Annotated in this window: 53 protein-coding genes (2 of these 53 running past the window's edge); 25 read left to right on the forward strand and 28 right to left on the reverse strand. The window is 69.4% G+C overall.

What is annotated here, in order from left to right:
• A protein-coding gene (locus AC07OY_RS18980) for an NAD(P)/FAD-dependent oxidoreductase (protein WP_495044177.1) crosses the window boundary here: on the reverse strand, positions 1-581 show its 5' end (the start). It extends 583 nt beyond the left edge of the window; the window shows 581 of its 1,164 coding nt (coding positions 1-581); the start codon lies at positions 579-581; its stop codon lies off the left edge, out of view.
• Between the two features lie 105 nt (positions 582-686).
• Here AC07OY_RS18980 and AC07OY_RS18985 point away from each other — a divergent pair, with 105 nt between their 5' ends.
• Positions 687-1,979 carry a peptide MFS transporter gene (locus AC07OY_RS18985; RefSeq protein WP_495044178.1) on the forward strand — a complete coding sequence of 431 codons (1,293 nt, stop codon included), beginning with the start codon at positions 687-689 and terminating at the stop codon, positions 1,977-1,979.
• Here the strand turns inward: AC07OY_RS18985 and AC07OY_RS18990 are convergent.
• Positions 1,969-2,703 (reverse strand): helix-turn-helix domain-containing protein, encoded by a 735-nt coding sequence (locus tag AC07OY_RS18990; RefSeq protein ID WP_495044179.1) that lies wholly within the window; start codon positions 2,701-2,703, stop codon positions 1,969-1,971. The genes AC07OY_RS18985 and AC07OY_RS18990 overlap by 11 nt on opposite strands.
• 183 nt (positions 2,704-2,886) lie before the next feature.
• On the opposite strand from AC07OY_RS18990, the gene AC07OY_RS18995 reads away from it, so the two are divergent.
• The 3 genes from AC07OY_RS18995 to AC07OY_RS19005 are packed head-to-tail and all read left to right on the forward strand — an operon-like array spanning position 2,887 to position 8,567.
• Positions 2,887-5,100, forward strand: a complete 2,214-nt coding sequence (locus AC07OY_RS18995; protein WP_495044180.1) for a TonB-dependent receptor — start codon at positions 2,887-2,889, stop codon at positions 5,098-5,100.
• Between the two features lie 13 nt (positions 5,101-5,113).
• Positions 5,114-7,081, forward strand: coding sequence for a serine hydrolase domain-containing protein (locus AC07OY_RS19000; RefSeq protein ID WP_495044181.1), 1,968 nt, complete (start codon positions 5,114-5,116; stop codon positions 7,079-7,081).
• A 1-nt stretch (position 7,082) separates the two neighbouring features.
• A complete protein-coding gene (locus AC07OY_RS19005) occupies positions 7,083-8,567 on the forward strand; it encodes a M81 family metallopeptidase (RefSeq protein WP_495044182.1) in 1,485 nt (494 codons plus the stop codon).
• A 9-nt stretch (positions 8,568-8,576) separates the two neighbouring features.
• On the opposite strand, the gene AC07OY_RS19010 is transcribed toward AC07OY_RS19005, so the two are convergent.
• A complete protein-coding gene (locus tag AC07OY_RS19010; protein WP_495044183.1) occupies positions 8,577-9,185 on the reverse strand; it encodes a GNAT family N-acetyltransferase in 609 nt (202 codons plus the stop codon).
• A gap of 111 nt (positions 9,186-9,296) precedes the next feature.
• Positions 9,297-10,193: an AraC family transcriptional regulator gene (locus AC07OY_RS19015; RefSeq protein WP_495044184.1), complete on the reverse strand. Its 897-nt coding sequence runs from the start codon at positions 10,191-10,193 to the stop codon at positions 9,297-9,299.
• Between the two features lie 117 nt (positions 10,194-10,310).
• On the opposite strand from AC07OY_RS19015, the gene AC07OY_RS19020 reads away from it, so the two are divergent.
• Positions 10,311-11,054 carry an SDR family oxidoreductase gene (locus AC07OY_RS19020; protein WP_495044185.1) on the forward strand — a complete coding sequence of 248 codons (744 nt, stop codon included), beginning with the start codon at positions 10,311-10,313 and terminating at the stop codon, positions 11,052-11,054.
• A 27-nt stretch (positions 11,055-11,081) separates the two neighbouring features.
• Positions 11,082-12,002 (forward strand): patatin-like phospholipase family protein, encoded by a 921-nt coding sequence (locus tag AC07OY_RS19025; RefSeq protein ID WP_495044186.1) that lies wholly within the window; start codon positions 11,082-11,084, stop codon positions 12,000-12,002.
• A gap of 5 nt (positions 12,003-12,007) precedes the next feature.
• On the opposite strand, the gene htpG is transcribed toward AC07OY_RS19025, so the two are convergent.
• The 4 genes from htpG to tldD form a co-directional block, all read right to left on the reverse strand.
• Complete coding sequence (htpG, locus tag AC07OY_RS19030) at positions 12,008-13,888, reverse strand: molecular chaperone HtpG (RefSeq protein WP_495044187.1); 1,881 nt, start codon at positions 13,886-13,888, stop codon at positions 12,008-12,010.
• Between the two features lie 65 nt (positions 13,889-13,953).
• Positions 13,954-14,265 carry a hypothetical protein gene (locus AC07OY_RS19035; RefSeq protein ID WP_495044188.1) on the reverse strand — a complete coding sequence of 104 codons (312 nt, stop codon included), beginning with the start codon at positions 14,263-14,265 and terminating at the stop codon, positions 13,954-13,956.
• A 13-nt stretch (positions 14,266-14,278) separates the two neighbouring features.
• Positions 14,279-15,403: a 3-deoxy-7-phosphoheptulonate synthase gene (locus AC07OY_RS19040; RefSeq protein WP_495044189.1), complete on the reverse strand. Its 1,125-nt coding sequence runs from the start codon at positions 15,401-15,403 to the stop codon at positions 14,279-14,281.
• Between the two features lie 204 nt (positions 15,404-15,607).
• A complete protein-coding gene (gene tldD / locus AC07OY_RS19045; RefSeq protein WP_495044190.1) occupies positions 15,608-17,071 on the reverse strand; it encodes a metalloprotease TldD in 1,464 nt (487 codons plus the stop codon).
• A gap of 188 nt (positions 17,072-17,259) precedes the next feature.
• On the opposite strand from tldD, the gene AC07OY_RS19050 reads away from it, so the two are divergent.
• A complete protein-coding gene (locus AC07OY_RS19050; RefSeq protein ID WP_495044191.1) occupies positions 17,260-18,453 on the forward strand; it encodes a PQQ-dependent sugar dehydrogenase in 1,194 nt (397 codons plus the stop codon).
• On the opposite strand, the gene rsmI is transcribed toward AC07OY_RS19050, so the two are convergent.
• Positions 18,431-19,351 (reverse strand): 16S rRNA (cytidine(1402)-2'-O)-methyltransferase, encoded by a 921-nt coding sequence (rsmI, locus tag AC07OY_RS19055; RefSeq protein WP_495044192.1) that lies wholly within the window; start codon positions 19,349-19,351, stop codon positions 18,431-18,433. The genes AC07OY_RS19050 and rsmI overlap by 23 nt on opposite strands.
• Between rsmI and AC07OY_RS19060 the strand changes: the two genes are divergently transcribed.
• The 3 genes from AC07OY_RS19060 (at position 19,344) to AC07OY_RS19070 (ending at position 21,070) form a co-directional block, all read left to right on the forward strand.
• On the forward strand, positions 19,344-19,736 hold the full coding sequence (locus tag AC07OY_RS19060) for a YraN family protein (protein ID WP_495044193.1): 393 nt from the start codon (positions 19,344-19,346) through the stop codon (positions 19,734-19,736). The two genes, rsmI and AC07OY_RS19060, sit on opposite strands and share 8 nt — an antisense overlap.
• Before the next feature lie 124 nt (positions 19,737-19,860).
• A complete protein-coding gene (locus tag AC07OY_RS19065) occupies positions 19,861-20,439 on the forward strand; it encodes an SIS domain-containing protein (RefSeq protein ID WP_495044194.1) in 579 nt (192 codons plus the stop codon).
• Positions 20,440-20,458: 19 nt separating this feature from the next.
• A complete protein-coding gene (locus tag AC07OY_RS19070; RefSeq protein WP_495044195.1) occupies positions 20,459-21,070 on the forward strand; it encodes a BON domain-containing protein in 612 nt (203 codons plus the stop codon).
• Positions 21,071-21,098: 28 nt separating this feature from the next.
• Here the strand turns inward: AC07OY_RS19070 and AC07OY_RS19075 are convergent, their stop codons facing one another.
• The 3 genes from AC07OY_RS19075 to AC07OY_RS19085 are packed head-to-tail and all read right to left on the reverse strand — an operon-like array spanning position 21,099 to position 24,194.
• Positions 21,099-21,989, reverse strand: a complete 891-nt coding sequence (locus AC07OY_RS19075) for an NAD(P)-dependent oxidoreductase (protein ID WP_495044196.1) — start codon at positions 21,987-21,989, stop codon at positions 21,099-21,101.
• 3 nt (positions 21,990-21,992) lie between these two features.
• Positions 21,993-23,129, reverse strand: coding sequence for a PilT/PilU family type 4a pilus ATPase (locus AC07OY_RS19080; protein WP_495044197.1), 1,137 nt, complete (start codon positions 23,127-23,129; stop codon positions 21,993-21,995).
• 21 nt (positions 23,130-23,150) lie between these two features.
• On the reverse strand, positions 23,151-24,194 hold the full coding sequence (locus tag AC07OY_RS19085; protein WP_492690490.1) for a type IV pilus twitching motility protein PilT: 1,044 nt from the start codon (positions 24,192-24,194) through the stop codon (positions 23,151-23,153).
• Between the two features lie 27 nt (positions 24,195-24,221).
• Here AC07OY_RS19085 and AC07OY_RS19090 point away from each other — a divergent pair, with 27 nt between their 5' ends.
• From AC07OY_RS19090 to AC07OY_RS19110, 5 genes are all read left to right on the forward strand, one after another.
• Positions 24,222-24,896 (forward strand): YggS family pyridoxal phosphate-dependent enzyme, encoded by a 675-nt coding sequence (locus AC07OY_RS19090; RefSeq protein ID WP_495044198.1) that lies wholly within the window; start codon positions 24,222-24,224, stop codon positions 24,894-24,896.
• Positions 24,896-25,570 (forward strand): c-type cytochrome, encoded by a 675-nt coding sequence (locus AC07OY_RS19095; RefSeq protein WP_495044199.1) that lies wholly within the window; start codon positions 24,896-24,898, stop codon positions 25,568-25,570. The genes AC07OY_RS19090 and AC07OY_RS19095 overlap by 1 nt, the downstream gene beginning before the upstream one ends.
• A complete protein-coding gene (locus tag AC07OY_RS19100; protein WP_495044200.1) occupies positions 25,567-26,847 on the forward strand; it encodes a c-type cytochrome in 1,281 nt (426 codons plus the stop codon). The genes AC07OY_RS19095 and AC07OY_RS19100 overlap by 4 nt, the downstream gene beginning before the upstream one ends.
• Positions 26,848-27,065: 218 nt before the next feature.
• Positions 27,066-28,613 carry a methyl-accepting chemotaxis protein gene (locus AC07OY_RS19105; RefSeq protein ID WP_495044201.1) on the forward strand — a complete coding sequence of 516 codons (1,548 nt, stop codon included), beginning with the start codon at positions 27,066-27,068 and terminating at the stop codon, positions 28,611-28,613.
• A gap of 29 nt (positions 28,614-28,642) precedes the next feature.
• Positions 28,643-28,960, forward strand: a complete 318-nt coding sequence (locus AC07OY_RS19110) for an energy transducer TonB (RefSeq protein ID WP_495044202.1) — start codon at positions 28,643-28,645, stop codon at positions 28,958-28,960.
• A 91-nt stretch (positions 28,961-29,051) separates the two neighbouring features.
• Here AC07OY_RS19110 and AC07OY_RS19115 read toward each other — a convergent pair whose 3' ends face one another.
• Entirely contained in the window at positions 29,052-29,447 is a 396-nt protein-coding gene (locus AC07OY_RS19115; protein WP_495044203.1) for a cold-shock protein, read from the reverse strand.
• Positions 29,448-29,556: 109 nt separating this feature from the next.
• Here AC07OY_RS19115 and ylqF point away from each other — a divergent pair, with 109 nt between their 5' ends.
• Positions 29,557-30,510: a ribosome biogenesis GTPase YlqF gene (ylqF, locus tag AC07OY_RS19120; protein ID WP_495044204.1), complete on the forward strand. Its 954-nt coding sequence runs from the start codon at positions 29,557-29,559 to the stop codon at positions 30,508-30,510.
• Positions 30,511-30,576: 66 nt separating this feature from the next.
• A complete protein-coding gene (locus AC07OY_RS19125) occupies positions 30,577-31,977 on the forward strand; it encodes a wax ester/triacylglycerol synthase domain-containing protein (RefSeq protein WP_495044205.1) in 1,401 nt (466 codons plus the stop codon).
• Positions 31,978-31,983: 6 nt separating this feature from the next.
• Here the strand turns inward: AC07OY_RS19125 and AC07OY_RS19130 are convergent, their stop codons facing one another.
• Positions 31,984-32,262 (reverse strand): hypothetical protein, encoded by a 279-nt coding sequence (locus AC07OY_RS19130; protein ID WP_495044206.1) that lies wholly within the window; start codon positions 32,260-32,262, stop codon positions 31,984-31,986.
• A gap of 83 nt (positions 32,263-32,345) precedes the next feature.
• Between AC07OY_RS19130 and AC07OY_RS19135 the strand changes: the two genes are divergently transcribed.
• From AC07OY_RS19135 to AC07OY_RS19150, 4 genes are all read left to right on the forward strand, one after another.
• Positions 32,346-33,500: an acyl-CoA dehydrogenase family protein gene (locus tag AC07OY_RS19135; RefSeq protein WP_495044207.1), complete on the forward strand. Its 1,155-nt coding sequence runs from the start codon at positions 32,346-32,348 to the stop codon at positions 33,498-33,500.
• Positions 33,501-33,609: 109 nt separating this feature from the next.
• Positions 33,610-33,957, forward strand: a complete 348-nt coding sequence (locus tag AC07OY_RS19140; RefSeq protein ID WP_495044208.1) for a YciI family protein — start codon at positions 33,610-33,612, stop codon at positions 33,955-33,957.
• The gene (locus tag AC07OY_RS19145) at positions 33,954-35,177 is read left to right on the forward strand and encodes an RNA polymerase sigma factor (RefSeq protein ID WP_495044209.1); all 1,224 of its coding nucleotides are present in this window, start codon (positions 33,954-33,956) and stop codon (positions 35,175-35,177) included. Before AC07OY_RS19140 ends, AC07OY_RS19145 begins: the two co-directional genes overlap by 4 nt.
• Before the next feature lie 29 nt (positions 35,178-35,206).
• Positions 35,207-36,409, forward strand: coding sequence for an acetyl-CoA C-acetyltransferase (locus AC07OY_RS19150; RefSeq protein WP_495044210.1), 1,203 nt, complete (start codon positions 35,207-35,209; stop codon positions 36,407-36,409).
• Between the two features lie 138 nt (positions 36,410-36,547).
• Here the strand turns inward: AC07OY_RS19150 and AC07OY_RS19155 are convergent, their stop codons facing one another.
• The 3 genes from AC07OY_RS19155 to AC07OY_RS19165 form a co-directional block, all read right to left on the reverse strand.
• Positions 36,548-36,880, reverse strand: a complete 333-nt coding sequence (locus AC07OY_RS19155; RefSeq protein WP_495044211.1) for a hypothetical protein — start codon at positions 36,878-36,880, stop codon at positions 36,548-36,550.
• Positions 36,877-37,044: a hypothetical protein gene (locus AC07OY_RS19160; RefSeq protein WP_199702481.1), complete on the reverse strand. Its 168-nt coding sequence runs from the start codon at positions 37,042-37,044 to the stop codon at positions 36,877-36,879. The genes AC07OY_RS19155 and AC07OY_RS19160 overlap by 4 nt, the downstream gene beginning before the upstream one ends.
• 83 nt (positions 37,045-37,127) lie before the next feature.
• Entirely contained in the window at positions 37,128-39,155 is a 2,028-nt protein-coding gene (locus AC07OY_RS19165; RefSeq protein WP_495044212.1) for a S9 family peptidase, read from the reverse strand.
• Between the two features lie 109 nt (positions 39,156-39,264).
• Between AC07OY_RS19165 and AC07OY_RS19170 the strand changes: the two genes are divergently transcribed.
• Positions 39,265-39,513 carry a hypothetical protein gene (locus AC07OY_RS19170; RefSeq protein WP_495044213.1) on the forward strand — a complete coding sequence of 83 codons (249 nt, stop codon included), beginning with the start codon at positions 39,265-39,267 and terminating at the stop codon, positions 39,511-39,513.
• Between the two features lie 6 nt (positions 39,514-39,519).
• Here AC07OY_RS19170 and AC07OY_RS19175 read toward each other — a convergent pair whose 3' ends face one another.
• Positions 39,520-40,677, reverse strand: coding sequence for a YbfB/YjiJ family MFS transporter (locus tag AC07OY_RS19175; RefSeq protein WP_495044214.1), 1,158 nt, complete (start codon positions 40,675-40,677; stop codon positions 39,520-39,522).
• Positions 40,674-41,090, reverse strand: a complete 417-nt coding sequence (locus tag AC07OY_RS19180; protein ID WP_495044215.1) for a YciI family protein — start codon at positions 41,088-41,090, stop codon at positions 40,674-40,676. Before AC07OY_RS19180 ends, AC07OY_RS19175 begins: the two co-directional genes overlap by 4 nt.
• Before the next feature lie 113 nt (positions 41,091-41,203).
• Here AC07OY_RS19180 and AC07OY_RS19185 point away from each other — a divergent pair, with 113 nt between their 5' ends.
• Positions 41,204-42,025, forward strand: a complete 822-nt coding sequence (locus AC07OY_RS19185) for a M90 family metallopeptidase (RefSeq protein ID WP_495044216.1) — start codon at positions 41,204-41,206, stop codon at positions 42,023-42,025.
• On the opposite strand, the gene AC07OY_RS19190 is transcribed toward AC07OY_RS19185, so the two are convergent.
• The 9 genes from AC07OY_RS19190 to AC07OY_RS19230 all read right to left on the reverse strand — a co-directional run bounded on the left by AC07OY_RS19190 (position 42,022) and on the right by AC07OY_RS19230 (position 50,511).
• On the reverse strand, positions 42,022-42,576 hold the full coding sequence (locus AC07OY_RS19190; protein WP_495044217.1) for a protein phosphatase CheZ: 555 nt from the start codon (positions 42,574-42,576) through the stop codon (positions 42,022-42,024). The genes AC07OY_RS19185 and AC07OY_RS19190 overlap by 4 nt on opposite strands.
• 129 nt (positions 42,577-42,705) lie before the next feature.
• Positions 42,706-43,509 carry a DUF2520 domain-containing protein gene (locus AC07OY_RS19195; RefSeq protein ID WP_495044218.1) on the reverse strand — a complete coding sequence of 268 codons (804 nt, stop codon included), beginning with the start codon at positions 43,507-43,509 and terminating at the stop codon, positions 42,706-42,708.
• Positions 43,506-44,270 (reverse strand): class I SAM-dependent methyltransferase, encoded by a 765-nt coding sequence (locus tag AC07OY_RS19200; RefSeq protein WP_495044219.1) that lies wholly within the window; start codon positions 44,268-44,270, stop codon positions 43,506-43,508. The genes AC07OY_RS19195 and AC07OY_RS19200 overlap by 4 nt, the downstream gene beginning before the upstream one ends.
• A 119-nt stretch (positions 44,271-44,389) precedes the next feature.
• On the reverse strand, positions 44,390-44,989 hold the full coding sequence (locus AC07OY_RS19205) for a TVP38/TMEM64 family protein (protein WP_495044220.1): 600 nt from the start codon (positions 44,987-44,989) through the stop codon (positions 44,390-44,392).
• Positions 44,986-47,007: an alkaline phosphatase gene (locus AC07OY_RS19210; RefSeq protein ID WP_495044221.1), complete on the reverse strand. Its 2,022-nt coding sequence runs from the start codon at positions 47,005-47,007 to the stop codon at positions 44,986-44,988. Before AC07OY_RS19210 ends, AC07OY_RS19205 begins: the two co-directional genes overlap by 4 nt.
• 9 nt (positions 47,008-47,016) lie before the next feature.
• Positions 47,017-47,499, reverse strand: coding sequence for a hypothetical protein (locus AC07OY_RS19215; protein WP_495044222.1), 483 nt, complete (start codon positions 47,497-47,499; stop codon positions 47,017-47,019).
• Between the two features lie 60 nt (positions 47,500-47,559).
• Complete coding sequence (ggt, locus tag AC07OY_RS19220; protein WP_495044223.1) at positions 47,560-49,281, reverse strand: gamma-glutamyltransferase; 1,722 nt, start codon at positions 49,279-49,281, stop codon at positions 47,560-47,562.
• Between the two features lie 71 nt (positions 49,282-49,352).
• Positions 49,353-50,036: a cytochrome b/b6 domain-containing protein gene (locus tag AC07OY_RS19225; RefSeq protein ID WP_495044224.1), complete on the reverse strand. Its 684-nt coding sequence runs from the start codon at positions 50,034-50,036 to the stop codon at positions 49,353-49,355.
• Positions 50,011-50,511 carry a rhodanese-like domain-containing protein gene (locus AC07OY_RS19230; protein ID WP_495044225.1) on the reverse strand — a complete coding sequence of 167 codons (501 nt, stop codon included), beginning with the start codon at positions 50,509-50,511 and terminating at the stop codon, positions 50,011-50,013. Before AC07OY_RS19230 ends, AC07OY_RS19225 begins: the two co-directional genes overlap by 26 nt.
• 299 nt (positions 50,512-50,810) lie before the next feature.
• Here AC07OY_RS19230 and AC07OY_RS19235 point away from each other — a divergent pair, with 299 nt between their 5' ends.
• Together AC07OY_RS19235 and AC07OY_RS19240 are read left to right on the forward strand one after the other, a co-directional pair.
• Complete coding sequence (locus tag AC07OY_RS19235; RefSeq protein WP_495044226.1) at positions 50,811-53,510, forward strand: TonB-dependent receptor; 2,700 nt, start codon at positions 50,811-50,813, stop codon at positions 53,508-53,510.
• A gap of 141 nt (positions 53,511-53,651) precedes the next feature.
• A protein-coding gene (locus AC07OY_RS19240; RefSeq protein WP_495044227.1) for a DUF1549 and DUF1553 domain-containing protein crosses the window boundary here: on the forward strand, positions 53,652-55,565 show its 5' portion. 558 nt of this gene lie beyond the right edge of the window; only the first 1,914 of its 2,472 coding nucleotides appear in the window; the start codon lies at positions 53,652-53,654; its stop codon lies off the right edge, out of view.

Consider the following 55,565-nt stretch of genomic DNA (forward strand, 5'->3'; position numbering starts at 1 on the left):
CCCGTCGCCGTGTGGGCCAGCCAGCTCGAACCCTCACGCTCCAGCGCCTGCAGGCCGCTGCCGAGATGCAGTTCGGCGCCGGCGGCACGCGCATTGCGCAGAAAGCCCTGGTGCAGCAGGTCGACGTCGATGTCGGCCGAGCTCGTGTCCAGCAGCGCGCCCGCCACCTGCTCGCGTTGCAGCACCGGCACGCGGGCCAGCACCTCGTCCACGCTCAGCGTCGTCGTGCGCTCGCGCACGTCCGCGTCGGCCGTGAAGCTGGCCACCAGATCGAGCTGACCGGCGCCGACCAGGAAGAGGGTGTGCCGCTCGCGCAGCAACGCCTCCTTGACCATGCCCTGCGAAGGCGTCAGGAAGTAGGGAAGGCTGGCCCGCGTCAGCGCCCGGATGGTGGCATTGCCATAGAGGGCCGAGTACAGCGCCGCCGAGCGGCCGGTGGAGTGATAGCCCGCATGGGGTTCGGCTTCCAGCACGGCCACACTCGCGCTGCCCGCCAGCGAGGCCGCCACCGAGGCGCCCGCGATGCCGGCACCGATGACGATGCAGTCCACGTTCTTGGTCGTCGCTGTCTGTTGGCCCATGGCTGTTTGCATGCAATTTTCCAATTTGGAAAATAACTGTACCATCACGAAAATCGTTGGGCAATGATGAAACCGGCGCTCACCGTGCCGTTTGAAGGAGATCGAGTGGACGCTTCCGTGCAAGCCCGCGCCCCCGCGCAGTGGTTCGGCCAGCCTCGCGGCCTGGTGGTGCTCTTCCTGACCGAGATGTGGGAGAAGTTCTCCTTCTACGGCATGAAGGCGCTGCTGATCTATTACATGATCCGCCACCTGCAGTTCCCGCAGGCTGATGCCTCGCTGATCTACGGCGCCTACGCGGGCGGCGTCTACCTCACGCCCATCTTCGGCGGCTACCTCGCCGATCGCTGGCTGGGCCGGCGCCGCGCCATCCTCATCGGCGGCTCACTGATGGCCCTGGGCCATTTCACGCTGGCCTTCGAATCGGCCTTCTTCGCCGCCCTGCTGCTGATCGCCCTGGGCAACGGCCTCTTCCTGCCCAACCTGCCCAGCCAGGTCGGCGACCTCTACGAAGAGAACGACCCGCGCCGCGGCGGCTCCTACAACATCTACTACGTCGGCGTGAACCTGGGCGCCCTGTTGGCGCCGCTTGTTTGCGGCACGCTGGGCGAGGTGTACGGCTGGCACTACGGCTTTGGTGCGGCGGGCATCGGCATGTGCGTGGGCCTGGCCATCTATGTGCTGGGCGCGCGCCATCTGCCGCCGGACCGGCCGCGTACCGACGAGCCTGCGGCCACTTCGTCCTCCGGCTTCTCCGCCGCCAGCGTGCTGCCACTGCTGCTCGTCGGGCTGGCGGTCATCGTCTTTCGCAGCGGCTACGAGCAGAGCGGCAACACGCTGGCGGTCTGGGCCGAGACCGGCGTCGACCGGGCGCTCGGCGGCAACACGGTGCCGGTCACCTGGATGCAGTCGCTCAACCCCTTCTTCGTCTTCCTGTTCACGCCCTTCGTCATTGCCGGCTGGCGGCGCGCGGCCGAACGTGGGCGCGAACCCTCATCGCTGGCCAAGATGTCCCTGGGCGCGGCCGGCGTGGCCCTGTCCTATCTGATGCTGGCCCTGCTCGCCTCCACGCATGGCGGCACGCCGGTCAGCATGGGCTGGGTGGTGGCCTTCTTCGTCGTCTACACGCTGGCCGAGCTCTACATCCTGCCCGTGGGCCTGGGCCTGTTCGCGCGGCTGGCGCCCCGAGGCATGGGCGGCACCTTTGTCGCGGCCTGGTTCCTGGCGTCGTTTGGCGGCAACCTGCTGTCGGGCGTGGTGGGCCGCTACCTGGAGCCCCTGGGGGCAGCCGGCTTCTTCGTCGTGCTGGGCGTGATCACGGGCGTTGCCGCGGCGGCCTTGTTCGCGCTGCGGCCGGCGCTCAAGCGGGTGGAAGACGCAAGAAAAGCGGCTAGCGCCTGAGGTTCGCCACGGCTTTCGCCTTGGGTTTGGCGGGTGCCTTGGCCACCTTGGCCGCCTTGGCCGGCGCGGCCGGCTCGGGAGCCGCGAGCCGCTGCGAGGCCTCGACGAAGTGGTGCGACATCACGTCGCCACTGCCGTTGCGCGGCGCGCAGGTCGCCACCAGACGGCAGGTACCTTCCGACGCCTTCAGATAGGCGTGGCCCATCTCGCTGTCGAAGAAGATGGAGTCGCCCGGCTTCAGGATGACGGGCGCATAGAGCTCGGAGTGGAAGGCCACCTCGCCCTCGATGACAAAGGCGAACTCCTCGCCGGGATGGCGGATGAGATCGCCGAACTCGGCCTTGAACTCCTCCAGCGTGCGCGCCCTGACCTCGGCGATCAGCGGCGTGAAGCGCTTGTTCAGCAGCTCCGACGCGAGATAGGTCTGCTTGTAGCTCTGGGTGTCGACGACCTGGCCGTCGCCCGCACGGTGCACCACGCGCCGGCCACCACCGCTGGGCGCGGGCCGCGCGCCTTGCGCGTCCTGCAGCAGTTCGGCCATGTCCACGTCGAAGCCGCGGCTGAGCAGCATCAGCTTGTCGTAGGACAGGGAGACATTGCCTTTTTCCAGTTTGGACAACGTCGACACCGCCAGGCCCGTGCGCTCGCTCACCTGGGCCAGGGTTAGGCCGAGGCGCTTGCGCACGCTGCGGATGTGGTCGCCGGGAGAGGTCGTGGAAGCCATGTCTCTGGGAGAGATCTGGGGAGAGGGAGTCGTTTCATCTTAGGCCATGGCCACCCGCGGGCCGCCTGCTCGCTTGCCCTGAGCCAGGTTCTGCGTTTCATCTAAGGTTTACACCAATGGGAAAGAATTTTCCAAATTGGAAACTTCGTAGATCAAACAACCTATCCCCATCCTGGAGCTGCCATGAGCCGGTCCTTCCCTCGCACCCACCTGAAGCCCCTCGCCGCGCTGCTGATGCCCGGCCTGGCCGCCCTGTGCGCTTCCTCGCCCGTGTGGGCGCAGGCCCAGGCGGCCACGGCTGACGGCAGCAAGGCCGAGGTCGAGAAGCTCGACGTCGTGACCGTCACGGCCACGCGCCGCCGCGAGCCGGTGCGCGACGTGCCGCTGCGCGTCGAGACCCTGGGCGCCGGGCCGATGGAGCGCGCCGGCGCCACCTCGCTGAGCGACTATGTGGGCGGCCTGCCCGGCATCGACGTGAAGACCTCGGGCGGCCCCGGCCGCAATGCCGTCACCATGCGCGGCGTCAGCGTCGGCGAGCAGCAGATCGCCACCGTCGGCATGTATGTCGACGAAGTGGCCTTCGGCTCCAGCAGCGCCTTTGTCGGCGGCGCCAACACGGCCCTGGACCTGTCGCTGCTGGACCTGAAGCACATCGAGGTGCTGCGCGGCCCCCAGGGCACGCTCTACGGCGCCGGCGCCATGGGCGGCCTGTTGAAGTACGTGACCCATGAGCCCGACAGCTCGCAGTTCTCCGGCAAGGTGGGCGTGGGCGCGCGCCAGAGCCGTGGCGGCGCCCTGGGCCATACCGAGCACGCCGTGCTCAACGTGCCGCTGAGCACGGATGTGGCGGCCCTGCGCGTGGCGGCCTTCAACGACCACGAGGGCGGCTATGTCGACGCCGTCGGCAAGGCCGCGGGCGAGCACATCAACGACGGCAACACGCGCGGCGCACGGGTGTCGCTGCTGGTCGAGCCCATGTCCAAGATGAAGCTGCGCCTGGCCCACACCCAGCAGAACATCCAGCGCAACGGCCTCAACGTCATCGAGTACGACGCCGCCAAGGGCCAGCCGATCCATGGCGACCTGACCCGCCACCTCGACACCGGCGAGGCCTACCGGCTGAAGACGCGGCTCTCGTCGGCCGATTTCGAGTACGACTTCGGCTGGGCCCGTTTCAACGCCATCGCGTCCACGCAGAGACTGGACAGCGCCACCGGCCAGGACGCCACCGCCCTGCTCGGCGGCAACCCGGCCTTCGACTTCGTCTCCCTGGACAACGCCTTCAGCCTGCGCAAGCAGACCCAGGAGCTGCGCCTGACCTCGCAGCGCGGCCCCATCGAATGGCTGCTGGGCTTCTACCGCACCAAGGAGACCGGCCACGTCGGCCAGCGCCTGTGGGCCCAGCTGGCGGGCGGCGGTGGCGACATGACGCTGACCACCACCGGCCAGCCCTCGGCGTACCGCGAGCGTGCCTTCTACGGCGACCTGACCTGGAATATCGACCCGACCTGGTCGCTGACCCTGGGCGCCCGCGTGGCCAGGAACGACCAGGTCTACACCGTCTACGTCAACGAGGCCCTGAACTCCTCGGCCCCCAGCGAAGACACGGCCAAGACCTATCTGGCCACGCTGCGCTATGCCATCGACAAGCGCAGCAACCTCTATTTCCGCGCCGCCAGCGGCTACCGCCCGGGCGGCCCCAACTCACCGGCCATCGACGCCAACGGCCAGGTCATCCCTGGCACGCCCGCCACCTTCGGCCACGACACCTTGTGGAGCTATGAGCTGGGCTACAAGGCCGACCTGCTGGACCGGCGCCTCAACCTCGAGGCCGCCGTCTTCAACATCGACTGGAAGGACCTGCAGCAGCCCAAGGCCGTCGGCGCGAGCACCATCGTCGTCAATGCCGGCAAGGCGCGCGTGCGCGGCCTGGAGCTGGCGGCGCACTACAAGGTCGATGCCCACTGGCAGCTGGACGGCAGCCTGGCGTACACCAATCCCAAGCTGACCGAAGGTTCCGAGGCCCTGGGCCCCTCGGGTTCGCGCCTGCCCAACACCGCCAAGCTGGCCTTCACGCTGGGCGCCCGCTATGCCTTCGATCTGGCCGGCAACCCGTCCTATGCCGGCTTGAACGTCCGCCGCGTCGGCCAACGCAATGCCGGCTACGACTCCGCCGGCAGCTCGGTGCCCAACTTCAGCCAGCCGGCCTACACGCTGGTGGACGCGCAATGGGGCCTGGAGATGGGCCGCTGGCAGCTCGCCACCTTCGTGCGCAACCTGACCGACAAGCGCGCCATCCTCGGCGCCGACACGGCCCTGACCGCCTTCGGCCTGCCCCTCAACGTCACGACGGTGGCGCCGCGCACGGTGGGCGCCAACCTGACCTTCAACTTCTGACCCTGGACCTCCCATGAAGCAGTTGTTCACCCGCCTGCATGCGCTGGCCCTGGCGCTGACCCTGGCGCCCTTCGCAAACGCCCAGACCGGCCCCGCACCGGCCGTGACGCCGCCCGCGGCCGTCACCGCGCCCGACACGACGACGGCCAAGCCCGCCGCGCCCAAGGCCGGCACGGCCCTGACTGCTGTCGACGTCGAAGCCTTCGTCGACGGGCTGATGCCCAGCGCTCTGCGCGCCGCGCGCGTACCGGGCGCCGTCGTCGTCGTCGTCAAGGACGGTCAGCCCCTGCTGCAGAAGGGCTATGGCCTGGCCGACTGGGACAAGCACATCCCCGTCGACCCGCACAAGACGCTGTTCCGCCCCGGCTCGGTTTCCAAGCTCTTCACGTGGACGGCCGTCATGCAGCTCGTCGAGCAGGGCAAGCTCGACCTCGACACCGACGTCAACAACTACCTGGACTTCAGCATCCCGGGCCGCAACGGCAAGACGCTGACGCTGCGCCATGTGATGACGCACACGACGGGCTTCGAGGAGACGGCCCGCGACCTGCTGACGTATGACACCGCCGGCCCCGACCTGGGCAAGGTGCTCAAGGGCTATATCCCGCCCTATGTCTACGACCCCGGCACGACGCCCGGCTACTCCAACTACGCGACGGCCCTGGCCGGCTACATCGTGCAGCGCGTCAGCGGCAAGTCCTTCGACGACTACATGGACCAGCAGGTCTTCGGCCCGCTGGGCATGAAGCAGTCGACCTTCCGCCAGCCGTTGCCGGACGCACTCAAGGGCCAGATGTCCCAGGGCTACATGACCTGGGACGACAAGCCCAAGGGCTTCGAGGTCATCAGCATGCCGCCGGCCGGCAGCATGTCGGCCCCGGGTTCCGACATGGGCCGCTTCATGCTGGCCATGCTGCAACAGGGCAAGCTGGGCGACACGCAGATCCTCAAGCCCGAGACCGTCAAGCAGATGTTCGGCCAGCTGACCCGACCCCTGCCCGGCCTGTCGGGCATCGGCCTGGGCTTCTACGAGCAGAACATCAACGGCCATCGCGTGCTGGCCCATGGCGGCGATACCGTCCTCTTCCACAGCGACCTGCTGCTCTTCGTCGACGACGGCATCGGCCTGTATGTGTCGGTCAATGCCGCCGGCCATGAGCGCCAGGGCGCCTGGCTGCGCGACAAGCTCTTCGAGTCCTTCGCCGACCGCTACCTGCCCGATCAGCGCCCGGCCACCAAGCCGGAGGTGGACGAGGCCACGGCCAAACAACACGCCCAGCAGATGGCCGGCAACTACCGCAACACCCGCCGCGAGGACTCGACCTGGCTGTCGGTGCTGCAGCTGCTGGGCCCGGTCAAGGTCCAGGCCCTGGAAGATGGGCGCCTGTCCATCGAGCTGGCCGGCTCGCGCAGCAACTACCGCGAGGTGAAGCCTTATTTCTGGGAGGAGGAGCACGGCAAGCGCCGGCTGCAGGCGGTGGTGGAGAACGGCAAGGTCAAGCACTGGGGCCTGGAGCCCTATGTCTTCGCCTTCATCTTCGAGCCCGTGCCCTTCATGGCCAGCCCGCTGGTGCTGGTGCTGATGGGCCTGGCCATCGCCACGCTGCTGTTGACGACGCTGCTGTGGCCCGTGGCCGCCGTGCTGCGCCGCCGCCACCATGTGGCCGTGCCGCCGGCCAGGCAGGTGACCTGGGTGCGCGGCGCCAGCGTGGGAGCGGTGGTGGCCCTGGGCCTGTGGGGCTGGGTCGTGGCCCTGCTGGAGAGCCTGGGCGATGCGTCCCTGCTGCTGCCGCTGGCCCAATTGACGCTGGCGGCGTCGGCCATCGGCGGCCTGGTCGTGGCTGGCCTGCATGCCCGCCAGGTGCTCAAGGTCGGCGACAAGTGGAGCAAGGCGCTGGCCGTGGTCTGGGTGCTGGCCTTTGCCATCCTGCTCATCGTCAGCCTGAGCCACCATCTGATCGGCGTCAACCAGAACTATTGATATGAGCAAGCCCATGCGGCTCTTCCTCGGCGGGCTGGTGCACGAGACCAGCAGCTTCTCGCCCCTGCCGACCAGCGTGCAGTCCTTCCGCGAAGGCGTGCTGATCCACCGCAGCGACCCGCGCGCGCTGCAGCAGGTGGCGGCCCAGCCCAATCTGATGGGCGTCATCGCCGCGGCGGCGCGCCAGGGCGACACGCTGCTGCCGGGGCTGTATGCCGAGGCCCAGCCGTCCGGGCCGCTCTCACGCGCTGACTACGAAGCGCTGCGCGACGAGTTGCTGGCGGACCTGCGCGCCTCGGCGCCGGTCGACGCCGTGCTGCTGGTGCTGCACGGCGCCATGCTGGCCGAGGGCTATCACGACTGCGAAGGCGACCTGCTGATGCGGGTGCGCGAAGCCATCGGGCCGGAGGTGCCGCTGGGCGCCCTGCTGGACCTGCACTGCAACCTCAGCCCGGCCATGCTGGAGTCGGGCGCGGCGCTGGTGGCCTGCAAGGAGTACCCGCACATCGACTATGCGGCCCGCGGCGAGGAGTTGCACGCCATGCTGGGCGCCATGGTGCGCGGCGACCTGGCGATCAAGGCCCACTGGAAGCGCGTGCCGCTGCTGGGCATCTTCGGCACCACGGTCGCGCCGATGAGCGATTTCGTCGCGCGGCTGAAGGACAGCGAAGACCGGCTGCCGGGCATCCTGTCGGTGTCGGTGCTGCACGGCTTCCCCTGGGCCGACACGCCCCACACCTGCGCGGCCGTGCTGGTGCTGGCGGAGGACTCACCGGCTGCCGCCGGCGTGGCGTCTGACCTGCTGGAGGAACTCGCCGAGGCCTTCTACGGCATGCGCGAGACGGCGGCGGCCAAGCGTCTGCCTCTGAAGGACGCGCTGGATGCCGCCGAAGCCGAGATGCGGCTGGCGCGTCCCGGTCCCGTCGTGCTGGCCGATACGGCCGACAACGCCGGCGGCGGCGCGGCGGGCGACAGCACCTTTGTGCTGCGCGAACTGCTGGACCGCGGCATCCGCGATGTGGCCCTCGGCATGATCTGGGACCCCCAGGCCGTGGCCATCGCCACGTCGGCCGGCGTCGGCGCGCGGCTGCCGCTGCGCATCGGCGGCAAGGTGGGGCCGATGTCGGGCGACCCGGTGGATCTGGAGGTGGAGGTGCTGGCCTGCCGCGAGGATGCCCGCCAGCGCAGCCTGACGCCCGGTGGCACCGATCCTCTCGGGCCTTCGGTGGCGGTGCGAGCCCAGGGCATCGACATCGTGCTGAACAGCATCCGCCAGCAGGTGTTCTCGGCCGAATGCTTCACCCAGCTGGGCATCAACCCGGCGGCCAAGCGGCTGGTGGTGGTCAAGTCGACCCAGCACTTCCGCTCGGGCTTCGACGCGATGGCCGCGGCGGTGGTCTATGCCGACTCGCCAGGCAGCCTGCAGGCCAATATCGGCAGCCTGCCCTTCAGGCATTTGCCGCGGCCGGTCTGGCCTATCGATTGATCAGGGCGGTCAGGCCGCGAAAGCGACCGCTTCGGGTTCACCGTGCGGCAGCGTGGCCCAGCGGTCGGCGCCCAGCTCGTAGAGCAGGGCCGCGGCGCTGCCGGGGCCGTCGGCCAGGGTGCCCTTGAGGCGCAGGCCCAGGCCTTCCAGCGTCTTGCGCGTGGGGGCGTTGCTGGGCAGCACGGCGGCGACGACGGCGGCTTCGTGATGCTGCTCGAAGGCCTGGGTCATCGCGTACTGGGCCATCTCGGACGCCAGGCCGCGGCCCCAGGCCTGGGGCGTGATGCGGTAGTAGAGGTAGAGGCCGGCATGGCCGGCGACGCTGCGGTGCATGAGGCCGCCGAAACCGATGAGGTTGTCGGGCTGCTCGCGCTCGGCGATGGCCCAGTGGCCGAAGCCGCGGGTCTGCCAGTGATTGATCCAGGATTGGAGCTGGGCTTCGATGGCTTCGCGGCCATGAGGCGTGGCGGCGGCACAGAAACGGTTCACCGCCGGATCGGCGTGCAGGGCCGTCAACGTGTCCAGATCGCTGTCCCTGGGCGGGCGCAGCACCAGGCGGCGGGTGACCATGGCCGCCGGCACGGCGGCGACGGGCTCGCTGAACTCAAACTGGACCATCTAGTCAGAAACTCGGTAGAAACCCGGGGAGGGTAGCGGCGAGTCGACTCGGGCGAAAGCCCGCGGCAGCGGGAGTTGTCGCAAAACCGTCACAAAACCACGTAAAGACGCTCAGCCGGCCCGGGCGTAGCGGCTGGGCGACTGCCCGACCTGCCGCGAGAAGGCGGTGCTGAAGGTGCTGGTCGACCCGTAGCCCACCCTTTCGGCCACCTCGGCCACGGCCAGGCCGTCGTGGCGCAGCAGGCCCTTGGCGATCTCCATGCGCCAGGCCAGCAGATAAGCCATGGGCGCCGCGCCCACGGTGCGGCTGAAGCGCTCGAAGAAGGCCGAGCGCGACAGCGCCGCCACGCCGGCCAGTTGCTCCACCGTCCAGGCATGGTCCACGCGGGCATGCAGTTGTTTCAGCGCGGGCGCCAGCCTCTCGTCTCCCAGGCCGCGCAGCAGGCCGGGCGGGGCGCTGCCCGCCGTCGTCCAGCGCATGGCCTCGACGAGCAGCATGCCCACCAGGCGCGACAGCATGAACTCGTTGCCGGGCTGCTGGCCCTCGTACTCCTCGCCCACCATCCGCACGAGCTGGGCCAGTCGGCTGGATCCCTGCACATGGACGATGCGCGGCAGCAGCGAGACCAGCAGCCCCGGGTCGGCGCCGTCGAACAGAAAGGCGCCACCCAGGGAGCGCATGTCGGGTTCGCCCTCCGGATCGCCATGGCGCCGTTCGCCGTCGCCACCCGGCACCCGCTTGGGGTCGATGTGCACGGCCGGCGCGGGGCCGAAGCTGGAGAGGGTGAAGGGCGGCGTGCTGGGCAGCAGCACGAAGTCGCCAGCGCTGAGCGTCACGGGGTCGCACCCGTCCACGGCCAGCAGGCAACTGCCTGCCAACATGATGCAGAAGCTGGGCTGGCCGTACTCGGCGTAGCGCACCGCCCATTCGCCCTTGCCACTGATGAGGTTGGCGAAGACGGCCCGCGGCTGCAGCAGCCTGACGACTTCGGTGACGGGGTCGCTCATGGCCCGATTCTGCGCCATCAGGACTTTGGCTAAAAACTTCAAGACGATTGCATATAGATCGTCCTGCATCCTGTCCCTATCGTGAGGTCCTCGTCACCCACTCTGCAAGGAACCCTCATGAAAACCGTCCTCATCACCGGCTGCTCCTCAGGCTATGGCCTGGAAACCGCCCGCCACTTTCTGGCCCAGGGCTGGAAGGTCATCGCCACCATGCGCCAGCCGCGCGAAGACCTCCTGCCCCGCTCCGACCGCCTGCGCGTGCTGGCCCTGGACGTGACCCGGCCCGACAGCATTGCCGCCGCCGTCTGGGCCGCCGGCCCCATCGATGTGCTCGTCAACAACGCCGGCATCGGCGCCGTCGGCGCCTTCGAGGCGACGTCCATGGAGATGGCGCGAGAGATCTTCGAGACCAACACCTTCGGCGTCATGGCCATGATGCAGGCCGTCATCCCGCAGTTCCGCGAGCGCCGCTCGGGCGTCATCGTCAACGTGACCTCCAGCGTGACGCTGGCGGCCATGCCGCTGGCCGGCGTCTACACGGCCAGCAAGACGGCCATCACCGGCCTGACCGGCTCGGTGGCGCATGAGCTCGCCGCCTTCAATGTCCGCGTCAAGCTGGTCGAGCCCGGCTATGCGCCGACCACCCGCTTCGCCGAGAACGGCGCCGCGCGCATCCAAGGGCTCATCCCCGATGCCTATAGGCCCTTTGCCCAGCCCATCTTCGCGGCCTTCGCCCAGCCCTCGGCGATCACGACCGAGCAGGACGTGGCCGAGGCGGTCTGGCAGGCCGCCCATGACCGCTCGGAGCGCCTGCACTTCGCAGCCGGAGCCGACGCCATCGCGCTGGCCAACGCCGCCTGACAACCCCTGTTCGCCCGCGGAGCCCTCATGAAGCGATCTCACGCCACCTTCTTCGGCACCCTGTCCATGGCCGCCCTGTCGGCCCTCTGGATGGCGGGCTGCGCCAGCGTGCGTGGCGCCACGCCCCCGGCACTGAGCCCGCGGCCCCTCTCCGACGTCGCCGCCAGCACCGTGGACCCACGGCGGCCCACCATCGCCCTGGCCCTGGGCGGCGGCGGCCTGCGCGGCTTTGCCCACCTGGGCGTGCTGCGCGCGCTGGAGGAGGCCGGCATCCAGCCCGACATCGTCGTCGGCACCTCGGCCGGCGCCGTGGTGGGCGCGGCCTATGCAAGCGGGCTGTCGGCGGCGCAGATCGAGGCCATCGCGGGCGGCGTCAAGCTGTCGTCGCTGATCGACCTGACGGCCAGCCGCAGCGGCCTCATGCGCGGCGACCACATCGCCCGCTGGGTCAACCAGATCACGGCCGGCGCGCCCATCGAGAACTTCCCGCGCCGCTTCGCCGCCGTCGCGACGGACCTGAAAAGCGGGGCCACCCTGCTGCTCGACCAGGGCTCACCGGGCCGCGCCGTGCAGGCCTCGGCCGCCGTGCCCGGCATCAATGTGCCGGCGGCCTATCCCGGTGGGCATCTGGTCGATGGCGGCGTCAGCAGCCTGGTGCCGGTGCGCGCGGCCCGCGCCCTGGGCGCCGACATCGTCATCGCCGTGGACATCAGCTGCCAGGGACCCGGCCATGAAGGCCTGGACGCACCGGCCATCCTGCTGCGCGTGATGCAGGCCCAGAGCTGCGCGGTGGCCAGGCCCGAGATGGCCGAGGCCGATGTGCTGATCGCACCGGCGGTGCGCGTATCCGGCCTGTCCGCCAAGGACGAGCAGCAGGCCGCCATCGCGGCGGGCTACACCGCAGCGGTGGCTGCCCTCCAGCGCGTCAGGCCCCGGATCGGGGCCTGATCAAGTCAACCCGTCAGCAGCGCATTGACACGGCGCACATAGGCGGCCGGGTCTTCCAGATGGCCGCCCTCGGCCAGCACGGCCTGGTCGAACAGCACTTGGGCCAGGTCGTCGAAGTGGTCGCTGCCGTCCAGCTTCTTGACCAGCGCATGCTCGGCGTTGATCTCCAGCGTCGGCTTGCTCTCGGGCGCGTTCTGGCCGGCCTGCTTCAGCAGGCGCGCCAGGTGCCCGCTCATGTCGCCCTCTTCCACGACGATGCAGGCGGGTGAGTCGACCAGGCGGGTCGTCACGCGCACATCCTTGGCGCGATCCTTCAGCGCCTCTTTCAGCTTGTCGATGAGCGGCTTCAGGCTCTCGGCAGTCTCTTCGGCCTTCTTCTTCTCGTCCTCGTCCTGCAGCTTGCCCAGGTCGACGGCGCCCTTGGCGACGGACTGCAGCTGCTTGCCTTCGAACTCGTAGAGGTGGCTGAGCATCCACTCGTCGACGCGGTCCACCAGCAGCAGCACCTCGATGCCCTTCTTGCGGAAGATCTCCAGCTGCGGGCTGTGCTTGGCGGCGGCCAGCGAGTCGGCGGTGATGTAGTAGATGACGTCCTGACCTTCCTTGGCACGGCCGACGTAGTCCGCCAGGCTGACGTTGGCGTCGGCATGCGTGGACGCGAAGCGGAACAGCTTGGCCAGGCGCTCCTGGTTGGCGTGGTCTTCGCCGATGCCTTCCTTCAGCACCTGGCCGAAGTCGGTCCAGAAGGCCGCGTACTTGTCCTTGTCGGCCTGGTCTTCACTGTTGGCCAGGCTTTCCAGCATGCCGAGCACGCGCTTGGTCGAGCCCTCGCGGATGGCCTTCACGTCGCGGCTTTCCTGCAGCAGCTCACGGCTGACGTTCAGCGGCAGGTCGGCCGAGTCGATGACGCCCTTGACGAAGCGCAGGTAGACCGGCATCAGGGCCTCGGCGTCGTCCATGATGAAGACGCGCTTCACGTAGAGCTTCACGCCGCCGCGCTTGTCCCGGTTCCACAGGTCGAAGGGCGCCTTGGCCGGGATGTAGAGCAGCTGGGTGTATTCGCTGCGGCCTTCCACGCGGTTGTGCGTATAGGCCAGCGGTGCCTCGCTGTCGTGGCTGATCTGCTTGTAGAACTCTTCGTACTGCTCGGGCGTGACTTCGCTCTTGCTGCGGCTCCACAGCGCCGAGGCCTTGTTGACGGGTTCCCACTCGTCCTTGATGACCTGCTTGGCGTTGTCGGCGTCCCACTCTTCCTTCTTCATCAGGATGGGCAGGGAGATGTGGTCGCTGTACTTGGCGATGGTCGACTTGACGCGCCAGGTCTTCAGGAACTCCTCCTCGCCGTCACGCAGATGCAGGATGACGTCGGTGCCGCGGCCGGGCTTGGTGATGGTCTCGAGGTCGTACTCGCCGGTGCCTTCGCTGCTCCAGCGCACGCCCTGGTCGGCGGGGAAGCCGGCGCGGCGCGTCTCGACGGTGATGCGGTCGGCGACGATGAAGCCGGAATAGAAGCCCACGCCGAACTGGCCGATCAGCTGGGCGTCCTTCTTCTGGTCGCCTTCGAGCTTGGCCATGAACTCACGGGTGCCGCTCTTGGCGATGGTGCCCAGGTGCGAGGCGGCTTCCTCGGCGCTCATGCCGATGCCGTTGTCGCTGATGGTCAGCGTCTTGGCCTCTTCGTCGAAGCTGACGCGCACTTCCAGGCTGGGCTGGTCCTCGAACAGGGCCGCGTTGTCCAGGGCCTCGAAGCGCAGCTTGTCGCAGGCGTCGCTGGCGTTCGACACCAGCTCGCGCAGGAAGATCTCCTTGTTGGAGTAAAGGCTGTGCGTGACGAGGTGCAGGATCTGCTTGACTTCGGCCTGGAAGGCGTGGGTTTGCTTGGTCATGGCGGGGGAAATCCGTGAACGAAAACGCGGCCTACATGAGGCCGCGCGGGGTTGAGTTCAAGAGGCTAGTAAGACACGGCAAGGCGGGGCACGTCGACCTTGATCAAGGCCTTGGACAGCGAACCGGCCGCCGCGCGGGCGTAGTCCAGCGCCCAGGCCTGGTCGGCAAAGGCCGCGGGGCCGGCCGCCAGCGCGATGCCGACGAGCTTGTCGGCCAGCAGCACCTTGCCCGAGCCGCGCAGGGGCTCGCACTCCAGGCGGACGAAGTTCTCGTCCAGCCAGCGGCGCGCGGCCTCGAAGCTCAAGACCTCGGTGCCGTCGAGCTGGATGTCGACCGGCGCGCCGGTGGCGAAAACAACGGTGATCCGGGCTTGCATGGCCCGGATTGTGTCAGCGCCGCGCCTTGACGGCCTGGGACAGCACGTCCAGCACGGCCAGGGAGTCGCCCCAGCCCAGGCAGGCGTCGGTGATGCTCTTGCCGTACTCCAGCGCCGAAGGGTCGTCCTTGCCCGGCGTGAACTTCTGGGCGCCGTCGTTCAGATGGCTTTCCACCATGACGCCGAAGACGGCCTTGCTGCCCTCGCGCATCTGCACAGCGATGTCGCGGGCCACGTCGAGCTGGCGCTGGTGCTGCTTGCTGGAATTGGCGTGCGAACAGTCCACCATCAGGCGCTGCGGCAACTTGGACTTTTCCAGGTCGGCGCAGGCCTCGGCGACGCTCTTGGCGTCGTAGTTGGGCGCCTTGCCGCCGCGCAGGATGACGTGACAGTCGGCATTGCCGCGCGTCTCGACGATGGCGACCTGGCCGTTCTTGTGCACCGACAGGAAGTGGTGGCCGCGGGCCGCGGCCTGGATGGCGTCGGTGGCGATCTTGATGTTGCCGTCGGTGCCGTTCTTGAAGCCGATGGGCGCCGACAGGCCCGAGGCCAGCTCGCGGTGCACCTGGCTCTCGGTGGTGCGCGCGCCGATGGCGCCCCAGGCGATCAGGTCGCCGATGTACTGCGGCGAGATGACGTCCAGGAATTCGGAGCCGGCCGGCACGCCCAGGCGGTTGATTTCCAACAGCAGCTGGCGGGCGATGCGCAGGCCCTCGTCGATGCGGTAGCTCTCGTCCAGGTAGGGGTCGTTGATCAGCCCTTTCCAACCGACCGTGGTGCGCGGCTTCTCGAAGTAGACGCGCATGACGATCTCGAGCGTGTCGGCGTACTTCTCGCGCTCGACCTTGAGGCGGCGGGCGTACTCGATGGCGGCCGTCGGGTCGTGGATGGAGCAGGGGCCGATGACGACGAGCAGGCGGTCGTCCTCGCCGCTCATGATCTTGCGGATGCGCTGGCGGGTCTGGCCGATCAGATTCTCCATCGCCGTGCCGCGGATCGGGAAGAAGCGGATCAGGTGCTCCGGCGGCGGCAGCGGCGTGACGTCGACGATGCGCTCGTCATCGGTGGCGCTGGTCTTGTCGTCCTGGGAGTACCAGCGCTGGGCTTCGGGTTCGACGGAGGAGACTTTGGCGTTCACGGCAAGGGCCTTTCAGAAACAAAAAACCGCCGGGCTTGGCGGCCTCGGCGGTTCTTGGGGAGTTCTGTGTTCAGCGCGCGCGCTCAGGACTCTCCACCGCCGGGGCGGGGAAAAAACCAAAAGCTAAAGTAAGCGGCGCGGGACATGGGGACGGAATCTAGCACGGCCGTCAGACTGCGGCTTCGCGAGACACCAAGGCTTGCTTCAAGCCGTACCACCCACCGTCAGGCCTTCGATGCGCAGCGTCGGCTGGCCCACGCCCACCGGCACGCTCTGGCCTTCCTTGCCGCAGACGCCCACGCCGGTGTCCAGGGCCATGTCGTTGCCGATCATGCTGACGCGGGTCAGCGCGTCCGGGCCGTTGCCGATGATGGTGGCGCCCTTGACGGGGTACTGGATCTTGCCGTTCTCGACCCAGTAGGCCTCGCTGGCCGAGAACACGAACTTGCCGCTGGTGATGTCGACCTGGCCGCCGCCGAAGTTGGTGGCGTACAGGCCCTTCTTGATGGAAGCGACGATCTCCTTGGGGTCGTCCTTGCCGCCCAGCATGTAGGTGTTGGTCATGCGCGGCATGGGCACATGGGCATAGCTCTCGCGGCGGCCGTTGCCGGTCGGCGCGACCTTCATCAGGCGGGCGTTCATCGCGTCCTGGATATAGCCCCTCAGGATGCCGTCCTCGATCAGCACATTGCGCTGGCTGGCACAGCCCTCGTCGTCGACGTTGAGCGAGCCGCGGCGGTCGGGGATGGTGCCGTCGTCCAGCACCGTGACGCCCTTGGACGCCACGCGCTGGCCGATGCGGCCGGCGAAGGCGCTCGAGCCCTTGCGGTTGAAGTCGCCCTCCAGGCCGTGGCCGACGGCCTCGTGCAGCAGCACGCCGGGCCAGCCCGGGCCGACGACGACGACCATCTCGCCCGCCGGGGCGGGGCGGCTTTCCAGGTTCGTCAGCGCCGCATGCACGGCCTGCTCGACATAGCTGGCGATCATCTCGTCGGTGAAATAGGCCAGGCCGAAGCGGCCGCCGCCGCCGCCCGAGCCCACCTCGCGGCGGCCGTTGCTCTCGGCAATCACGGTGATGGACAGGCGCACCAGCGGGCGCACATCGGCCGCCAGCGTGCCGTCGGCACGGGCGATCAGCACCACCTCATGCTCGGCGGCGAGGCCGGCCATGACCTGGGCCACGCGCGGATCCTTGGCGCGGGCCATCTTCTCGGCGCGCTCCAGCAGCGCCACCTTGGCCGAGCTGTCGAGGCTGGCGATGGGGTCGGCCACGCCGTACAGCTCGCGGCTGCCGGCCACGCGGCCTTGCGAAGGCACTTTCACCTTCTTGCTCTGGCCCGCGGCGGCAATGGTGCGCACCGTGCGGGCGGCGTCCAGCAGGGATTCCAGCGAGATGTCGTCGGAATAGGCAAAGGCCGTCTTCTCGCCGGCCACGGCGCGCACGCCGACGCCCTGGTCGATGCTGAATGAGCCGCTCTTGACGATGCCCTCCTCCAGGCTCCAGCCCTCGGCGCGCGTGGTCTGGAAATAGAGGTCGGCATCGTCGACGCGATGCTCGGTGATGAGGCGCAGCGCCTGCGACAGCGAGGCCTCGGTCAGGCCGAAGGGCTCCAGCAGTTGCGAGCGGGCGGTGGCCAGGCGGGCCAGGGTGGGTTCGACGGCGATCATGGCCCGATTCTAGGAAGTCGCGCGCCGGGATTCGAAAGACAGGGACAAGGGGCGCCGCCGAGCGAGATGACCCGTGCATTACGGCTGCTAACAAATCCATCCCTGGCGCAGGCCTGCTAGGGATGGCCGCTGGGGCGAGCGCCCACTGAGCATGCGGCTGTCCGTGCCACACGGAATTGGAGCGCCGCATGAAGCTTGTCCCCCTCGCCACGCTGGCCCTGGCCGCCGCTGCGGCCGCCAGCCCTGCCCTGGCCTATACCCAGGTCGGCTCAGGCTACAGCCAGCCCGTCTTCCTGACGGCCCCGGTGGGGGACTCCCGCCTCTTCGTCGTCGAGAAGGGCGGCCTGATCAAGGTGCAGGACAGCGGCGGCAGCGTGTCGACCTGGCTCAATCTGTCGGCCCAGGTCGACACCGGCGGCGAACGCGGCCTGCTGGGCCTGGCCTTCGACCCCGGCTTCGCCAGCAACGGCCGCTTCTATGTCAACTACATCGACAAGACGACGCTGAGCACCGTCGTCGCGGGCTACACCTATGCGCCCGGTTCGACGGGCATGGTCGACACGACCACCGCGCGCACCATCATCACGGTGGCTCAACCGGCGGGCCGCGACAACCACAAGGCGGGCTGGATAGGATTCAGCGCCGCGGACCCCGGCCAGCTCTATATCGCCACCGGTGATGGCGGCAGCGGCAACGATCCCGACAACAACGCCCAGAACCTCGACAGCAACCTCGGCAAGCTGCTGCGCGTCACCCCCAACACAGCTGGCAACGGCTACACGGTGCCGACGGACAACCCCTTCGTCGGTGCGGCCGGCAACGACGAGATCTGGGCCTACGGCCTGCGCAACCCCTTCCGCAACAGCTTCGACCGCCAGAGCGGCGACCTGTGGATAGGCGATGTCGGCCAGGGCGACCGCGAAGAGGTGAACTTCGCCTCCGCCGCGTCGGGGCTGGGCCGCGGCGCCAACTACGGCTGGCGTCCCCGCGAAGGCAGCATCGACAACCCCGGCGTAGGCGATCCGGCACCGCCCAACCTGACCGAGCCCCTGTTCGACTATGGCCGCAGCGTCGGCGGCACCGTCATCGGCGGCTATGTCTATCACGGCACGGATGCCAGCCTGGACGGCAAATACGTGTTCGGCGATTTCGTCGCGGGCAAGATCTGGAGCTACAGCAACGGCACGCGCACCGAGCTGGCCGATCCCTTTGGCGCCTTCCAGCTGACCAGCTTTGGCGAAGGCGGCGACGGCTCGCTCTATGCCGTCGGCATCAACGGCAACATCTATCTGCTCGCCGCCGTGCCCGAACCGGCACCGGCCCTGCTGCTGGCCGTGGGCCTGGCCGCGGGCGGCCTGCTCACTCGTCGCCGCCGCGCTTGAGCTTCAGGCCGGCTTCGTAGAGCTGGTTGCGCGGCGCGCCGCTGATCTGCGCGGCCAGGGCCACGGCCTGCTTCAGCGGCAGTTCGGCCACCAGCAGGGCCAGCACGCGCAAGGCCTCGGCTGGCAGGTCGTCGTCCGCCGCGGCCTGGGGCAGTGAGGCGTGCAGCACGATGACGAACTCGCCGCGCTGGCGCTGGGCATCGGCTGCCAGCCAGGCCGGCAGCGTTGCCGCCTCGGCCGTGTGCACCGTCTCGAACTGCTTGGTCAGCTCGCGGCCGACCGTCACGCGGCGCGCCGGCGCCAGCTCGGCCAGCAGCGAGAGCAGGTCCTCGATGCGGTGCGGCGCCTCGAACAGCACCTGGCTCTGCCCCTCCACGGCCAGCACGGCCTGCAGCGCCGTGCGGCGCTCGCCCGCCTTGGTGGGCAGGAAGCCGACAAAGGCAAAGCTCGTGGCGGCCGTGTCGCCGGCCACGCTGAGCGCCGCCGCCGCGCTGCTGGGCCCGGGCAAGGGCAGCACGCGGTAGCCGGCGGCGACCACTTCCTGGACGAGGACGGCGCCCGGATCGGAGATCGCCGGCGTGCCGGCGTCCGACGCATAGGCCACGCGCTCGCCCACAGCCAGGCGCGCGATGACGCCGGCGCTGCCCTCGCGCTCGTTGTGCTGGTGCACGGCAATCAGCGGCTTGTGCAGGCCCAGGTGGCGCAGCAGCGAGCCGCCCTGGCGGGTGTCCTCGCAGGCCAGGGCGTCCACCAGGCCCAGGGCATGGATGGCGCGCAGGCTCAGGTCGGCGAGATTGCCGATCGGCGTCGCGACGAGATAGAGGGTGGCGGCCGGATACTGCTGGCCGCCGGCCGCGGCCTGGGCGGCCTGGCGGACCAGGGAGGCGTCAATGTTCAACTGGAGCTCTCGATCAAAACCGGATACCAAGACGCGCGGTGACGCAGCCGAGGATGCTGCACTGGCGCATCTTCAAGCCGCCGGCCTGCGCCTGCTGGAGCGGAATTATCGAGTCGGCGCCGGCCCCAGCCGCCGCGCCGGCGAAGTGGACCTGATCATGACCGACCGCGACGGCACCCTGGTCTTCGTGGAAGTGCGCGCCCGCATGGACGCTTCGCACGGCGGCGCGGCGGCCAGCGTGACCGCCAAAAAGCAGCAGCGCCTCATCTACGCCGCCCAGCATTACCTGCTGCGCCACGCCAGCCCGCCGCCCTGCCGTTTCGACGTCGTGGCCATCGACGGCGCCGAACTCAACTGGTTACAAGGGGCGTTCGATGCTGGGTGATGCTGCATTGGTGTTCGACGCGGAACGGCGCCGGGCCACCCCAAGCCGTCCCCTCGGGGGACCGACCAGACCCGCGCGCGTCCAGCGCCGCGGGCTGGGCGAGGGGCTTTTATGATCCGCCCGAATGATTGAACAAAGAATCCAGCAACAGTTCTTCGAAAGCGCCGACCTGCTCTACCAGGCCGCCGAACAATTGGCCCGGCCCCTGGCAATGGCCGCCCAGATGGTGGTGGACGCCATCACCGGCGGCAGCCGCATCCTGTGCGCCGGCCAGGGCCTGGCCAGCATGGACGCCGACTACCTCGCCGCCCGCCTGGCAGGGCGCTTCGAGCAGGAGAGGCCTGGCCTGGCCGCCTGGAGCCTGTCCGCCCAGGCCCGCGAAGCCGCCGGCCTGGACCTGGCCCGGCTGCTGCAGGCCCATGGCCATCCGGGCGACGTCCTCATCATGATCGAGCCGCTGCGCGAGCAGCGCGACGCTTGGGCAGCCGCCCTGGCCGTGGCCCATGCGCAGGAGATGAGCATCATCGCCCTGACCGCCCAGCCCCAGGGCGCCGCCGACGAGTGGCGCGGCCTGCTGCAGGACACCGATATCCAGATTCGCGTCAGCCACGGCCGCGAGCCGCGCGTTGTCGAGGCCCAGCGCGTGCTGCTGCATGCGCTGGCCGACGCCGTCGACCTGCAACTGCTCGGCAGCGACGAATAACCTTTTCGATGGAAGCCCGATGAAAAAACTCAGCCTGACCCTGACCGCCGCCATCCTTGCCAGCACCCTGGCCACGGGCTGCGCGCCGCTGCTGATCGGCGGCGCCATGGTGGGTGGCCTCAGCGTCGCCACCGACAGACGCACCTCGGCCACCCAGCTCGAGGACGAAACCATCGAGATCAAGGCCGGCGCCCGTCTGCGCGACCAGCTCGGCGACAAGGTCCACATCAACGTCAACAGCTACAACCGCGTCGCGCTGGTCACCGGCGAGGCCCGCACCGATGCCGACCGCGCCGAGGTGGAGCGCATCGTCGGTGGCGTCGAGAACGTCACCCGGGTGGTCAACGAGACCGCCGTCACCATGCACAGCGCGCTGAACGGCCGCTCCAACGACGTGCTGCTGAAGAGCAAGGTCAAGGCCTCGCTGATCGACGCCCCCGACCTGCTCAGCAATGCCTTCTATGTCGTCGTCGAACGCAGCGAGGTCTTCCTGATGGGCCGCGTGACCGAGCGCGAGGCCAACCGCGCGACCGACATCGCGCGCGGCGTCAGCGGCGTGCGCAAGGTCGTGCGCGTGTTCGAGATCATCAGCGAGGAGGAACTCGCCCGGATCTCGCCAAAGAAATCGTGAGCCCGTCGACCAGCGCCACGGGCGCTGGTCAGAGCCGCTTGATCAGGGACGAGGTGTCCCAGCGCTTCCCGCCCATGGCCTGCACGTCGGCGTAGAACTGGTCCACCAGGGCCGTCAGCGGCAGGCGCGAGCCGTTGCGGCGGGCCTCGTCGAGCACCAGGCCGAGGTCCTTGCGCATCCAGTCGACCGCGAAGCCGAAGTCGAACTTGTCGTCGACCATGGTCTTGCCGCGGTTGTCCATCTGCCAGCTCTGGGCCGCGCCCTTGCCGATGACCTCGAGCACCTGGGCCATGTCCAGGCCCGCGTTCTGACCGAAGCGCACGGCCTCGGACAGCCCCTGCACGACACCGGCAATGCAGATCTGGTTGACCATCTTGGCCAACTGGCCCGAGCCCGGGCCGCCGAGCAGGGTCACGGCCTTGGCGAAGGCCAGGGCGACAGGCTTGACCGTGTCGAAGGGGGCCGCGTCGCCGCCGCACATCACCGTCAGCGCGCCATTCACGGCGCCCGCCTGGCCGCCGGAGACCGGCGCATCGATGAAGGCGACACCGCGTTTCGCGGCCTCGGCATGCAGTTCACGCGCGACGGCCGCCGAAGCGGTGGTGTGGTCGACAAAGATGGCGCCCGAGGTCATGGCGGCGAGAGCACCGGCTTCACCCAGCACCACCGAGCGCAGGTCGTCGTCGTTGCCGACGCAGCAGAACACGAATTCCGCGCCCTGCACGGCCGCCGCCGGCGTGGCGGCAAAGCTGCCGCCGTATTCCTTGACCCAGGCCTCGGCCTTGGCCGCCGTGCGGTTGTAGACGGTGACCTGGTGGCCGGCGCGCGCCAGATGGCCGGCCATGGGATGGCCCATGACGCCCAGGCCCAGGAAGGCGACGCGGCGGGCGGGAACGGGGTCGTAGCTGCGGGTGCTCATTGCTCAAAGAATCGTCAGGTGTTCGGTGCCGGAGGACAGGTCGCCCGCGCGGGCGCGCTCGCTGTTGAGCTTGATCTGCAGGCGCAGGTCGTTGACCGAGTCGGCGTTGCGCAGCGCGTCTTCGTAGGTGACCTTGCCGGCCTCGTAGAGGTCGAACAGCGCCTGGTCGAAGGTCTGCATGCCCTGCTCGCGCGAGCGCTTCATCAGCTCCTTGATCTCGCTGATCTCGCCCTTGAAGATCAGGTCGGAGATCAGCGGCGAGTTCAGCAGGATCTCGACGGCCGCCACCCGGCCCTTGCCTTCGCGGCGCGGCAGCAGGCGCTGGCTGACCAGGGCGCGCAGGTTCAGCGACAGGTCCATCAGCAGCTGCTGGCGGCGGTCTTCGGGGAAGAAGTTGATGATGCGGTCCAGGGCCTGGTTGGCGCTGTTGGCGTGCAGGGTGGCCATGCAGAGGTGGCCGGTCTCGGCGAAGGCCACTGCATGCTCCATCGTCTCGCGATCACGCAGCTCGCCCATCAGGATGACGTCGGGCGCCTGGCGCAGCGAGTTCTTCAGCGCGGCCTCCCAGCTGTCGGTGTCCAGGCCCAGCTCGCGCTGGGTGACGATGCAGTTCTTGTGCGGGTGCACGAACTCGATCGGATCCTCGATGGTCACGATGTGGCCATAGGTCGTCTCGTTGCGCTCGTCGATCATGGCCGCCAGCGAGGTGCTCTTGCCCGAGCCGGTGGCGCCGACGACGATGACCAGCCCGCGCTTGTGCTGCACCACCTCGCGCAGCACGACGGGCAGGTCCAGCGACTCGATGGTGGGCAGCGTCGACGGAATCGTCCGCAGCACCAGGCCGACCTGGCCCTGCTGGATGAAGGCGTTGACGCGAAAGCGCCCGATGCCATGCGGCGAGATCGCGAAGTTGCACTCCTTGGTGCGCTCGAACTCGGCCGCCTGCTTGTCGTTCATGATGGCCCGCGCCAGCTGCAGCGTGTGCTGGCCGGTCAGCGGCTGGGGCGAGACCTTGGTCATCTTGCCGTCCACCTTGATGGCCGGCGGGAACTCGGCCGTCAGGAAGAGGTCGGAGCCCTTGCGCGACAGCATCAGCCGCAGCAGGTCGTTGATGAACTTTGAGGCCTGATCGCGTTCCATGGTGGGTGTCCTTTGCGCCGATCAGCCCGGGAAGTTCTCGGGAAACTTCGCCTTGGCGCGCGCTTCAGCCGGCGAGATGATGTTGCGGCGGACCAGGTCCGTGAGGTTCTGGTCCAGCGTCTGCATGCCCTGCGAGTTGCCGGTCTGGATGGACGAGTACATCTGCGCCACCTTGTTCTCGCGGATCAGGTTGCGGATGGCTGAGGTGCCCAGCATGATCTCGTGGGCAGCCACGCGGCCGGTGCCGTCCTTGAGCTTGCACAGGCTCTGCGAGATGACGGCCTGCAGGGACTCCGACACCATCGCCCGCACCATTTCCTTCTCCGCGGCGGGGAAGACATCGACGATGCGGTCCACCGTCTTGGCGGCCGACGAGGTGTGCAGGGTGCCGAACACCAGGTGACCCGTTTCAGCGGCGGTCAGGGCCAGGCGGATGGTTTCCAGGTCGCGCATTTCGCCGACCAGCACGCAGTCCGGGTCTTCGCGCAATGCCGAGCGCAGCGCGTTGCTGAAGGAATGCGTGTGCGGGCCGACTTCCCGCTGGTTGATCAGGCTCTTCTTGGACTCGTGCACGAATTCGATCGGATCCTCGATGGTGAGGATGTGGCCGTACTCGTTCTCGTTGAGGTGGTTGACCATGCCGGCCAGCGTCGTGCTCTTGCCCGAGCCGGTCGGGCCGGTCACCAGCACAAGGCCGCGCGGGCGCAGCGCCAGTTCGGCGAAGACCTTGGGCGCGTTGAGCTGCTCCAGGCTGAGGATCTTGCTCGGAATGGTCCGGAACACGGCGCCCGAGCCGCGGTTCTGGTTGAAGGCATTGACGCGGAAACGCGCCAGGCCCTGGATCTCGAAGGAGAAGTCGACTTCCAGCGTCTCTTCGTACACCTTGCGCTGGGAGTCGTTCATGATGTCGTAGACCATGTCATGGACCGCGCGGTGGTCCAGGGCCTCGACATTGATGCGGCGCACATCGCCGTGCACCCGGATCATGGGCGGCAGGCCAGCCGAGAGGTGCAGGTCGGAGGCCTTGTTCTTGACCGAGAATGCCAGCAGCTGAGTGATGTCCATGATGTTCCGTGGAGTGCTCAGACCATTATGGCGATCTCCGACTCCCTGAAATCCGTCAAAAGCCGCATCGTCGCGGCATGTGTCGCAGCCCGCCGTCCACCCAACGAGGTACAGCTCCTCGTCGTCAGCAAGACTTTTCCGGGCTCCGCCGTGCGCCAGGCCTTCGAGGCGGGCGCCCGCGCCTTCGGTGAAAACTATGTCCAGGAAGGCCTGGCCAAGGTGGACGAGCTCGCCGACCTGCGCGGCCAGATCGAATGGCATCTGATCGGCCCGCTGCAGTCCAACAAGACCAAGGCCGTGGCCGAACAGTTCGACTGGGTGCACGGCGTGGACCGGCTCAAGATCGCCCAGCGCCTGTCCGAGCAGCGCCCGCCGGGGCTGGCGCCGCTGAACATTTGCCTGCAGGTCAATATCAGCGAGGAAGCCAGCAAGAGCGGCCTGGCGCCGGCCGACGTCGCCGCGCTGGCCCGGCAGGTCGCCGCCCTGCCCCGGCTGAAGCTGCGTGGCCTGATGGCCGTGCCCGAGCCCGGCCCCGGCGCCCTGGCCCAGCACCAGGCCATGGCCGCGCTGTTCCAGGGGCTGAAGCATGAGGGGCTGGACCTGGACACCCTGTCCCTGGGCATGAGCGCCGACCTCGAGGACGCCATCCAGGCCGGCTCGACGATGGTCCGGGTCGGCAGCGCCATTTTCGGGGCCAGGTGATGAAGGCCTGGCTGCTGGCTTTGGCCACCTTTGCCGCCCAGGCCCAGCCCGTGCCCGACAGCCTCGCCCAGCGCGCCCTGGCCTGCACCGGCTGCCACGGCAAGGAGGGCCGGGCCGCGCCCGACGGCTACTACCCCCGCCTCGCCGGCAAGCCGGCCGGCTATCTCTACAACCAGCTGCTGAACTTCCGCGACGGCCGCCGCGACTATGGCCTGATGAGCGAACTCGTCGCGCCGCTGTCCGACGCCTATCTGAAGGAGCTGGCCGGCCATTTCGCCTCGCTGGACCTGCCCTACCCCCCGCCCCAGCCCGCCACGCTGGCGGCCGCCGAGCTGGCCCGCGCCGAGACGCTGATCCGCCGCGGCGACGCAGCCCGCCAACTGCCGGCCTGCACGGCCTGCCATGGCGAGCGCCTGACCGGCACCCAGCCCGCCATCCCCGGCCTGCTCGGCCTGTCGCGCGACTATCTGAACGGCCAGCTCGGCGCCTGGCGCAGCGGCCAGCGCCGCGCGCAGGAGCCGGACTGCATGGCCCGGATCGCCAAGGCCCTGACCGAGGCCGAGATCAACGCGATGACGCAGTTCCTGGCCGCCCGGCCGCTGCCGGTCGACGCCCATCCGGCGCCCGCCCTGGCAGCGCCGGCACCGCTGCGCTGCGGCGGCCTGCAGCGATGAAGCGGCTGCTGGGCGTCCTGCTGGTGCTGGCCGCGCTGCTGGTCGGCGCCGCCTGCGCGCTGCTGTTCTGGCAGCGCCACCTCGGCGATGCGACACCGCCCTCCACCGCCCCCGTCAGCCTGGAGCGGGGCGCCTATCTGGCGGCCCTGGGCAACTGCGCCGGCTGCCACACGGCCCGTGGCGGCGAGCGCCTCGCCGGCGGCCGCCCCATTCCGACGCCCTTCGGCAGCGTCTTCTCGTCCAATCTGACACCCGACGCCACCGGCCTGGCCGGCTGGAGCGCCGACGACTTCTGGCGCGCCGTGCATCTCGGCCAGAGCCGCGACGGCCGTCTGCTGGTGCCCGCCCATCCGCTCACCAACACGACCCTGATCACCCGCGAGGACGCCGACGCCCTTCATGCCTGGCTGCAGGCCCAGCCGGCCGTGGCGATGCCGCGGCGCGAGCACGAGTTGCGCTGGCGTCTGGGCAGCCAGCTCGCCATCGCCGCCTGGCGCGCCCTGTATTTCAGGCCCGGCGCCTACCACCCCGACCCGGCCCGGGATGCCGCCTGGAACCGCGGCGCCTATCTGAGCCAGGGCCTGGCCCATTGCAGCGCCTGCCATGCCGGCCGCAATGCGCTGGGCGGCGACCGCGGCGCGGCCGACTTCCGTGGCGGCCTGCTCGTCGGCCTGGGCTGGGTGGCCCCGTCACTGCACGACCCGGCCGAGGCCGGCGTGCAGCGCTGGTCGGCCGAAACCCTGCAGCGCTGGCTGCGCGACGGCCATGTCGACGGCCACGCCGCCCTCGGCCCGATGGCGGAGGTGGTGCTGGGCAGCACGGCAGCCCTTGACGATGCCGATCTGGCTGCCATGGGCGCCTATCTGCGCAGCCTGCCGCAGCAGACCGTCGAGCGGCCCGAGCCGGCCACGCCCGATCCGCGCCGCCGCGACCGCGGGGCCGGCCTCTACCGCGAGCATTGCGCGGCCTGCCATGGCGAGCGCGGCGAGGGCCGGCGCGACGCCAGCGGCGCTCCGGCCTACCCGGCACTGGCCGGCAGCCGCACGGTGACCCAGGCCAGCGCGGCCAACCTGATCCGCGTCATCGAGCGCGGCGGCTTCGCGCCGGCCACGCCCGGCCATCCGCGACCCTACGGCATGCCACCCTTTGCCGGCCTGCTGAGCGCCGAGGACCTGGCTGCCCTGGCCAGCCACCTGCGCCAATCCTGGGGCCACCGGGCCGGCGATGTCGACGCGGTCGAGGTGCTGAGGCTGCGCGCGGCCGCCGCCGCGCACTGAACGGCCACCGGCAAGCCCCGAGGCAAGGGGGCCGACGTGAACGACTTCACGCAAGCTTGCCGCAAGCATGAAGCAAATGGTCACAGGTCGCGACACACTGCGCGCCGGCCCCTGGGTAGGGCCGCAAAAACAGGGCCGACAGGCCTAAAGTCGTCGTTGAATTCAAGAGTGGCAGACCGCCGCCGATACCCGAGATCACCGGACAAGGACCTGAACAGATGAACTTCCTGACGCAATTGCGCATTGGCCCTCGCCTGGCCCTGAGCTTTGGCCTGCTCATCATCCTGCTGCTGGTGATCGGCGCGTACGGCGCGAAGAATGCAAGCAGCCTGGCGAAGGACTTGGATCGCACGGCCAATTCGAGCCTGGTAAAGATCGGCTCCGCCAACGGCCTCGAGAGCCAGGTCAACATCATTTCGCGCGCCGTGCGCGACCTGCTGCTGCTGGACACCGCCGGAGCCATCAAGAAGCAGAAGACCGCGATCGCCGGCGCGGTAGAAGAGTCCGAGAAGCAGCTCAAGAGCCTGGAAGACAGCGTCTCCGATGACGCCGAGAAGGCCGTCGTCGCCGACGTGCGCGCCCAGAAGGTCAAGTTCCTGGCCGCGCTGGAGAAGTTCCAGAAGATCCAGACCGACGGCAGCCCGGACGAGGCCCGCGAGAGCATGATCACTGACCTGCGCCCCGCCCAGGCCGCGCTGCAGGACGGCATCAAGAAGCTGGTCGACATGCAGTTCGAGAACGGCAAGCAGTTGGCCACCTCGGGCGTTGAGCTGGCCAAGTCTTCCGTCTTCATCACCGGCGTGCTGGTGCTGATCGCTGTCGTCATCGGCATCGGCAGCTTCGTGGTCATCGCCCGCTCCATCGTCGGCCCGGCCCGCAATGCCCAGCTGGCCGCCGAGGCCATCGCCGGCGGCGACCTGACCCAGGACATCCGGGTCGAGGGCCGCGACGAGCTGAGCCAGATGCTGCAGGCCATGAAGGACATGCAGACGGCCCTGTCCGGCGTGCTGCGCGACGTGTCCACCGCCGCCAGCGAGGTGGCCCAGAACTCCGGCTCCATCGCCGACAGCAACTCCAACCTGGCCGAGCGCACCACGCGTTCCGCCGCCAGCCTGCAGAACACCGCCGCCTCGGTGGAAGAGATTGCCTCCACGCTCAAGGGCGCCAGCGACCTGACGCGCCGTGCCGCCGGCATTGCCGTGACGGCCCGCCAGGCCGCCAGCAATGGTGGCGCCGTCGTCTCCAAGGTCGTCGAGACCATGGAAGAGATCAGCGCCAGCTCCAAGAAGATCGGCGACATCATCGGCGTCATCGACGGCATCGCCTTCCAGACCAACATCCTGGCGCTGAACGCGGCCGTCGAAGCCGCCCGCGCCGGCGAGCATGGCCGCGGCTTCGCCGTGGTGGCCGCCGAAGTGCGCGCCCTGGCCCAGCGCTCCGCCGGTGCCGCCAAGGAAATCAAGGTGCTGATCCAGGAATCGACCGTCAAGGTCGAGAACGGCACCACCCTGGTCAACAACGCCGGCGTCACCATCCGCAGCGTCGTCGATGAAGTCAACAACATGGGCCAGCTGATCGAGGAAATCTCGCACTCGGCCCAGGAGCAGGCCACGGGCGTGGGCGTCGTCAACGGCGCCATGAACGAGCTCGACAAGGCCACGCAGCAGAACACCAGCCTGGTCGGCGATCTCAGCCGCTCGGCCGACGCCCTGCGCGACAGTTCGACCCGCCTGATCGAAGCCGTCGGCTTCTTCCGGGCTGCCTGAACCCCTTCACCCATACCCCGAGGTTCGCCATGTCATTCCTGCGTTCCGCCACCGTCCTCGCCGCCAGCCTGATGCTGGCCCTGGCCGCGCACGCCACGCCCAAGGTCGTCAAGAAGGTGCCGCCCGAATTCCCCGCCGAGGCCTCCAAGAAGGGCATCTCGACGGGCTCGGTCAAGGCCAAGATGACCATCGAAGCCGACGGCAAGGTCAGCGACGTCGAAATCGTCGAAGCCGAGCCCAAGCGCGTTTTCGACCGCGCCGTGAAGGCCGCCCTGATGGAGTGGAAGTTCGAGCCCGGCGAAAAGGGTACCCACGAAGTCAAGCTCGTCTTCAAGAACGAAGACTAAAGCAGGACAGAAAGGCCGCCTGCGCGGCCTTTCTCGCCTGCTTGAGGCCATCCGGCATGCAGGCCGGATGGCACGCGCAAAGCCGAAGGCCTCAGCGCTTCAACACCACCGGCACATCGCTGCCCCGCTCGGCGGTCCAGTGCATTCCCCCCGCGACCAGCATCACCGTGACGACGGCGCCCGTGGCCAGCAAGGCCAGGCGCCGTTTTTTCTGGGCCTGGCGCGCCCGCACGCGAGTGCCGCCCGCGGATTCACGCAGGGCCGGGCTGAGATGATCCTGTGACAGCCGCTTCAGGTTCACGGCCTGCTTGCGGCCGTCACGGCTGGTGACAATTTCGAAGCTGAACGACTGGTCCATGCGGGGACCTTCACCGTCCGTCGGGAAGGCGGCCATGCCGACGAAGACTTCCTCCCCTCCGCCAGAGGGCCGAATCGTGCCGTAACCGGCATCTTGGTTCCAGGCACTCAGTACACCTTCGAATCTCATATTCACCTCAACGACTACCCCAAGATCTTGGGGGATGCCGTCCCAGGCGCCGCAACCGGATGTAAGCCCACGACAATCCGCGCTTTCCGCATTTCCCCAAGTTCAGCGCATGCCCATCAACTGGTTCCCCGGCCACATGAATTCCACCCGCCAGGCGATCAAGGATCGCGCCAAGGCGGGGCTGGACGTGGTCATCGAGCTGCTGGACGCGCGCCTGCCGGGTTCCAGCAGCAATCCGCTGCTGGGAGCGCTGACGACGGGCCGGCCCTCGCTGAAGGTGCTGAACAAGCAGGACCTGGCCGACCCGGCCCAGACCGCCGCCTGGCTGGACCACTACAACGCCCAGCCGCATACCCGGGCCATCGCGCTGGACGCCGGCGAGAAAGCACCGGCCCGCGCCCTCGTCAAGGCCTGCCGCGAACTGGCCCCCCTGCGCGGCGACATGCACAAGCCGCTGCGCGTGCTGATCTGCGGCATCCCCAACGTCGGCAAGAGCACGCTGATCAACACCCTGGTCGGCAAGCGCGCCACCAAGACCGGTGACGAGCCCGGCATCACCAAGATCGAGCAGAAGATCGTGCTGGAGAACGGCTTCTACCTGTTCGACACGCCCGGCATGCTGTGGCCGCGCATCGCCATCGAGCAGAGCGGCTACCACCTGGCCGCCAGTGGCGCCATCGGACGCAATGCCTTCGACGAGGCCGAGGTGGCGCTGGAGCTGATCGCCGTGCTGAAGCGCCACTACCCCGAGCGGCTCAAGGAGCGCTACGGCCTGGCCGAGCTGGGCACGGACGACGCCGTGCTGGAGGCCGTCGGCGTCAAGCGCGGCGCCAAGGTGCGCGGCGGCGGCGTGCAGATGCACAAGGCCGCCGAAGCGGTGCTGATGGACTTCCGCGGCGGCTCGCTGGGCCGCGTCACGCTGGAAACCCCCGAGGAGATGAGCGCCTGGCGACGCGCGGCGGCCGAGGAGGAGGAACGCAAGGCAGCCGCGGCGGAGGCAGCGCGGCTGGCCGACAAGGAACGCCGCAGCGGCAAGCGGGCGTCGTCCTCAGGCGACGCGTGAATCCCCGGCCTTGACCGCGGCACCGGCCGGCCTATGCTGGGTCGCAACAGAACGACGACAGACACCATGAGCCGACTCTCCCTGCTCGACCTCGCCTTCTTCATCGCCGAGAGCGAGGCCAGTCCCAAGCATGTGGCGGGCCTGCACATCCACCAGATTCCTAAAGGGGTGAAAGGCGGCGGCGCCAACTTCGCCAAGCAGCTCTATGAAGAGTTCCTGACCCACACCGACGTGCAGCCGCCGTTCGACGCCGTCATCAACTTCGTCTCGCCGACGCTGATGCCGAGCTGGAGCCAGGCCGAGTCCGTCGACCTGGCCCAGCATGTCTTCTTCCACAAGATGAAGGCCGGGCACAACGACCGCGAGGCCCTGTACGCGCTGACGTCGGAACTGCACGAGCCGGTGCTGGACCGCAGCCGGCCGCTGTGGGAGGTGCATGTCATCGCCGGCCTGTGGGACAAGCAGTTCGCCATCTACTACAAGATGCACCACGCCGTGGCCGACGGCATCACGATGACGCGCTGGGGCGTCGAGTCGCTGCGCACCACGCCCGAAGACGAGACCGTCACGCCGGTCTGGACCTTCGACCACACGCGCCGCGGCGGCGGCCTGAAGAGCAAGAAGCGCCTCGACCAGGCGGTTGCCGGCACCGTCTGGAAGCAGCTGACCGCCAACAGCAAGCGCGCCGTCGGCATCGGGCGGCTGACGGCCATGCTGGCCCTGGAAGCCGTCAAGCTGACCAAGAACGCCATCGCCCTGCCCTTCATGGCCAGCGGCGGCACGCCCTTCACCGGCAACGCGACGCCGGGCCGCCAGTTCGCCACCAGCGCCGTGCCCATGGCCCGCATCGACGCCATTCGCAAGGTGTCGCGCGCCACGCTCAACCATGTGGCCCTGACCTGCCTGGACGGCGCCATGCACCGCTACCTGGCCGACGAGGGCATCGAGCTCGACCGGCCCATCACCATCCAGATGCCGGTCAACCTGCGCCGCGAGGGCGAGAAGAGCGGCGGCAACAAGATCGGCATCATCCTGGTCGACCTGTCGCCGCCCACCGACGACGCCTATGTGCGCCTGCGCAATGTCGGCTACTCGCTGCGCAATGTGCGGGCCATGATCGACGCCGTCGCGCCCGAGGCCGTCGAGACCTACACCATCCTGACCGGCCTGCTCGGCCAGATCGCCGGCATGCTCAAGCTGGCCGACATGGTCACGCCCATGGGCAACACCCTGGTGTCCAACGTGCCCGGGCCGGCCGAGCGTCTGTATCTCAAGGGCGCGCCGCTGCTGGAGATGCACCCGGTGTCGACGCTGCCGGCCACGCACCTGCTGAACATCACGCTGTTCAGCTATGCCGGCACGCTGTACTTCGGCCTCATCGCGACCGACGCCCTGCCCAATCTGGGCCGGCTGGCGGCCTATGTGGAAGAAGAGATCGCGACGCTGGAGGAAGCGGTCGGCCTCTGAGGGCCCTCACTGCCTCGGCGGCGGCGGGGGCGTGGCCGTGATCGCGGTACCCGTCCGCTGAGCGGACTCGATGCTGTCCTTGTAGTCCTGCTTGCTCATGCAGCGCCGCACCTTGCGGTTCGTGCCGGTGGGCTGCTCGAAGAAGCAGACCACGTCGGCCTGCGGGCCCTCGGCCATGGCCACCTGCTGGGACGACTGCTGCTGTTGCTGCGGCGGCGGCACCGCACAGCCGGACAACAAGGCCAGCACGGCCATCAGGCTGGCAAACTGAAGAGACGACCTCACGACAAACTCCCCGATTGAGCGACAGCGCGAATGTAGCGCGCGGACGCAAAAAACCCGGCGCCGGCTCCTCCAATCAGACCACCATGCCCCTGCCCCTCTTCGAATCCCCCTGGATGAGTGCCGAACACCGCCTGCTGCGGGACAGCGCGGCGCGCTTCTTCACCGAACGCTGGCTGCCGCGCGCCGCCGGCTGGCGCGAAGCCGGCCTGATGGAGCGCGACACCTGGCGCGAGGCCGGCGTCCAGGGCCTGCTGTGCGCGGCCATGCCGCAGGCCTACGGTGGCAGCGGCGGCGACTTCGGCCATGAAGCCGTCATCGTCATGGAGGCCGCGCGGGCCAATCTTGGCGGCTTCGGCGGCAGCGTGCATTCGGCCATCGTCGCGCCCTATCTGCTGCGCCATGGCAGCGAGGCCCAGAAGGCGCGCTGGCTGCCGCTGCTGGCCACCGGCGAACGCGTCGGCGCCATCGCGATGACGGAGCCGGGCACGGGTTCGGACCTGCAGGCCATCCGCACGCGGGCGCGGCGGGAGGGCGACCACTACGTCATCAGCGGCCAGAAGACCTTCATCACCAACGGCCAGAACGCCGACCTCATCGTCATCGTCTGCCGCACCGGTGATGCGCCGGGTGCAAAAGGCCTGTCACTCATCGTCGCGGAGATCGATGCCGGCACCATCGGGCTGAGCCGCCGGCGCCTGGACAAGATCGGCCTGAAGGCCCAGGACACCAGCGAACTCTTCTTCGACGAGCTGCGCGTGCCGGCCGCCCACCTGCTGGGCGAACGCGAGGGCCTGGCCTTTGGCCAGCTGATGGGCGAATTGCCGCAGGAGCGCCTGGTCATCGCGGTCCAGGCCGTCGCCATGATGGAGCGCGCCCTGGAAGACACCGTCGCCTATGCCAAGCAGCGCGAAGCCTTCGGCCAGGCCATCTGGGGCTTCCAGAACACCCGCTTCGTGCTGGCCCAGGCCCAGAGCGATGTGCTGGCAGCGCGCGCCCTGCTGGATGCGGCCATCTCCGCCCACCTGAAAGGCGAACTCGACGCCGCCCGCGCCGCGCTGGTCAAGGCTTGGTGCAGCGACCTGGCCTCCCGGCTGACCGACGCTTGCCTGCAGCTCTTCGGCGGCTATGGCTACATGCTGGAGACGCCGATCGCCGAACTCTGGGCCGATGCCCGCGTGACGCGCATCTATGGCGGCACCAACGAGATCATGAAGGAACTGGCCTCGCGCTCGATGTGAGCGCCGGCTCGCCAACTCTTTTTGCGGCGGATGTCGAAATGACGGGGTCGCCGGGCGTCATTGTCGGACGGCGCCTGTCGCGCCGCTCGACCCCCACCAGGAGATTCCCATGGAATACATGCTGTTGATCCACGCCGACCCCACCGCCTTCGCGGCCCTGAGCCCGGCGGAGAACGATGCCGCGATGACGGCCTACGCGGCCTACTCCGAGGCGCTGGTCAAGGCCGGCCTGATGCGCGGCGGCGCCCGGCTGCGGCCTGGCGACATGTCCACCACGGTGCGTGTGCGCGGTGGCAAGACCGAGGTGCTGGACGGCCCCTTCATCGAGACGCGCGAGCAACTCGGTGGCTACTTTCTGATCGACGTGCCCGACCTCGACGCCGCCCTGAGCTGGGCCGCCCGCTGTCCCGGCGCCATGCACGGCACCGTCGAAGTGAGGCCCGTCTGGCCGACTTGAGCCCGGCGGCCGCCGCCGAGCAGGCGGCGCGGCGCAGCTATGGCCGGCTGGTCGCCTGTCTGGCGGCCCGCTCGCGCGACGTCGCCGGCGCGGAAGACGCGCTGGCCGACGCCTTCGAGGCCGCGCTGACGCATTGGGCCCAAGATGGCATCCCCGCCAATCCGGAAGCCTGGCTGCTGACGGTCGCGCGCCGCAAGGCGGTCGACGCGCTGCGCGGGCGGCGCCGTGACGAGGAAGCCGCGGCCTGGCTGGAATGGCTGGCCGAGCTCGAGACACGCTCCGACGCGCGTGCGCTGCCGGACCGGCGCCTGGAGCTGATGTTCGCCTGCGCCCATCCGGCCATCGAGGCGTCAGCGCGTGCCCCGTTGATGCTGCAGGCCGTGCTGGGCTTCGACGCGGCGACCATTGCCGCGGCCTTCCTGGTCGCGCCGGCTGCCATGGGCCAGCGCCTGGTGCGCGCCAAGGCCAAGATCCGCCAGGCCTGCATCGGCCTGCAGCTCCCTGAGCAGGCGGCACTGGCCGAACGCCTGGGCGCCGTGCTGACGGCCATCTACGCCGCCTACACCGACGCCTGGACCGACGCGGCCGGCGCCGACCCGCGCCGGCGCGAACTCGCCACCGAGGCGATCTGGCTGGCCCGCCTGGTCGCGTCGCTGCTGCCGCAGCAGCCCGAGGCCCTGGGCCTGCTGGCGCTGATGCTGTACTCCCACGCCCGCCGCGCCGCGCGCCGCGACGCGCAGGGTGTCTATGTGCCGCTGGGCGAGCAGGACCCGGCGCTGTGGGAAGGCGCCCTGATCCGGGAGGCGGAAGGCCTGCTGCATCTGGCGGCCAGCCACGGCCGGCCGGGGCGCTACCAGCTCGAGGCCGCCGTGCAATCGGCCCATATCCAGGGCCGGCGCAGCGGCCGCGTCGACTGGGCGGTCATCGAGCATCTCTACGCCGGCCTGTGCGAGCTGAGCGCTTCGCCGGTCGCCACGCTGAACCATGCGGTGGCCCTGTCCAACACGGCCGGCCCCGCCACCGGCCTCGCGGCGCTGGACGCCCTGCATGCCGAGCTGGGCGACTACCAGCCCTACTGGGCCGCCCGCGCCGCACTGCTGGGCCGCTGCGGGCGCCACGACGAGGCCCGTCAGGCCAGCGAACGCGCCATCGCACTGGAAAGCGACGAAGCCGTGCGCGAGTTCCTGCGCCGCCGCGCCGCGGCTTGGGGCTCACAATGAAAGCCGCCAACGCATTGCCAGGATCCGCCATGTTCGACGCCTATCTCTACGACCACTGCCGCACGCCGCGCGGCAAGGGGAAGCCCGAAGGCTCGCTGCACGCCGCCACGCCGATCTGGCTGGTGCGCAGCGTGCTGCAGGCCCTGCAGCAGCGCACCCGGCTGGACACCGCCCTGGTCGACGATGTCATCCTCGGCTGCGTGACGCCCATCGCCGAGCAGGGCGGCGACATCGCCCGCATCGCCGTGCTGGACGCCGGCTGGTCGCAGACGGTGGGCGGCGTCACGCAGTCGCGCTTCTGCGCCTCGGGGCTGGAAAGCGTCAACCTGGCCGCGGCCAAGGTGGCCAGCGGCTTCGAGAGGCTGGTCGTGGCCGGCGGCGTGGAGAGCATGAGCCGCGTGCCCATGGGCAGCGATGGCGGCGCCTGGATGCTGGACGAGCGCGTCGTCAATGCCATCGGCTTCGTGCCCCAGGGCATCAGCGCCGACCTGATCGCGACGCTGGAAGGCTTCACGCGCGAGGAGCTGGATGCCTATGCGGCCCGCTCCCACCAGCGTGCGGCGGCGGCGCGCGCCGAAGGGCGCTTCAAGCGCGCCCTCGTGCCGGTGCATGACGAGTCCGGCGCGCTGCTGCTGGCCGAAGACGAAACCATCCGGCCGCAGACGACGGCTCAGACGCTGGCCGCGCTGAACGCGAGCTTTGTCAAGCTGGGCGCGAAGTTCGATGCCCTGGCCTTGAAGAAGTATCCGCAGGCCACGGCCATCGAGCATCGCCACCATGCCGGCAATTCATCCGGCATCGTCGACGGCGCGGCGCTGGTGCTGGTTGGTTCCAAGGCCGGCGGCGAGGCGGCCGGCCTGAAGCCGCGCGCCCGCATCCGCGCCGCGGCGGTGACGGGCAGCGAGCCCACCATCATGCTGACCGGCACGACGCCGGCCTGCCAGAAGGCGCTGCGCCAGGCCGGCATGCAGGCGAGCGACATCGACCTGTGGGAGATCAACGAGGCCTTCGCCGCGGTGCCGATGAAGACGGCGCGCGACCTCGGCCTGGACCTCGATCGCGTCAACGTGAACGGTGGCTCGATTGCGCTGGGCCATCCGCTGGGCGCGACCGGCGCGATGCTGCTGGGCACGCTGCTCGATGAACTCGAGCGGCGCGACCTGCAGACCGGCGCGGTCACGCTGTGTGTGGGCGGCGGCATGGGCATCGCCACCCTCATCGAGAGGGTCTAAAGGGCCGTCGGGTTGTGGCCAGAAAGGCCGCAGGCTGTGTTGCAGGTCCTCGCTGGGTCGACGTTCAGCTCGCGGCCTGCTGCAGCGCCTGCGGCCCTCCTGGTCACAAAGCGGCCCCTTGCCATGGGGAAACAGGTCCTACAGGCGAATCCAGCCGCCCGCACGCAGATGCCAGCGGCCGCCGCGGTGATCCCAGCGATGGGGCTCGTAGCGGTAGCCGGAGCGCGGGCGGTCGTAGTAGCCGGGCACCCAGTGGTGGCGCCCGCTGCTCCAGCCCCAGTAGCCATTGATCCAGACGGCGCCCGGATAGGGCATGACGGGCACGGCCTCGACATAGGGCGCCGGCGGTGCAGCGTCGATGATGACGCCGGGCTCGGCGACGGCATAGCCGCCGCGATGCACAGGCACCATGACGCAGGCCGACAGCAGGGCCGACGACGCCAGCGCCAAGGCCAGCGTGGGCCGTTTCATCGCCGCGGTCCGGGGTAGACGGGGCTGCTCTGGTAGTGGCCGCCACCCTGGTAATAGCCGCCACCGCGATGATGGCCGCCGCCGTGGCGGTGCGGCACGATGATGCAGCCCGACAGCAGGGCCGCGGACGTGATGAGGCTGATGGCCAGTGCCAGTCGTTTCATGGGGGTACTCCAGGCCGCACAAGCGCGGCCGCCCGCCACTAACCGTCCTGGTGCCTCCGCGGATGACCGCGGTTCACACAGCGTTACTTGGTTGCCGCTTTGTTGAGATGGCGATCCATCCAGGCGATGAAGCGCGTCTCCCAGTCGCGCTGGTAGCTGGGCAGCGACAAACCGTGGAACTGGCCCGGGTAGATGACGAGCTGGGTCGGCACGCCCAGGGTCTTCAGCGCCAGATACATCTGCTCGCTGCCGGCGATGGGCACGTTGAAGTCCTTTTCGCCGCCGAGGAAGAGGGTCGGGGTCTTGATGCGGTCGGCCTTGAAGAAGGGATAGGAGACCTTGAGCCAGCGCTCGCGCTGCGCCCAGGGCAGGCCCATCTCGCGCTCGTATTGCACGGCGTACTGGTCGGCACCGAACATGCTCAACTGGTTGCCGCTGCCGGCGCCGCTGACGGCCGCCTTGAAGCGCGTGTCGCTGGCGATCAGGTAGTCGGTCAGCAGGCCGCCATAGCTCCAGCCGCCCACGCCCAGGCGCGCCGGGTCGGCAATGCCCTGCTTGACGGCCCAGTCGACGGCGGCATGCAGGTCCTGCACCTCCAGCCGGCCCCAGTCCGCAAAGATGGCGCGCTGGAAGGCCTGGCCGCGCCCGCTGCTGCCGCGGTAGTTGACGAGCAGCACCGCATAGCCGGCCGCGACGAGGCGCTCGCGCAGCACGTTGCGGGTCTGCAGGTCGTGGTTGTCCTGGCCATTGGGCCCGCCATGGATGAGCAGCACCGTCGGCAGGGGCAGTCTGGCTTCGGGCGGCAAGGCGAGCAGGCCATGGACCTGGGTGCCATCGGCACTCCTGGCGTCGAATTCGCGCACCGTCGACAGCGCCAGGCCTTCGCGCCAGGCCTGATGCTGGGTCGTCAGCGCGCGCGGCTGAGGCGCGCCCGGCTCAAGCAGTTGCAGCTCGGCGGGCTGGCTCCAGCCGGCAGCGAGAAAGGCGACGCGACCATCGGCCGCGATGCTGGCCGCGCTGGCCACGCCGGAGCCGGTGAGCCGCTGCACTGCGCCGTCGACCACGGCGATGCGCGCCAGCAGGCTGTGGCGGTCATCGTCGATGACACCCGGCAGGGCCGAGCCGTCCGGCGCCCAGGCCATCTGCTGCTGCCAGCCGCGGTCCAGCTTGGCGCTCAACAGCCGCAGGGCGCCGCTGGCGGCGTCGTAGAGGCCGACACGCCATTGCTGGTAGGCGCTCCACTTGACCTCGTCACCGACCGGCAGCGCGATGAGGCGGCCATCGGGGCTCCAGGCCGGGTGGGCATCGTTGTCGGTGGTCAACGTGGCCAGGGCCCGCGCCGCGGCGCCGGGTTCGGCCGCCATCACGTACAGGCCGGTCGCCTCCGTGCGTTCGCGGTCGGGCGAGCGCTTGCTGAGGAAGGCGAGCTGGCGGCCGTCCGGGCTCCAGGCGGGTGCCGTCTCGTCGAACTCGCCGCTCGTCAAGGCCTGCAGCTGCCGGCTGCCCAGGTGGAGCAGCTGCAGATGCTTGCGATGGCCTTCGAGATAGCCCTCGCGGTCCTGCTTGAAATGGAAGCTGTCGATGACGATGGGCGGCGGCGTCTTGCGCTGCCAGCCCGCGAGCTTCTCGGGGTCGGGTGCCTCTTCCTGCACGACGAGGGCGGCGCGGCCGCCATCGGGCGAGACCGCGTAGTCGTCGATGCCGCCCTGGATGTCGGTCAGCCTCTGCGCTTCGCCCCCGGCCAGGGGCAGGTGCCAGAGCTGGGCGCCCTTCTTCTTCTCCTCCTCGCTGCCCCGCTTGGCGAGGAAGGCGATGGCCGCAGCCCCTGCCCAATGCGGCTTGCCGGCGACGTCGCCGCCGAAGGTCAGCCGCCGCGGCGTGCCGCCGGCGGTGGTCGGCGCCAGCCAGAGGTCGGTCTGGTATTTGTCCTTGGCCAGGTCGGCGCTGCGCAGGCCGTAGACCACCCAGCGCCCATCCGGCGAGATCTCGGGGTCGACGAGGCGCTGCAGGCCGTTCGCGGCAGCGACGTCGAAGGGCCGCAGCGCCGGCTGGGCCGCCACGGGGGAGCACAGCAGTCCGGCCAGGATCAGGGTTGTCAGCAGGTGTCGCATGTCACGGGGTTGGAAGGTCAGGCGCGCGGTATTCTGCGGCGCTTCGCGCGAACCCGGCTTTGACCGGCGGCGAAGCCTGGCCCAACAACACAACAGTCCCCAATCTGTCATGAAGCGATTCCTGTTGCCCCTCGTTTCCCTGGCCCTTGCCGCCTGCGCCGCAGCGCCCGCGAAGGACCCCGTCCTGGCCGCCGCCGCAGCCAAGGACGGCACCATCTGCGAGCGCGAGACCCTGCCCGGCAGCAACTTCTCCAAGCTGGTCTGCCGCACCGCCGAGCAGCGCCAGGCCGACCGGGAAGCCGTCAACCGCCAGGGCGAATCGAACCGCAACTTCCCCGGCGTCAACGCCGGCAAGTAAGCCGCTTCAGGCGGGTTGGCGCCACACCGCCGCCAGGCAGGCCATGCCGGCCGCCAGCACGCCCGCCGTCAGCCACAGCGCCGCGTCGAAGCTGCCGCTGGCCTCGACCATGCGGCCGGTCAGTGCCGGCGCGCTGATCTGGGCCACGCCATAGCTCAGCGTCAACCGGGCCATCGCCTTGCCCGGATTGGCGGGTGAACGCCGGCCCACCAGGGCCAGGGTCAGGCTGACGATGCCGATGAAGGTCGCGCCATACAGCAATGCGCCGGCCAGGGCCGCCACCAGTCCATCGGCCAGCACGGGCAGCAGCACGCCGACGATCTGCACGCCCAAGGCGATCAGCAGCGCGCCGACATCGCCCGTGCGCCGCGCGACGCGATCCCACAGGAAGACGGCCGGCGTCGACGCCAAGCCCACCAGCAGCCAGGCCCAGGGCCCCTGGCCCGCCAGCAGCGGCTGCTTCTCGACGATGGCGACCGTGAAGGTCGCATTGATGACGAAACCCCAGCCTGCACAGAAATAGGCCGCCACCATCAAGGCCATCCAGCGCCGGCTCGGCGCCTCGCCCGCCGCAGCCTGGGTCGCCGGCGGCGGCACCGGCGGCCGCCAGATCCAGGCCGGTACCAGGAAGGCCAGGCCCAGCAGCGCAAAGCCCTGCCACTGCGCGGCCCAGCCGAGGTCCAGGCCCGTCATGCCCATGGCGCCGAGGGCCGACACGACGATGCCCAGGCCCAGGCCGATGAAATAGATGCCGAGCTCGGGCCGGCGCCCCGAGCGGATCAGCCAGCCCTGCACCAGCCCCGAGCCCAGCAGCATGCCGGCCGCGCCGCACAGGCCGCCGACATAGCGCGACAGCGCCCAGGCGCCGAAACTTGTGCTCCAACCCATCAGCGCCGTGATCAGCAGCGCCAGCGGCAGGGCCCAGACATACAGGCGCCGGCGCCAGAGCGGGCTTTCTATCCACGCCGCGAGCAGGGCCCCGCTCATATAGCCGGCGTAGTTGATGGCGGCCAGCAGCCCGCCGTCGGCCACGCCCAGGCCGGCCTGGGCATGCATCTGCGGCAGCAGCGGCGTGTAGGCGAAGCGCGCGAGGCCAATGGTGAGCACCAGGGCGCAGATACCGCCCAGCAGGACCTGCCAGGCGCGCAGCGGCGCCTGCGTCATGGGCGGCGCGGCCGCGGCTGCACGCTGCCGCCGTAGAAGACATTGAAGGGATGGACCTCGATGGCGAAGGTGCCGGCCGCGACCGACGGGTCGCCGTCCATCAACGCACGCGCCGCGGCCTCGTTCTCGGCCGTGACGACCAGCAGGCCGACGTCCGAGTAGCGCGCGCCCATGACCAGGCTGCCGGCGTCGCGCAGCTTCTTCAGATGGGCACTGTGCTCGCGGAACTGGGCCTGGGCCTGGGGCGGCCTGGACTCGTCCCAGCTGGCGCCCTTGCGGACCTGGATGGCGAAAAGCGGCGGCGCGTCGGCGGCGGGTGGCGCTGCCTGCGTCTGCGCCTGGGCGCCCGATCCGAGGGCCAGCAGCAGGGCCAGCGTCCAGCGGCGGGGGATTCTCGCGAGGCAAGGCGGCATGGCGGCTCCGGGGCTTTGAACGCGGGCCATGTTATGCGCCGCCCCTCCCTCAGCCGCGTGGCCGGGTATTCGAGGGGGCTTGCAATGCGCGCTGCCGGGCCCAGTTGCCGGGCATGCCGCTGTTCATCTGCTTCTGCCTCGTCCTGCTCGCCGCCGCCGGCATCGCGCTGTGGCCGCTGTGGGTGCGCCGCCGCCGCGAACGCATCGCGAGCCGGCCCTTCCCCACCGCCTGGCGCCGCCTGCTGCGCCGCCATGTGCCGCTGGTGTCGCGCCTGCCGGCCCGCCAGCAGCTGCGGCTGAAGGGGCTGATGCAGGTCTTCCTGGCCGAGAAGCCCATCCTGGGCTGCCGCGGCCTGCGCGTGACCGACGAGGTGCGCGTGACCATCGCGGCCCTGGCCTGCCTGCCCCTGCTGGGCTCGGCGCGCGGCATCTACCCGGAACTGCGCCAGGTGCTGGTCTATCCGGGCGCCTTTGTCGTCGACCGGCCGGTCACCGAATCGGGCGGCGTGCTGTCGGACCAGCGCCGCGCGCTGGCCGGCGAAAGCTGGAGCCAGGGCCAGGTGCTGCTGGCCTGGGATGAAGTGAAGCGCGGTGCCGCGACGCCGGGCGATGGCCACAACGTCGTCATCCATGAATTCGCCCACCAGCTCGACCAGGCCGGCGGCCCGGCCAATGGCGCCCCGGCCCTGCCGACGGCCGAGGCCTACCGGCGCTGGTCGGTGGTCATGCAGAACGAGTTCGATGCGCTGCGCTGGCGGCTGGCGCGCGGCGAGCCAGGACTGATCGACGCCTATGGCGCGACCGACCCGGCGGAATTCTTCGCGGTGATCAGCGAGCTGTTCTTCGAGCGGCCGATCGAACTGGCGGCCGGTCACCCGGCGCTGTATGGCGAGCTGAGCGGCTACTACAAGCTCGACCCAGCCTCCTGGAACTAGAAGCCCAGGCTGGCCAGCAGATCGTCCACGTCGTCCTGCTTGAGCGCCTTGTCGGGCGTCTGCACGCCGCCCAGGCCTTCGGGCGTGGCGGCCGCCACCGGCGCGGGCAGGGACTGGACCAGATCCTTGAGCGGCGGCTCGGCGCGCTCCAGCATGCGGCTGACCTTGTTGATGACCTGGCCGGAGAGATCCTGGAAGTCCTGCGACATCATGATCTCGGTGTGCAGGGACTTCTCGCGGGCGGCAAAGCTCGCGGCATCGGATGCGTAGGCGGCGCAGAGCTTCATCAGCGCGCGGGCACGGTCCGGGCTGATGTTGCTGGACAGGGCCAGGCGGTTCAGCGCGTCGGACAGCTCGCGGCCCTTCTTGCGCACGGCCTCGGCGTCGTCGGCGGCGGCCTCGACCAGGTTCAGCACCTTGGTGGCGGCCTGCTCCGTCATGCTGCGCACATAGAGGAGGCGCTCGCGCGCATCCGGCAGTTCCTCGACCACATCGTGCAGGACCTGGGCGGCGTCGGCCCGGATCACGGCCTGGATGGATGCGTCGGACATCTGGAACTCCCTGGGGTGAGCCCCGGCAACAGCGACGGGACTCAGGGCAGTTTAGGACCGGGGGCGCGCCAGGCAAATGCCTGACCCACGGCCGAACGCGGCCTTTGTCACGCTGTCATGCAAACGTATTCAGCGCGCCGACAGCAGGACCTTCAGGGCCGTGACCTGTGCCACATCCAGGCGCCCGGCCGCCTCGGCCAGGGCGAGCTGCCTCAGGCCCAGGGCGCGCAAGAGGTCGGCCTCCAGTCCGGCCGTGGCCAGGGCGTCCAGATGGCGGGCCAGCACGCCGGTGTCGCCGCGGGCGATGGGGCCGGAAACCGCCCCCGGCAGGCCGCGGGCGAGGGCCGTGTCCAGGGCGCCGCGCGTCAGCGGCGCCAGCGCGGCCAGGGCGTCCGCCGGCGCCAGGCCGGCCGCGCCCCACAGCGCCTGCGCCTCGGCCAGCACGGCCAGCACGCCGCTGGCGGCCAGGTTGGCGGCCGCGTGGTAGGCCGCCCGGGCCTGCGGGGTCATGGGCGACGGCAACATCAGCGGGAGCATGCCCAGCGCCTGGGCGAGGACCTCCAGCGCCGGGCCATGGACGGCATCGGCCTCGATGCCGACATGCACGCCCGCCAATCCGGCATCGCCAGCCAGCAGCTTCAAGGGATGGAAGCCCGCCACGGCCAGGGCGGGGCTCAGGGCGGACAAGGGTGTGGCGCCACTGCAATGCAGGGCCAGCTGGCCCGGTCGCCACGGCAGGCTGGCCGCCGTGGCGGCGATCTGGTCATCGGGAACGGTCAGCCAGACCCAGTCCGCCGCCCGGGCGGCCTGGACCTGGCCCAGCTCGGCCCCGACGGGGTAGCGCCGGCCGACGACAACCTGCTGGCCGGCCGCCTGCAGCGCGGGCACCAAGGCCCGCGCCAGCCGGCCGTAACCAACGACCGCGTGGATCAAGGCTTGACGAACTTCAGCGTCATGCGATCGCTCTCGCCGATGGCCTGGTACTTGGCGCGGTCCTTGTCCTTGAGTGCATAGGTGGGCGGCAGGGTCCAGACGCCGTCCGGATGGTCGGCCGTGTCCTTGGGGTTGGCATTCACCTCGCTCTTGCCGGCGAGCTTGAAGCCGGCCTTCTCGGCGAACTGGATGACGGTGGCTTCATGCACATAGCCGCTCTTGCCCTTGGGATCCAGCGGGCGCGAAGCCGGCAGGCGGTGCTCTTCCACCCCCAGCACGCCGCCCGGCTTCAGCGCCTTGAAGGCGGCGTCGAACACGGCCTGCGCGCTGCCGTTGTCCATCCAGTTGTGCACATTGCGGAAGGTCAGCACCGCGTCGGCGCTGCCGGGCGGAGCAATCTCCGTCTCGCCCTTGGCCAGGTCGAAGGTGGTGATCTTGACCTTGCCGTAGACCGGCAGCGAGTCCATCTTGGCCTTGAAGCGCGTGCTGGCGCCGGCCACTGCATAGAGCTGGCCGCCTTCGCGCAGATAGGGCGCCAGGATCTCGGTGAACCAGCCGCCGCCCGGCGCCAGCTCGACGACGGTGTCGGTGGGCTTGATGCCGAAGAAGGCCAGCGTCTCGTAGGGATGGCGGAAGCCGTCGCGGGCAACATTGCCGACCGAACGGTGGTCGGCCGCGACGGCGGCCTTCAGCGGGTCCGTGGCCTGGGCCTGGGCACCGAGGGCGGCGAGGGAGAGAGTGGCGATCAGCCAAGTCTTCATGGGTCTTGTCTCCGTTGGGGAAGGGCCAGTATCGAGCGAGCGGGGCGTCGCTGTCCAAGCCCGGCGACGGAATGCCCAAGACGCCAGACCAAGCAGGGCCAGCGCGGCGCCAAACAGGGTCAGTGCGTGACCCAGCCCAGCCAGGCGGCCAGGGTGTCGAACAGCGCCGTGACGACGAGGATGGGCAGGGGCAGGCCGAGCATGGTGCCGATCACATAGTCGCGCAGGCTCACGCCCGAAAGGGCCAGGGTGTAGTTCAGCGCCGGCACCGAATGGAAGACCGTGCGCAGCAGGACGACGCTGCGCACCGGGTGGGCATCCAGCTTCGCGAACAGGCGGCGGGCCAGGGCGCTGTCCAGCTCCCGCAAGGCGTCGGCGCCGAGGGCGCGCACGACGACAAAGGTCACCGTGCAGGCGACGCAGGCGGCGACATAGGTCGTCAAGGCACCCCAGACGGGCCCCAGGGCCAGCACCGCCGCGGCCAGGAAGAAACCACCCGGGATGTGCACGAGATTGGCCAGCACGAACATCGCCGTGAAGGCTGCGAGGCCCCAAAGCCGGTGCTGCGCAAAGCCTTCGCGAACGGCCTGCAGGCTGAACTGCCGCGACAGGCCGCTGACCTCGACCAGGGCCCACAGCCCCGCCACGAAGGCCAGGATCGCCAGCCAGCGCCAACGCCGATGGGCAGGCGCGGGGGTGGCGGGCTGGGTGGGTTTCAACGCTTGGGCTTGGGTGGCTTCCGGGAGCCCGAAGTATCGGCCGGCGCGACAACGCCCTTCACGGCTGCCTGGGCCAGCTTGAAGAAGACGTCGGTGTTGTCGATGACGCCCGTGAAGGCCAGGGCGCCGGGGCCATAGGCCGACAGCGGCACGTCGGTGGCGGTGTGCACGGCCGACTCGCCGGGCACCTGGCCGGTGACGTGATAGTCGCCCAGCGCGTCGTCGCGCTCCAGTGCATTGGCCGGATACCACTTCAGCGGCGCATCGCTGGCAAAGGGCTGCTGGCTGTCGCGCTGCGGCGTTTTCTTGGTGCGCCAGTCCTCGTAGCGGTCGGCATTGGCGCCATAGCCCACCAGCAGCCGGTAGTCGATGTCAGTGGTCTCGGGGTAGCCGTCCGCCGCCATCCTGTAGCGCGGGAAGCCGGCCTTCTCGTAGACGCCCACCACCTGGTTGCGCAGGTTGGGCACGCCCTTCTTCGCAGCCAGCTCGACCAGGGCCTTGTCCGTCACCATGGAGCCGCCGATCAGCGCCGCGCCCGAGCATTCATGGTCGGCCGTCACGATGACCAGGGTGTCGCCCTGCTCGGCCGCGAAGTCCTGGGCCACGCGCACGGCGCGGTCGAACTCCAGCGTGTCCAGCATCCAGCGCTCGGTATCCATCGCGTGGGCCTGCTTGTCGATGGACGCGCCCTCGATCATCAGCACAAAGCCCTGGGGCGAACGCTTCAGCACGCCGAGGGCCTTGGCGGCCATCTCGTCCAGCATGGGCTGGTCGGGCAGGCCGAAGTCGTCGACGACGCTGGCGCCGCCCAGGCCGCTCTTGTCCGCGCCACGGCGGCCGTTGATCTTGTCCAGGGCCACATTCATGTTGGAGAAGGCGAACAGGCCGAGCAGGGGTTTGCCGGCGTCGACCTTGTCCAGGTCGGTCCTGGTCGCGGCGTACTGGAAACCGGCGGACTGGAAGTCCTGGATCAGGTCGCGGCCCTTGTCCAGGGAGCCGGCCGACGCGCCCCAGCGCCTGACGATCTCGGCCGTGTGCGGGTCGGTCGCCGAGAAGGCGTAGTCATTGCTGTCGGTGCGCGTGGAGCCCGGCGTGCCGGCCGGCAGAAACCATTTGCGGCCGCCGCCCATCAGCACGGCCAGGCCGGTGCGGGCGCGGTCGTCGAAGAATTGGTCGACGATGCCGGTGCCCGCGCCGCGGTTGCTGGTGTGCACGGCGTTGCCGGCGGGCGTGGCGTCAAAGACGTCGGCCGTCGTGACGATGCCGAGCTGCTTGCCCTGGCTGCGATGCAGATACTCGCTGAGGTATTCGACACGCGGGTTGTCGAAGGCGTCCACCGTATCGTCGGGAAAGACGCCCTCCTCGTTGTTGTTGTTCTTGTTGCCGCTGACATAGGCCGTCATGCCCGGCGACGAGTCCGTCACGATGGAGTTCAGCGACGAGGTCTTGACCAGGGCCGTCGCCGTGAACGTGTCCATGGCCAGGGGCTGCAGGGCCTTGCCCTGGGCATAGCCGTGCACGAGGCGCGCGGCGGTGCGCTGCGAGGCGCCCATGCCGTCGCCGAGCAGGATGATGATGTTCTTCACCTTGGGACCGAGGGCGGCCGTGAAGGGCACGACTTCGAAATTGCCCTTGGCGACGACTTTCCGGCCATCGGCCTGGGTGGCCTCGACGCTGAACTCGTGCCTGCCGGCGGCGGCGCTGGAGACGGCACGCACGGTGGCGATGGCAGTGGCGGCGTCGACACCCTTCACGCAGCCGCTGGCGCAGTCGCGCAGCGCGACGGTGGCCGCGACCGGCTTGCCATCGATGAAATAACGCGCGGCGGTGATCTTCTGGCCGGCATCGGGCTTGATCGTCGCCTGCAGATCGAAGCGCTGGCCGGGCAGGAAGCGGGCGATCACGGGGTCGGCCCGGCCGCTGGAGAAGAGCTCGCTGGGCGGTGTCAGGCGGGTGACGGTGGGGGCGGCCACGGCGGAGCCGGTGGCGAGTGCGGCTAGCAGCAGGGTGTGTTTCATCGGTACAGCTCAGTGCGAATGGGGAGAGGCGGCGGCAGTGGCCTGCGCGGCGAGGGCCGCGGGCGCGAGGTGCAGGCGGATCCAGCTGACGCGGCCGGTGGCGTCCTCGGCCGGGCCGTACTCGAGGCGGCCGGTCAACGCGAGCGGCCCGGTCTGGTGGGCGACGAAGCGCGCACCTTGCGACTCGGGCAGCAGCACGGTGACCGTGGAGGCGGGCAGGTCGTCGGCCTCGCCATCGGCGTGTTCGGCCATGGCGATGGGGCGCGGCGTCAGCAGGAACTGGCCGGCCTGGGGCTGCTCACGCAGCACCATGAAGCCGACCAGGCGGACCTCATGGCCCGCGGCGGCCTTCAGCTTGGCCGTGGGCTCCAGCCCGCGCGGGCCGATGGGCGAGGAGAAGAAGTCGGAGAAGCCGAGTTCAACCGGCGCGGCCGGCGCCGTCAGCGGCAGCAGGCTCAGCGATGCAGCGAGCAGCAGGACGGATGAGCGCATGCAGGCCCCAGTCAAAGGGCTGCATGCTGGCGTCGCCGTGTGTCAAATCGATGACGAAGCTCAATAGCCCAGCGCGAGACCGGAGTTGCGCCGCGGATCATTCGCGCCGTAATAGCGGTTCTTGCCCACTGGCTTGCCGCCCAGCCGGGGTGCGCCGACGAGGATGCTGGCGAGGTGGTTGGCCGGTTGCGGGTCGGCGAACTTCTGGCCCCAGCCCTCGAGGATCTTGCGCGTGTCCGGCGACAAGGCATTCACTTCCAGGTTGGTGGCCTCAGGCAGCCACTGCTGGTGGAAGCGCGGCGCGTCCGTCGCCTCCTGCACGTCCATGCCGTAGTCGATGACGTTGATCATGGTGTGCAGCACCGCCGTGATGATGCGGCTGCCGCCCGGCGTGCCGACCACCATGACCGTCTTGCCGTCCCGGGTGACGATGGTCGGGCTCATGGACGACAGCGGCCGCTTGCCGGGCTCTATCCTGTTGGCCTCGCCCTGCACCAGGCCATAGAGGTTGGGGACGCCGACCTTGGCGGTGAAGTCGTCCATCTCGTCGTTGAGCAGCACGCCGGTGCCGGCCGCGGTCACGCGGGCGCCGAACCAGTCGTTCAGCGTGTAGGTCACCGAGACGGCATTGCCCCATTTGTCGACGATGGAATAGTGCGTGGTGTTGCTGCCCTCATGCGGCGACACGCCGGGCTTGATGTCCTTGGACACGCCGGCCTTGTTGGGTTCGATGACGGCGCGGACCTTGGCCGCGTACTCCTTGCTCAGCAGGCGCTCCAGCGGATTCTTGACGAAGTCCGGGTCGCCCAGATAGCTGTTGCGGTCCACATAGGCGTGGCGCATGGCCTCGATCTGGTAGTGCACGGCCTGGGCGGAGCGGAAGCCCAGCTCCTTGAGCGGATAGCCCTCCAGGATGTTGAGGATCTCGCAGATGATGACGCCGCCCGAACTCGGCGGCGGCGCCGAGACCACGCGATAGCCGCGGTAGTCGCATTCCACCGGCGGCAGTTCGCGCGTCTTGTACTGGTCGAAGTCGGCTGGGCTCAGGATGCCCTTGCCCGCCTGGCTGGACTTGACGATGGCGGCCGCCACCGGCCCCTTGTAGAAGCCCGCCTCGCCCTTGTCGCGGATGGCCTTCAGCGTGGCCGCCAGGTCCTTCTGCACCAGCTTCTGGCCGACCTGCCAGGGCTCGCCCTGGTTCAGGAAGATGGCCGCCGTGGCCGCGTCCTTGCGGAAGTCGTCGGTGGCCGTGTGCAGCATGTCGATGTCGCCCTGGTCCAGCACGAAGCCCTTCTCGGCATGGTGGATGGCCGGTGCGATGACGGTGGCGCGCTTCATCGTGCCGTACTTGGCCAGCGCGTACTCCAGGCCCGACACGCTGCCCGGCACGGCCACGGCGAGGTGGCCCTTGGTGCTCAAGCCCTTGACGACGTTGCCGTCCTTGTCGAGATACATATGGGCCGTGGCGGCCAGCGGCGCCTTCTCGCGGAAGTCGAGGAAGGTCTTGCGCCCATCGGCCATCTGGAGGGTCATGAAGCCGCCGCCGCCGAGGTTGCCCGCGGCGGGGTAGACGACGGCCAGCGCATAGCCCACGGCCACGGCCGCATCCACGGCGTTGCCGCCGTCCTTCAGCACGTCCACGCCGACGCGCGTGGCCAGGTGCTGGGCCGTGACCACCATGCCGTTCTCGGCCGCCACCGGCGCTTGCGAGGCCGCGTGGGCAAGGGTGGCCACGCAAAAGAGGGCGACCGTGGTCAGGCGCAGCTTCATCAGGGATCTCATCACCGGGTCTCCGTCAGGAAATGACGCCGACCCTAATGCCACGGCCCGTGCAGGGCCATCCCCTCAATCGCTCAGCTGCCCGACCAGGTCAGCAGCCCCCAGGCCAGCACCGCGACCGAGGCGGCCACCGCGGCCACGGGCCAGGGCGTCGGACCGGCCGAGGCCGCTGTCGAGCCCTCCTGCCGGCCTGTCCACATCGCCCGCAGCAAGGGCTGGCGGCGGATGAAGACATGGACGGCGATGGCCGCCACATGCAGGCCCAGCCAGGCGTAGAGCAGCTTGGCGGCGAGCTTGTGCCAGCCGGTCAGCTTCAGGCTCAACTCTTCCTCGATCCAGCCCGACCAGGGCCCGGCAAAGCCGATCTCGTCATTGCCGAACAGGCCGGTCAGCACCTGGGCGATCAGCAGGGCCAGCACGGCGAGGACCGACAGCGCCCCCAGCGGGTTGTGGCCCAGGCCCTGCCAGCGCCCACGCAGATAGGCCCATACGCGCGCGGGCGCAGGCCAGAACTGCGCGAAGCGCGCATAGCGCGTGCCCCACAGGCCCCAGCCGAGGCGGAACACCAGCAGGGCCGCGATCGCCTGGCCGGCACGGGCATGCCAGGCCATCCAGTCGCCGCCGGCCAGGCCGGTCGCGATGGCCACCGTCACCAGGCCCACCAGGGCCCAGTGGAAGACGCGCAGCGGCAGGTCCCAGACGGCGACGTCGGCCCGCACCTGGACGCTCACCTCAGGGCTGGCGGACGGCTGCGACATTGGCGCTTCCTGCAGCCCCACCCTCGGCCTGGGCACGCGGTGCCGGCGCCTGGATGTGGGCGACGGCCTTGCCGCCTTCATTTTCATAGTCCTCGCTGCCGGTGGCGCCGGCCACCTTGTAGCCCTTCTGCGCCAGCAGGTCGCCGGCACGGCCGGCGCGCACCGCGTGGTTGGACACGGTCAGGATGGCCCGGTCCTTGGGCAGATAGGCCAGGTGCTTCTCGAGGTCCTTGTTCTGGATGTTCAGGAAGACCGGGAAGCTGCCGTACTTGATGAGCTCATCGGGGCGGCGCAGGTCCAGCACCAGCAGCTTGTCCGGCTGGGCCAGCAGGGCATCGACCTCGGCAGCCTTCAGGCGCTGGGTCTTGAACTTCCATTCGGCGGCAGCGGCGGGTGCGGAGGCGGCGGTCTGGGCCTGGGCCAGGGCGCTCAGGCCGAGCAGCGTGGCCAGGGCCAGGGTGTGCAGTGTTTTCATGAAGGCTTGCGAGTGAGTGGCAGACGCCCCTCACAGCGCAGCTTCCGTGCCAGCCCGTGGGCCGCGAAAAGCGCGCCGCGGCCCTCAGAACTGCGCCAGCACGCGCAGCACCTGCTGTGGCGCTGTTGATCCCGCAACAGCAGCCGGGGCACGAGCGAAGGCCGACGGCGTCACCAGAGCCTTGAAACCGGCCTCAACCCCGCTTGCCAACGCGAAGCGAGCTTGCTTAGTCGCCCACCGCATTGGGCACGCTCCCTGCAATGAAGTGATCGGCTCACCTCTTTCGATCACCTCATGCCATGACCAGAAAACATCGCCTCCACCCGCTGACCGCCCTCATCGCCACCCTCGCCGCCGGCAGCGCACTCGCCCAGGACGCCACGCCGCCCGCCGCTGCTGAAACCCAGGAACTCGGCGCCGTCACCGTGCGCAGCCGCAACCGCATCGAGAAGCTGCAGGACGTGCCCCTGTCCATCTCCGTCATCCAGGGCGCCGAGATCGACCGCCTGGGCACCGTCAGCATCGACGACGTGACCAAGCGTGCCGCCAACGTCAGCTGGAACCTGGGCAACCAGCGCACCAGCTCCATCGCCATCCGCGGCATCGGCCGCATCGGCCAGACCGAGGCCCAGGACCCGAGCGTGGGCATCATCGTGGACGGCGTCTCCTACGCCTACAACGCGCTGACCTCCAGCTTCGACTTCGTCGACATCGACACCATCGAAGTCACGCGCGGCCCGCAGGGCACGCTGCTGGGCAAGAACGCCAGCGTGGGCAACCTGATCTTCACCACCAAGCGCCCCAGCTTCACACCCACCGCCGACTTCACGCTGGCCTTCCGCGAGCGCGACGGCTTGTTCGCCACCGCGGCCATCGGCGGCCCGATCGTCGACGGCCTGCTGGCCTGGCGCGGCACCTTCTCGGCCAACAAGGGCGCGGGCGACATCAAGAACGCCTACAACCGCGACATCAGCTACACCAACACCGACCGCGTCTCGGGCCGCGTGCAGTTCCTGCTGACGCCGTCGCCGGACTTCAAGGCCCGCGTTGCCTTCGACCTGCAGCCGCGCGCCGGCGAAACCACCAACGGCCGCAGCCTGCCCAAGATCAACCCGCCGACGACCTATTCCAACGGCGCGCCCATCACGTCGCTGACCAACGAGCAGCGCCTGAACCGCCGCTGGTTCAAGGACAACACCGGCTACTCCGTGGGCGAGTACCAGACCGCGCTGACCACCGACTCCGTGCGCGGCCTGGTGACCGGCAGCACCGGCGCCACGCTGGACCTGAACTGGCAGGTGGCCGGCCACACGCTGACGTCCATCACGGCCTGGAAGAACTACCATTTCAATGCCGTCAACGACGACGGCACGCCCTTCGACGTCTACCGCAATGCCGGCGGCTTCTGGAACGACTACCGCCAGGCCACGCAGGAACTGCGCCTCACGTCGGCACCGGGCGGCTTCGTCGACTACCAGGCCGGCCTCTACCTCATCGACGTGGACAACCAGGTCGACTACCGCCGCTGGTGGGGCAACGACGCCGGTGCCTGGTTCGCCACCAATGCGCAGTACGGCCGCCTGGACGCCGACGGCGCCGGCCGCGACCTGCTGCGCAACACGCTGGCCAATGTGAAGACCTCCTACAACAGCCCGACCGGCGTGCAGGACATCCGCAACAAGAGCGCGGCCATCTTTGCCCAGGCCAACTGGCACTTCACGCCCGAGCTGACGCTGACCACCGGCGCCCGCATCACGCGCGAGGACCGCCGCACCACCGGCACCAGCCGCATCACCAGCGACGGCAGCGCGCAGGAGCTGAACGCCTCCATCGTCAACGGCGTGCTGCTCGGCGGCTTCGACAGCTACCTGAACACCGGCGCCGCGCGCTGGGTGAAGGACGGCCTCGTCGTGCCCGCAGGTACGCCGGGCGCGGTGCAGGCCGCCGCCGGCACCGCCGGGGCGCCCACCGTCACGCTGACCACCGACACCACCGACGCCGCCCGCGCCGCCAGCGCGCTGGCGGCCGCCAACAAGGCCGCCGCCAAATACTTCGGCGCCGCCAGCTGGGCCGCGCTGACCGTCGCCCAGCAGCGCCAGCTGGCCGATGCGCAGGCCATTCGCAAGGCCAACATCGGGGTGCTGTTCCCGTCCACCGAGGCCGAGCCCTACAAGGCCACGCAGCCGGCCTGGGTGCTCAGCCCCAGCTACAAGATCAACCGCGACCTGACCGCCTATGCGGCCTTGCAGCACGGCGAGAAGGCTGGCATCTCGCAGTTCGTCAACGGCATCTCGGCGCTGGTGCGGCCCGAGAAGACCGACTCCTTCGAGCTGGGCTTCAAGTCGGCGCTGTTCAACAAGACGCTGATCCTGAACGCCGATGTGTTCTTCACGCGCATCAAGGACTATCAGCAGAGCGTGCGCCTGGTGGATCAGTACACCACCGCGCAGACCAACGACGGCACCTTCTACTACACCAGCGCCACCGGCAACGCGCCCAAGGTGGAAGTCAAGGGCCTCGAGGTGGACGGCGTGTACGGCGGCATCCGCAACCTGTCGGTGCGCTTCTCGGGCGCCTACAACGACGCCAAGTACAAGCGCTTCGACCGCGCACCACAGCCGGTGGAGAACGGCTTCCCCGGCGCCTCGCCCTATACCGACCTGTCGGGCCGCCCGCTGGCCGGCGCGTCCAAGTGGAGCGGCAATGTCGGCGTGGACTACCGCCAGCCGGTCTGGGGCGGCCACGAAGTCAACTACACGGCCAACGTGGCGTTCGCGTCGTCCTACTACTCCGACATCAGCCTGTCGGCCTACTCGGTGGTGCCCAAGACCACGACGGTGGACGCCGGCATCGGTTTCGGCACGCGCAACAAGAGCTTCAACGTGACCCTGCTGGTGCGCAACCTGCTCGACGACGACACCGTGCGCACGCAGAGCAGCACCAGCTATGCGCCGGCCCTGCCGCGCAGCTTCGGCCTGCAGTTCAGCGCGAAGTTGTAAGCACTGTTGATGCATCAACAGCGCTTCAGCAGCGCTCTGTTGATGCAGCCGCAAACCACCCCCTGCAAGGCGCCTGAAGCGGCGCTTTTGCTGGCGCGCTTATTGCGCTGACCGACTCAGTCCATCCATCGGGAGACCTACGTGCCCAAGTTCCGGATCGCCCCTCTCGCCCATGCTGCCGTCTTTGCCCTGCTGGCCGGCGTCACCACCCTCAGCCCCGCCGAGGATTACGCCGCCCCCGGCGGCTTCACCAAGGGCAGCCCGCGGCCCTGGTCCTACACGCCGCTGAACACCCAGCTCGCCACGCCGGCCGTCAAGGCCAAGGCCTGGGTGCGCCAGCCGCTGGACGCCTTCGTGCTGGCCAAGCTCGAGGCCCAAGGCATCGCCCCCTCGCCCGAGGCCGACCGCCGCGCCTACATCCGCCGCGCCACCCTGGACGCCTGGGGCCTGCTGCCGACGCCGGAGGAAGTGAATGCCTTCGTCGGCGACAAATCGCCCAAGGCGCACGACAAGCTCGTCGAGCGTCTGCTGGCCTCACCGCGCTACGGCGAGCGCCAGGCGCGCCGCTGGCTGGACCTGAGCCGCTATGCCGACAGCGACGGCTACAACACCGACGGCACCCGGCCCCATATCTGGCGCTACCGCGACTATGTCGTCAACGCCTTCAACACCGACAAGCCTTTTGACCGCTTCGTCAAGGAGCAGCTGGCCGGCGACGAGCTCTGGCCCGACAGGAACGAGGCGCTGATCGCGACCGGCTTCCTGCGCAACCTGCCCGACGAGATCAACGCCCGCGACCTGAACCTGAAGAAGCAGGAGGTCGCCAACGACCTGACCGACACGGTCTCCGCCGTCTTCCTCGGCACCACCCTGGGCTGCGCCCAGTGCCACGACCACAAGACCGAGAAGATCACCCAGCAGGAGTATTTCCAGTTCCAGGCCTTCTTCTCCAACGCGAGCTGGAAGGACGATGTCTCGCCGCTGAGCGGCAAGGCCAAGGCCGACTACGACACCCAGCTCGCCAGGTGGGAGGCGGCCACCAGGGAGGTGCGCGAGCAGCGCGACGCCCTGCTCAAGCCCACCATCGACAAGCTGGAGAGCGACCGGCTGTCGGGCTTCGTGCCGGCCACGCGTGAGTCCATCAACAAGCCGGCGTCGGAGCGCAATGCCTATGACCGCTGGATCTATCACCGCAACCTCTGGACCATGCAAGGCCGCACGCGCAATGCCGAGAACCAGATGCGCACGCGGGACAAGGACAACTACGCCAAGTACCAGGCCCTGGGCGAGCAGCTGAAGAAGTTCGACGCGCTCAAGCCCAAGGACCCCGGTGCGATCTCGACGATGGTGGAGCTGGGCGCCGACTCGCCGCCGACCCGCGTGCTGTTCAAGGGCATCTACGACCGGCCGCTGCAGGAAGTGCAGCCCGGCTTCCCGGCCCTGCTGACCGACGCCACGCCCAGCATTCAGCCCACCGCCACCTCGTCGGGCCGCCGCACGGCCCTGGCCAACTGGCTGGTCAGCCCCGACAACGGCCTGACGGCGCGCGTCTTCGTCAACCGCCAATGGGCCCAGTTCTTCGGCCGCGGCATCGTCGAGACCAGCGCCGACTTCGGCAAGACCGGCACCAAGCCCACCCACCCCGAGCTGCTCGACAAGCTCGCCGCCGACTTCGTCAAGAACGGCTGGAGCGTGAAGACCCTGCACAAGCAGATCCTGCTGTCCAGCACCTACCGCCAGGCCAGCCAGGCGCGTGAAGTGAAACAGGATCCGGACAACAAGCTGCTGTGGGCCTTCCCGCGCCAGCGCCTGGAGGCCGAGCAGCTGCGCGACTCCCTGCTGGCGGCCTCCGGCCTGCTGGAGGAGACGCGTGGCGGCCCGGCGGTCTATCCGCCCATCCCGCCCAACTTCGACATCGGCGGCCAACGCAACCGCTGGCAGACGTCCGAGGACCCGCGCGACCACCACCGCCGCAGCCTCTATGTCTTCGTGCTGCGCAACTCGCCCTATCCGCTGCTGGAGACCTTCGACTGGGCCAACCCGCAGTCGCCCCAC

Source organism: Roseateles sp. GW821-FHT09H10, assembly GCF_059415865.1.

Coding starts and splice junctions, on each gene's coding strand:
- AC07OY_RS19175 (WP_495044214.1), bottom strand. CDS start 40,677: ATGACGCAGGCGCCGCTGCGCGCCTGGCAGGTCCTGCTGGGCGGTATC.
- AC07OY_RS19070 (WP_495044195.1), top strand. CDS start 20,459: ATGAAAAAACTCAGCCTGACCCTGACCGCCGCCATCCTTGCCAGCACC.
- AC07OY_RS19150 (WP_495044210.1), top strand. CDS start 35,207: ATGTTCGACGCCTATCTCTACGACCACTGCCGCACGCCGCGCGGCAAG.
- AC07OY_RS19020 (WP_495044185.1), top strand. CDS start 10,311: ATGAAAACCGTCCTCATCACCGGCTGCTCCTCAGGCTATGGCCTGGAA.
- AC07OY_RS19210 (WP_495044221.1), bottom strand. CDS start 47,007: ATGAAACACACCCTGCTGCTAGCCGCACTCGCCACCGGCTCCGCCGTG.
- AC07OY_RS19090 (WP_495044198.1), top strand. CDS start 24,222: ATGGCGATCTCCGACTCCCTGAAATCCGTCAAAAGCCGCATCGTCGCG.
- AC07OY_RS19005 (WP_495044182.1), top strand. CDS start 7,083: ATGAGCAAGCCCATGCGGCTCTTCCTCGGCGGGCTGGTGCACGAGACC.
- AC07OY_RS19080 (WP_495044197.1), bottom strand. CDS start 23,129: ATGGAACGCGATCAGGCCTCAAAGTTCATCAACGACCTGCTGCGGCTG.
- AC07OY_RS19035 (WP_495044188.1), bottom strand. CDS start 14,265: ATGCAAGCCCGGATCACCGTTGTTTTCGCCACCGGCGCGCCGGTCGAC.
- AC07OY_RS19115 (WP_495044203.1), bottom strand. CDS start 29,447: ATGAGATTCGAAGGTGTACTGAGTGCCTGGAACCAAGATGCCGGTTAC.
- AC07OY_RS19200 (WP_495044219.1), bottom strand. CDS start 44,270: ATGAAGACTTGGCTGATCGCCACTCTCTCCCTCGCCGCCCTCGGTGCC.
- AC07OY_RS19025 (WP_495044186.1), top strand. CDS start 11,082: ATGAAGCGATCTCACGCCACCTTCTTCGGCACCCTGTCCATGGCCGCC.
- AC07OY_RS19215 (WP_495044222.1), bottom strand. CDS start 47,499: ATGCGCTCATCCGTCCTGCTGCTCGCTGCATCGCTGAGCCTGCTGCCG.
- htpG (WP_495044187.1), bottom strand. CDS start 13,888: ATGACCAAGCAAACCCACGCCTTCCAGGCCGAAGTCAAGCAGATCCTG.
- AC07OY_RS19155 (WP_495044211.1), bottom strand. CDS start 36,880: ATGAAACGGCCCACGCTGGCCTTGGCGCTGGCGTCGTCGGCCCTGCTG.
- AC07OY_RS19065 (WP_495044194.1), top strand. CDS start 19,861: ATGATTGAACAAAGAATCCAGCAACAGTTCTTCGAAAGCGCCGACCTG.
- AC07OY_RS19050 (WP_495044191.1), top strand. CDS start 17,260: ATGAAGCTTGTCCCCCTCGCCACGCTGGCCCTGGCCGCCGCTGCGGCC.
- AC07OY_RS19225 (WP_495044224.1), bottom strand. CDS start 50,036: ATGTCGCAGCCGTCCGCCAGCCCTGAGGTGAGCGTCCAGGTGCGGGCC.
- tldD (WP_495044190.1), bottom strand. CDS start 17,071: ATGATCGCCGTCGAACCCACCCTGGCCCGCCTGGCCACCGCCCGCTCG.
- AC07OY_RS19135 (WP_495044207.1), top strand. CDS start 32,346: ATGCCCCTGCCCCTCTTCGAATCCCCCTGGATGAGTGCCGAACACCGC.
- AC07OY_RS19125 (WP_495044205.1), top strand. CDS start 30,577: ATGAGCCGACTCTCCCTGCTCGACCTCGCCTTCTTCATCGCCGAGAGC.
- AC07OY_RS19105 (WP_495044201.1), top strand. CDS start 27,066: ATGAACTTCCTGACGCAATTGCGCATTGGCCCTCGCCTGGCCCTGAGC.
- AC07OY_RS19085 (WP_492690490.1), bottom strand. CDS start 24,194: ATGGACATCACTCAGCTGCTGGCATTCTCGGTCAAGAACAAGGCCTCC.
- AC07OY_RS19230 (WP_495044225.1), bottom strand. CDS start 50,511: ATGAAAACACTGCACACCCTGGCCCTGGCCACGCTGCTCGGCCTGAGC.
- AC07OY_RS18995 (WP_495044180.1), top strand. CDS start 2,887: ATGAGCCGGTCCTTCCCTCGCACCCACCTGAAGCCCCTCGCCGCGCTG.
- AC07OY_RS19185 (WP_495044216.1), top strand. CDS start 41,204: ATGCCGCTGTTCATCTGCTTCTGCCTCGTCCTGCTCGCCGCCGCCGGC.
- ylqF (WP_495044204.1), top strand. CDS start 29,557: ATGCCCATCAACTGGTTCCCCGGCCACATGAATTCCACCCGCCAGGCG.
- AC07OY_RS19010 (WP_495044183.1), bottom strand. CDS start 9,185: ATGGTCCAGTTTGAGTTCAGCGAGCCCGTCGCCGCCGTGCCGGCGGCC.
- AC07OY_RS19000 (WP_495044181.1), top strand. CDS start 5,114: ATGAAGCAGTTGTTCACCCGCCTGCATGCGCTGGCCCTGGCGCTGACC.
- AC07OY_RS18990 (WP_495044179.1), bottom strand. CDS start 2,703: ATGGCTTCCACGACCTCTCCCGGCGACCACATCCGCAGCGTGCGCAAG.
- AC07OY_RS19160 (WP_199702481.1), bottom strand. CDS start 37,044: ATGAAACGACTGGCACTGGCCATCAGCCTCATCACGTCCGCGGCCCTG.
- AC07OY_RS19095 (WP_495044199.1), top strand. CDS start 24,896: ATGAAGGCCTGGCTGCTGGCTTTGGCCACCTTTGCCGCCCAGGCCCAG.
- AC07OY_RS19015 (WP_495044184.1), bottom strand. CDS start 10,193: ATGAGCGACCCCGTCACCGAAGTCGTCAGGCTGCTGCAGCCGCGGGCC.
- AC07OY_RS19170 (WP_495044213.1), top strand. CDS start 39,265: ATGAAGCGATTCCTGTTGCCCCTCGTTTCCCTGGCCCTTGCCGCCTGC.
- AC07OY_RS19075 (WP_495044196.1), bottom strand. CDS start 21,989: ATGAGCACCCGCAGCTACGACCCCGTTCCCGCCCGCCGCGTCGCCTTC.
- AC07OY_RS19190 (WP_495044217.1), bottom strand. CDS start 42,576: ATGTCCGACGCATCCATCCAGGCCGTGATCCGGGCCGACGCCGCCCAG.
- AC07OY_RS19100 (WP_495044200.1), top strand. CDS start 25,567: ATGAAGCGGCTGCTGGGCGTCCTGCTGGTGCTGGCCGCGCTGCTGGTC.
- ggt (WP_495044223.1), bottom strand. CDS start 49,281: ATGAGATCCCTGATGAAGCTGCGCCTGACCACGGTCGCCCTCTTTTGC.
- AC07OY_RS19180 (WP_495044215.1), bottom strand. CDS start 41,090: ATGCCGCCTTGCCTCGCGAGAATCCCCCGCCGCTGGACGCTGGCCCTG.
- AC07OY_RS19235 (WP_495044226.1), top strand. CDS start 50,811: ATGACCAGAAAACATCGCCTCCACCCGCTGACCGCCCTCATCGCCACC.
- AC07OY_RS19110 (WP_495044202.1), top strand. CDS start 28,643: ATGTCATTCCTGCGTTCCGCCACCGTCCTCGCCGCCAGCCTGATGCTG.
- AC07OY_RS19140 (WP_495044208.1), top strand. CDS start 33,610: ATGGAATACATGCTGTTGATCCACGCCGACCCCACCGCCTTCGCGGCC.
- AC07OY_RS19060 (WP_495044193.1), top strand. CDS start 19,344: ATGTTCAACTGGAGCTCTCGATCAAAACCGGATACCAAGACGCGCGGT.
- AC07OY_RS19165 (WP_495044212.1), bottom strand. CDS start 39,155: ATGCGACACCTGCTGACAACCCTGATCCTGGCCGGACTGCTGTGCTCC.